Below are 56,875 nucleotides of genomic sequence, written 5' to 3'. Positions count from 1 at the left end.
GGCGAGGCCCTCCTGGCTGCCGCCGGCCCCCGCGTGGGTGATGAAGGCGTCGGCCTGGCGCAGGATGTCCAGTTGGGGAACCCAGCGGTGCACCTCGACGTTGGCGGGGATCACCCCCAGGTCGGCCTCGTCGGTGAACTTGCCGATCTGCAGGACGACGTGCCAGTCGGGGAGGTCGCCGAAGGCTTCCACGCAGGCGCGGTAGAAGGCCGGCTGCTTGGTGAAGGCGGAGCCGAGCGAGACCAGCAGCACCTTCTTGCCCGCTGCGGCGCCGGGCCGCTCCCAACTCCCCTGCGTGGCCGAGCGGTCGCCCTGGCAGGCGCCGACGAAGGTGTGCACGGACCGGTCGACGCGGTCGGCGTGGGGCTGGAGTGCCTCGGGTATCAGGACGAGGCTGCGGCGCGGGCGGCTCTGCAGGCGTTCGATCCGACCGTCGAGGCCGTTCTCGGTGAGCCAGGCGGCGAACCGGGCGTAGTACGCCCGTCCGCGCTCGGAGGCCTTCAGCCCGGCGAACATCGGTTCGGCCACTTCCTCGTCGTAGCCCTCCCATGCGACGAGGTTCGGGGAGAGGGAGACGGCGGGAACGCCCCAGCGGTGGGCGAGGACGGGCGCCGGGTAGGAGGTGATGTCGTGGATGACCAGGTTTGGCTCGTCGCCCGCGAAGGCGTCGGCGAGTTGTGGGAGGACCTGGATCGCGTCGTCCAGGAAGGGCTCCAGGTTGTCGATGAGTTCGGTGCCCCAGGCCTCGGGATCGTCGTCGGTGGGCAGGGTGGAGGTGTAGATCACGGGCGTGGCGCCGGTCTCCGCGATCTTCTCGGCGAAGGAGGCGGGGATGGCGTAGCTGACGCGGTGGCCCCGGGCGACGAGTTCCCGGATCACCTCGATGCTCGGGTTCACGTGCCCGTGGGCGGCGATCGAGAACATGGCGATGTGCGCGGGCTTGGCTGAGGTCATGCCACGACCGTAACGAGACGAGACGTCTCGTGCAAGTTGAATTCGGCCGGCCTGCCGACCCGGATGGGAGACTTGGCGCATTCACGACGATCGGGATGCGGAGACCCACATGGACGAGGCGCACGCCAGGGACGTACTGGCAGCCGCGGGCCTGGCCCGTGACGGCAGCGGTGGCGGCGCCGCGCTGCTCTCCTTCGGCGAGAACGCCGTCTTCGCGGTCGGCGACCTGGTCGTGAAGGTGGGCCGGGAGGCGGCCCTGCTTGAGCGCGCCGAGCGGGAGCTCGCGGTGGCGGGCTGGTTCGCGGAGTGCGGGGTCCCGGCGGTCCGGGCGGCCGAGCCGAAACCGCGGCTGGTGGACGGGCACCCGCTGACCCTGTGGCACCGGCTCCCGGACGCGGTCCGGCCGGCCGGCCCCGAGGACCTGGCGCCGCTGCTGCGGCGGATCCACGCCCTGCCCGCGGCCCCGTTCGAACTGCCCGCGCGGGACCTGCTGGGCGGGGTCGAACGCTGGCTGCGGCTGGCCGGCGGAGCCATTGACCCGGCGGACGCGGCGTACCTGCGGGCGCGGCGCGACGCCTACGCGGACGAGGTCTCGGCCCTGACCCCGCACCTGCCCCGGGGGATCGTCCACGGCGATGCCCTGCCCCGCAACGTCCACGTGGGCCCGGACGGCCCGGTCCTGGTCGACCTGGAGACGGTGTCGGCCGATCTGCGCGAACACGACCTGGTGGTGATGGCCCTCCAGCGCGACCGGTACGGCCTGCCCGCCGAGGCGTACGAGGCGTTCGTGGCGGCGTACGGTTGGGACGTCCGCGACTGGGAGGGCTGCGCGGTCCTGCGCGGCGCCCGGGAGACGGCCGGCTGCGCCTGGGTCTCCCAGCACGCCCCGTCCAACCCGAAGGCACTGACCGAATTCCGCCGCCGGGTGGCCTCCTTGCGGGACGGGGACCGGGAAACCCGCTGGCACTCCTTCTGAGCCCCGGATATCAAGGGCCCATGCACTTCCCCGTCACCGTCCACCGGACCCGGCTCGGCCCGCAGGAGTACACGGTGATCCGCCCGGCCCGCCCGCCGGAGCGCGCACGACTCGTCGACGACGACCGCTTCCTCAACGCGTACGTGGATCAGGGCGCGGCGCGGCTGATGGGCGGCCTGTGGAGCCTGGCCGCCTCGTCACCCCGCACCCTGATCCACGTGCCACTGCGCCACGGCGGCGCCTCCCCGGAACCCGGGGCCCGCCGGCTCGACCTGGTCTTGCTGCACCACTCGCTGCAGTTCGCGCCCTCGCGCTGGAAGGAGCTGCGGGGGCGGCTCGGTGCGGGCCGACGCCGGAGCGTCACGGTCTCCACCGCGCAGCCGGAGATCGACCACGCGGCCCTGCACCACGCGGAGAACCGCGACCTGTTCCACCAGCACGTCCACGCCGAGACGTTGTTCGTGACGGGCAGCGCGAAGGCGTTCCGGGAGACCGCCGGCCTCTTCCACGACGTCGCCGCGAACGGCCCCGGCCCGGGCCCCGCGGGCGACCGCCACTACTGCGCGCAGCTGCGCCACGGCGACGACAGCGCCCGGGTGATCCACATCGAGTACAGCGACCCCCGCACCCCCTAGTGCGGTGGCCGGAAAGGTTTGCCCGGTGAACCTTTCCGGTCACAGCACTAGGCTGCGCCGGCCCTCCTCGCGGAGGCGCCCTCCCGCCATTGGCGTCCGATGCTCCGGATCAGCGCCGGATACACGCCGAGGTAGCGGAAGGGCTTGATGCCGAGCATGTACAGGGAGCCGAGCCGCCCGTTCGGTTTCACCAGGACGGCCATCTGTCCGCGGTAGCCGCCGGTCCCGTCCGGGACCCAGCTGATGTGCATCACCCCGTGCATCGTCTTGTTGGCCGTCTCCGCCGCCCACTCGTCGTGCGTCAGGTAGACGGAGGTGAACGGAACCGACGCGAGGTCCGGCCCGGTGGGGCCCTCGCGGAGGTCCGCCGGCAGCCGGTCGCGCAGCGTCGGCACGCGGCCACCAAGGCCGTCGGCGGGCTTGTCCCAGCCGAAGAGGGCGCCGAGCTTCCAGCGGAGCGCGAAGAGCGCGCGCCCGAGGAGGGAGGGGACGGGGTCCCCCTCGCCGTTCGCGAACTGGTCCACGAGCAGTGCCAGGTCGTCGGGGCCGCCTGGGGTCGGCAGCTCCCAGACGTCCTCGACGTGGAAGTCGCCGGCGATCTCGTGGATCCGCCAGGGGCGGGAGGTGTGCGCGGTTATCGGGAGTCTCACGAGCAAGCCCCTATCTATACGATGCCGTATAGAAGAAGGCTAGCACCGATCTATACGGGACCGTATAGACGAAGGGAACGTGAGAGGAGACACATCGTGGGCGTGACCCGCACACCACGCGGCAAGTGGATCGAGGAGGGGCTGCGGGCGCTCGCCGCCGGTGGCCCCGCGGCCGTCCGGATCGAGGCCCTGGCGCAGGCGCTCGGCGTCAGCAAGGGCGGCTTCTACGGGTACTTCCGCAACCGGGACGCGCTGCTCGACGAGATGCTCGACACCTGGGAACGCGCGGCCGCCGAGGCGGTGATCGAGCAGGTCGAGAGCGGCGGCGGAGACGCCAGGGCCCGGCTCGACCGACTCTTCACCCTCGTCGCCTCGTACGAGGACGGGCCGACGACGGGCGTGCCCCTCGACCTCGCGATGCGCGACTGGGCCCGGCGCGAGGAGGCCGTCGCCGAGCGGCTGCGCCGCGTCGACAACCGGCGCATGGACTACCTGCGTTCCCTGTTCGGCGAGTTCTGCCCCGACCCGGACGACGTCGAGGTCCGCTGCATGCTCACCTTCTCGGTGCGCCTCGGCAGCTACGTCGTGGCCGCCGACCACGGCGACCGCAGCCGCGCCGAGGTCATGGACCTGACGAAGAACTGGCTGCTGCGGTAGCGGGGTCAGACCCGGTACGGAACCACGGGCCAGGCCCTCTCCACGACCGCCTCGGGATCCGAGGTGCGCCGCAGGTAGCTCTGCAGGGAGGCCGCCTGCTCGGCCGCCGCACGGACCTGGAGGTCGTGCAGGTCCGCCAGCGCGACCGAGCCTATGGCGGTGTGCCGGGCCCCCATCCGCCGTGCCGCGTGGGCCGCGGCCAGCGCGTCCGCGACCGCGTTGTGCGCGGCGTCGAGGGTGACGCCGTAGTGCTCGCACAGGGCCTGGAGGGTCCGCCTGCCCTTGCGGTACCGGTCGGCGTGCTTGTCCAGCACCAGCGGGTCGATGACCGGTGCGGGTCGGCCCGAAAGCCGCTGGGCCAGCGGTTCGATGCCGTGCCGGCGGCACTCGCGGTCCAGGAGGGACAGGTCGTAGCGGGCGTTCATCACCACCAGCGGCGTGCCGGCGAGCAACCCCTGCGCGAGCGCCCCCGTTATCTCCTCGACCGCGGGGGCGGCCGGTTCTCCGTTCGCCCGGGCGTGCTCCGTGGAGATCCCGTGGATCGCCGAGGCCTGCTCCGGAATGGGCACCCCCGGATCGAGCAGCCAGGTCCGCTCGCGCGACACCCGCCCGTCCGGCTCCATCGTCACGACCGCGGCCGTGACGATGCGGTCGGTCTCGATGTCGGTCCCCGTGGTCTCCAGGTCGAAGGCCACCATCGGCCCGCTGACCCAGCTCATTCCCGAGCCCCCCATGTCGTGCCCCTCCCCCGTACGCCTTCGATCAACGGCTTTCAGCCTGCCACGGGCCACTGACAAGCCGTCCGCCGGGTCCCGGGCCGCGGCTCGGGACGCCGGACGCGTCCCGTGGGTCACGACACCGGCCGGGAGTCCTCCCACACCGCTTCGAACTCCTCCCGGTACGTCGTGAACAGCCCGTGCTCCGCGTCTTTCGGGACGCCCCGGCCGCCGCCGCGCAGGACCAGCACCGGGGCCTCCATCCCGCGCGCGCGGCGCAGGTACGACTGGACCACCGCGATGCCCGAGGACTGGCCCTCCACCAGGTAGGCCGTGAAGCGGGGGGTTTCGTCGAAGACGTGGATCTCGAAGCGCGAGGGGTCGCGCAGGCCCGCCCGCACCCGGCGCACGTGCAGGATGTTCATCTCCACCGAGCGGCTCAGCTCGCCCTTGCGCAGCCCCAGCTCCCGCTCGCGCCGCTTGACCGCGCTGCTCGCCGGGTTCAGGAAGAGCAGCCGCACCCGGCAGCCTGCCTCCGTGAGACGGACGAGTCTTCGGCCGGAGAAGTTCTGGACCAGCAGGTTGAGGCCTATGCCGATGGCGTCGAGCCGCCGCGCGCCCCCGAAGAGGTCCTCCGCCGGGAGCTGCCGCTGGAGCCGCACCCGGTCGGGGTGGACGGAGATGACGTCGGCGTACCGGTCGCCCACCAGGTCCTCGACGGCGTCGATCGGCAGCCGGTCCGCCCCCGGCGAGCCCGCGCCGCCGCCCAGTACCTCCAGCAGCCGCGCGGAGGCCCGTTCCGCCTGCTCCAGCACGGCCCGCGACAGGGCTCGGTTGCGGGAGACCACATTGCGGGTGACCTCCAGCTCGTCTAGGGCCAGCTCGATCTCGCGCCGGTCGTCGAAGTACGGCTCGAAGCACGGCCAGTGCTGGACCATCAGCTCCCGCAGCTGCGGCAGCGTCAGGAAGCTCAGCACGTTGTCGTCGGCCGGGTCGAGCAGGTAGCCCTTGCGCCGGCTGACCTCGCGCACGGCCACGGCCCGCTGCACCCACTCCTGCCCGGCGGGCCCCGCGGCGGCGACCACCCAGTCGTCCTCGCCGTGCACCGGCTCGTAGATCGGCCGCAGCACCGCCCCGACCACCGACCGCAGCCGCTGTTCGATCAGATTCAGCCAGATGTACGCACGGCCCGCGCGCTGGGCCCGCGTACGGACCTCGCTCCAGGCCTCCGCGCCCCAGTCCAGCTCGGCGCCGGCCCGGGCGCTCCCGGCCGCCTGCGGGGCCAGGGACACCGCCGCGGCCGCCGCACCGCCGGGGGCCGCGCCCACGGCGTCCGCCGGGCCACCCTCGTGACCGCTGTCACCAGGGGGCAGCTCCAGACCTCCCGAGCTCACCCGTGCACCGCCTTCTGCGTCTGGACGCCCGTCTCCAGTGATCACGGAAGGGTACTCCGCGCGCGCGGCCCGATGCAGCCCGATGGCCCGTACACCGGCTGTCCGTTGACCCATTATCCGATGCGCACACAGTCCATTGACCCGCATATCAGGTCTGCGGGTCACCCGGTAGGACCCCCGCCAAGTCCCCGCGTGGGCCACCTGTTTCGGGGAAGATCTGGCAGTGACGTGGTCCACGCCGGATCAGCCGCACCAGGACGGGAAGAGTCGTTATCCATGCAAGTCTGGCCTGGACAGGCGTATCCGCTCGGCGCCACCTACGACGGCGCCGGCACCAATTTCGCGGTCTACTCCGAGGCCGCCCGCCGCATCGAGCTGTGCCTCCTGCACGACGACGGCTCGGAGACGGCCGTGGAACTGCGCGAGACGGACGCCTTCGTGCGGCACGCGTACCTGCCGGGCGTGATGCCCGGCCAGCGGTACGGGTTCCGCGTGCACGGTCCGTACGAGCCGGAGCGCGGCATGCGCTGCAACGCGGCGAAGCTGCTCCTGGATCCGTACGCGCGTGCGATCAGCGGCAGTGTCGACTGGGGCGAGCAGGTCTACGGCTACCACTTCGGCCGGCCCGATTCGCGCAACGACCTGGACTCCGCCCCGCACACCATGAGCTCGGTCGTGGTGAACCCGTACTTCGACTGGGCCAACGACCGGCCGCCGCGTCACGAGTACCACCACACGGTGTTGTACGAGGCCCACGTCAAGGGTCTGACCATGCGGCACCCCGATCTGCCGGAGGAGCTGCGCGGCACCTACGGGGCGCTCGCCCATCCGGCGGTCATCGGGCACCTCGCCAAGCTCGGCGTGACGGCGCTGGAGCTGATGCCGGTGCACCAGTTCGTCAACGACCACCGACTGGTCGACGACGGACTGAGCAACTACTGGGGCTACAACACCATCGGCTTCTTCGCCCCGCACAACGGCTACGCCTCGGGCGACCGCGGCCAGCAGGTGCTGGAGTTCAAGTCGGCGGTCCGGGCCCTGCACGAGGCCGGGATCGAGGTGATCCTGGACGTGGTCTACAACCACACCGCCGAGGGGAACCACCTGGGCCCGACGCTGTCCTTCCGCGGGCTGGACAACGCCTCTTACTATCGGCTGACGGATGATCCGCGGCACTACATGGACACCACGGGCACCGGGAACTCGCTGCTCATGCGCTCCCCGCACGTGCTCCAGCTGATCATGGACTCGCTGCGCTACTGGGTCACCGAGATGCACGTGGACGGCTTCCGTTTCGACCTGGCGGCCACGCTGGCCCGCCAGTTCCACGAGGTGGACCGGCTGTCCTCGTTCTTCGACCTGGTCCAGCAGGATCCGGTGGTCAGCCAGGTGAAGCTGATCGCGGAGCCCTGGGACCTGGGCGAGGGCGGCTACCAGGTGGGCAACTTCCCGCCGCTGTGGACCGAGTGGAACGGCAAGTACCGGGACACCGTACGGGACTTGTGGCGCGGCCAGCCGCGCACGCTCGCGGAGTTCGCCGGCCGGCTGACCGGCTCCTCGGACCTCTACCAGGACGACGGGCGGCGCCCGCTGGCCTCCATCAACTTCACCACCTGCCACGACGGTTTCACCCTGCACGACCTGGTCTCGTACAACGAGAAGCACAACGAGGCCAATCGGGAGGGCAACCGGGACGGGGAGACCCACAACCGGTCCTGGAACTGCGGGGTGGAGGGGCCCACCGAGGACCCGGAAGTGCTGGAGCTGCGCGAGCGGCAGATGCGCAACTTCATCGCCACGCTGATGCTGTCGCAGGGCGTGCCGATGCTCAGCCACGGTGACGAGTTCGCCCGTACCCAGGGCGGCAACAACAACGCGTACTGCCAGGACAACGAGCTGTCCTGGGTGGACTGGCCGGTGCCGGGCAAACCGGCGCCCGGGCTACTGGAGTTCACCCGGCAGATGGTGTGGCTGCGCCGCGACCACCCGGTGTTCCGGCGACGGCGGTTCTTCCACGGGCGGCCGGTGGAGGGGACGCACGACGAGCTGTCGGACATCGCGTGGTTCACCGCGCACGGCGAGGTGATGCGGGCCCGTGACTGGCAGGCGCAGAGCACCCGCGCACTGACCGTGTTCCTCAACGGGGAAGCCATCTCCGAGCCGGGCACGCGCGGCGAGCGGATCACCGACGACTCGTTCCTGCTGATGTTCAACTGTGGCGCCGACCCGCAGGAGTTCACCCTGCCGGCCGGGCACGGCGATCAGTGGCGTCTGGTGGTGGACACCGCCCGGGAGCAGGTGCTGCCACCCGGTACCGGGCCGCAGTACGCGGCCGGGAACCGGGTGACACTGACCGGTCGGAGTCTGGTGGTGCTTCAGCGGCCGGCGTAGCCGCCGGCGGTGTCGGCGCGCGGCACCTCGCCCGGCCCGCCCGACTCACCCGGCTGGGGCGCTGCGGCCCGAAGGTCCGGGACGAAGGCGGCCACGGTCTGGGTACGGCCGGCGGGCACCCTGGTGCACAGGGAAAGCACCAGGGCGAGCGCGGGCGCCCCCACGGCCACCGCGAAGGCACCGGAGGGTCCGTACCATTCGGCCATCCGGCCCGACAGGGCCAGGGCGAGCGCCTGCCCGGCCACCAGCGAGCTGGCCGCGAAGGCCATCGACTCGGCGAGCCGGGACGGCTCCACGTGCCGCTCGGTGAGCGCGAACGCGGTGATCAGGTGGGGTGCGACGGCCGCGCCGAGGAGGGTCACGATCAGGTACAGGCCCCACAGGCTGCCGGTGAACAGCAGCGGCACGGCGAGCAGCAGGGCGGCGGCCGTGGCCACGCGCCAGCGCAGCCGGAGCCCGAAGCGGGCGGGCAGCGCGCCCAGGGAGAGCCCCACCGCGGCGCTGACCACGCCGTTGGCGGCGTACACGATCCCAGCCTGGCCGGGCGCCCCCAACTCCTCGGTGAGCGAGGCGATCCCGGCCTGGAGCCCGCCGAACATGGCGCCCTGCAGCAAGAGCGAGCCGCGCACGGAATACACCACGCCGGCCGGTCGGGTGCGCCGCACCCCCTTCGGGCGTTCGGGCGGGGGCGCCGCGGCCGTGACGGCGGCGGTCGGGTGCAGTGCGAAGGCGGTGCCGAAGACGGCGACCAGGGCGGCCGCGCCGCCGAGGGCGACGGCGGGATGGGCGGCGAGGGCGGCCAGCCCGACGAGGGCGGGGCCGATGACGAACGAGACCTCGTCCATGGCCCCTTCGAGGGAGTGGACGGCTCCGATGACGCTCTCGTCGGCCTTGGCGCGGTGCGCGAGGGCCACGGAGCGGGTCCGGGCGAGCGGCCCGATCAGCGGTACGGAGGCGCCGGTGACGGCGCCGATCGCGGCGAGCGGGACGGCGTCGAGTCCGCCGAGCGCGCCGGCGACGAGCGCGGCGGTGGCGACGGCGTTGACGGCGGCGGCGCCGAGCACGACGGGCCGCTGTCCGTGGCGGTCGGAGAGCCGGCCCAGGAGCGGCCCGAAGACCACCTGGCCGGCCGAGAGGGTGCCCCCGACGATGCCGGCGGTGGCGAGGGAGCCGCTGGTCTCCGCGACCAGCAGGACGCTCCCGAACTGGGACATCGCGACGGGCAGCCGGGCGAAGAAGGAGACGAACGGAAGGAGGGGCCCGGTCAGGGCGATGACTTTACGATAGGTGTTGACGGTTCCGACCACTTGATCGACGATAACCCGGCGCAATCACCCGTATGCATTGGGTAATGGCACGGAATCCCGCAGGGTGGGTACGTACGTTCTCATGACCCAGCCGCAGTCGGACACTCAATCGGAATCTGGCATTCCGCCAGCTGTCGCTCCCATGTCACCCACCTCGACCTATCGGCTCCAGTTGCGGCCGGAGTTCCCCTTCGCGGCGGCCGAGGAAGCCGTGCCTCACCTCGCCTCGCTCGGCGTGTCACACCTGCACCTGTCCCCCGTACTGGAGGCCGTGCCCGGCTCCGCGCACGGGTACGACGTCACCGACCACTCCCGGGTTCGGGCCGAGCTGGGCGGCGAGGCCGGACTGCGCTCGCTGGGCGCGGCCGCCCGCGCGCACGGGCTCGGCCTCGTGCTCGACATCGTCCCGAACCACATGGCGCTGCCGACGCCGCTGCGGCTGAACCGGCCCCTGTGGGAGGTGCTGCGGGAGGGCCCGCACTCCCCGTACGCACGCTGGTTCGACATCGACTGGGAGGCGGGCGGCGGGCAGGTGCTGCTGCCGGTGCTCGCCGGGCCGGTGGAGTCCTGCGAGCTGAAGGCCGACGGGGAGGTGCTGCGCTACGGGGAGCAGGAGTTCCCCCTGCGGGAGGGGACCGCGGGGCTGGATCCGGCCGAGCTGTTGGCGGCGCAGTGGTACCGGCCGGCCTGGTGGCGGGAGGCCCGCACCTCGCTCAACTACCGCCGCTTCTTCACCATTTCGGAACTGATCGGGGTCCGGGTGGAGGACCCGGAGGTGTTCGCGGCCACCCACGCGAAGGTGCTGGAGCTGGTCCGGGACGGGGTCGTGGAGGGGCTGCGGATCGACCACGTGGACGGCCTGGCGGACCCGGAGGGTTACCTTCGGCGACTGCGGGCGGCGGTGGGCGAGGGCTGTTGGGTGGTGGTGGAGAAGATCCTCGCCCGCGAGGAGCGGCTGCCTTCCGGGTGGCCGGTGGCGGGGACCACCGGGTACGACGCGCTGCACCGGGTGGACGGGGTGTTCACCGACCCGGGCGGCGCGACCGAACTCGCCGAGAGGTACGTGCAGTTGACCGGAGCCCCGCCGTGGGATCGGACGGCCGAGGCGTGCGCGCGGGAGGTGCTGACCGGCGACCTGGCCGCCGAGCTGGCCGCGCTGGAGCGCCGGGCCGGGCCCGAGCTGGCCGATGCCGTACGGGAGTTGCTCATCGCCTACCCCGTCTACCGGCCGTACCCCGGGGACCCGGAGCCCGCGCCGGAGGCCCTTGAGCGGGCCGCCGCGCGGGTGGGCGCGGGCGCGGCGGACGGCGTACGGGAGCTGCTCCTGCGGGACCCCGCCTTCGCGGCCCGCTTCGCCCAGACCTCGGCGGCCCTGCGCGCCAAGTCCCTTGAGGACCGGGCCTTCTACCGGTACGCGCCACTGCTGTCGGCGACCGAGGTCGGCGGGGATCCGGGCCGGCCGGCGGTGCCGGCGGCGGAGTTCCACGCGTACTGCGCCGAACTGGAGCGGGACTGGCCGCGCTCGGGGACGGTGCTGTCCACGCACGACACCAAGCGCAGCGCGGACGTCCGCGCCCGGATCTCGGCGCTGTCCCAGGCCCCGGACGCGGTGGGCCCCCTCGGGGGCGGCCCCGACGCCCAGCTGTCGTGGGTGGCCCGGCAGACCGCGCTGGGCCTCGGCCCGGTCCCCGATGCCGCGCCCCGGCTGGCAGGGGCCCTGCTCAAGGCGGTCCGGGAGGCCGCGCTGCACACCAGTTGGACCGAGCGGGACGAACCCTACGAGGCGGCCGTCCCCGGGTACGCCCCGGCCGCCCTCGACCTCCCGCCGGAGCTGGCGGAGGCGGCCCGCGCCAATCTGCTGGGCATGACGCTGCTGCACCTGACGATGCCGGGGGTCCCGGAGGTCTACCAGGGCGCGGAGACCGAGTACCGGGCGCTGGTCGACCCCGACAACAGGCGTCCGGCCGTCTTCCCCCGCGACGCGCTGGCCCGGCTCGACGGCGGGTCCGCCCCGGACGGCCCCGCCGAGGAGAAGCTTGCCCTGACGGCCGCCCTGCTGCGGCTGCGCCGGGACCGCCCGGAGCTCTTCACCGGCTACCGTCCCCTGTCCGCCCGGGGCCCGGCGGCGGAACACTGCCTGGCCTTCGCCCGCTCCGACCGCCTCGTCGCGGTGGCCACCCGACTCTCGCACCGGCTGGCGGGGGCGGGGGGCTGGCGCGACACCGCCGTGCCGCTGCCGCCGGGCCGGTGGGTCCCGTTGGCGCCCGGCGCGCCGTCCCCGCCGTACGAGGCCGAGGCGCCGCTCTCCGCGCTGCTGGCCACCCAGCCGGTCGCGGCCCTGATCCGCGCCGAGTAGCCACCCCCTGGGCCCCACGCCTCAATCGCCGGCGAGGCTGGATGCGCGGCTCAAAGCCCCGGGGCTCCACCCGGCACCCCGCGCCTCAATCGCCGACGAGGCTGGATGCGCGGCTCAAAGCCCCGGGGCTCCACCCCGTACCCCGCGCCTCAAACGCCGGCGGGGCTGGATTTCGCCTGGCGTCAGCCAATTCCAGCCTCGCCAGGCGGACGGCGGCAGCCAAATCCAGCCTCGCCGGCGTTTGAGGCGCGGGTCTGGGCGGAGCCCAGGGGGCCGCGCAGCGGCACCTTCAGCCTCGCCCAGCGGCGGCGCGGCCGGCGGAGCCCGGGGGCTTGGCCAGGGGGTTCCCGGGGGGCCCGGGGAACTTCGGGGCCCGGGGAGCAGTAGCCGGCCGCCCCTGCGGGCATGGCATCACTTGTGACCCTCCTCCGCGACACCCGCTACCCCACACCGCACGAACTCGCCCTGACCGCCCGCGCCCTCGCGGACGAGCACCCCGCCGACGCCCGGCTCCGTCAGGCCGGTACGTCCCGGGCCGGGCAGCCCCTCTGGGTGCTGTCCCTCGCGCCGACCGGCGGCCGGGGCTCCGGCCGCAACGTGCTCGTCGTCGCCGGAGCGCACGCCAACGAGCCCGTCGGCGGGGCCACCGCCCTGGCCCTGGCCCGGCGGCTGCTCCACGACCCCGCGCACCGGGCCGGCTGCGGCTGGCACTTCCTGCTCTGCGCCGACCCCGACGGAGCCGACCTGCACCTCACGCCCCGCCCCTACTCGCTGCTCGACTACCACCGCAGCTTCTACCGGCCCCCCGGGCCCGAACAGCCCGAGTGGGCGCCGTCTTTACTGCCCCCGGACCGGCTGCCGCCCGAGACCCTCGCCCTGACCGCGCTCATCGACGAGCTCCGCCCCGTCCTCCAGGTCTCCCTGCACGCGACGGACCTCGGGGGTTCCTGGGTGCAGCTCACCAGGGACATACCCGGCCTCGCCGAGCCCTTCGGCAAATCGGCCGCCGAGCTGCGCATCCCGGTGGAGAACGGGGCCTCGGACGCCGCCGGCTGGCCCTCCCCCGGGCCCGGGATCTTCGTCATCCCGGAGCCGGGGAGCGAGGCCGCCGGGGCCTTCCACCCGGAGGACACCCGGCTCAGCACCTGGTACCACGCCCACCGGTACGCCGGCACCACCGCCATCGTCGAAGTCCCCATGTGGGCCTCCGACCTGGTGGGCGATCCCGCCCCGCACCCCGACCCGCGCGGCGCCCTGCGGATGCTGGCCGGCCGGCTCACCACGGACGCCGCGCTCGTCGCCCGGGTGAGGGAGGCGGCGGAACCCGGCCCGCACCGCGCCGCCGCGCCCTTGCTGCGCGCCGTGGACTGGACCCTCTCCCTGATCCCCCGGATCGCCGTCGAGTGGACCGGCGCCGGCGCCCCCTCGGAGGCCACGGCCGCGTACATCGCCAGCATCGACGCCTTCGGGCGGCGCCTGTCGCTGCGCGCGGCCGCGATGCTGCTGCGGGTGCTGCGCGCGCAGGGCCATCCGGCGGCGCCCGGGCTGGACCGGCTCGTCACGGGGTGGTGCGAGGAGTTCTCGGCCCGCTTCGGGGCCCGCTGGGTCCCGGTGGCCACCCAGGTGGAACACCAGTCCCGTACCGTCCTGGCGACGTACGAACGCCTCGTGGCGGCCGAGCGGTAGCCCGGGGGTCGGCCGCGCCCCGTCAGGCCTCGGCGCGGTCCACGGGCAGGGCGTACCGGCGCTTGGGGGCGCCGGTGGCGCCGAGCCGGTCGTAGAAGCGGATCGCGCCCTCGTTCCAGGCGGGGGTCTGCCATTCGACGTGGTCCAGGCCCAGCTCGCGGGCCAGGCCCGTCACCGCGCCCATCAGCGCGGCCCCGAGGCCATGGCCGCGGGCCTCCTCCGCGAGGTAGAGGCAGTCCATGTGGAGGTGGTGCCGGCCGTCCCAGAAGGCGAACTCCGCCGAGCAGGCGGCGTATCCGGCGACCTCGCCGTCCGGGTTCTCGGCCAGCAGCACCCAAAGCCGAGCGTCCTCGGCGAAGAGCTGCGGGCCGAGCCGCTCGGCGAGACCCGGCGGGCGCGGCGCGGACTTCTCGTAGGCGACGTGCTCGTGGATGAGTTCGACCAGCCGCGGCAGGTCCGCGGGGCGCGCGCGGCGGATGACAGGGGTGCGTTCCGGTTCCATGGACGCCATCCTGCGCGGTGCCCGCCGAACACGCACCGGCGGGTCCCTAGTGCTGTGACCGGAAAGGTTCACCGGGTCACGGCGCCCGGTACGGCACCTCGCCGCGTTGTCGGACCGCGCAAGTACGTCCAGTACGAGCCGCGGCCCTCCGCCTTGCGATGCACCGCACCGAACACCGCGCCCCGGCAAACCTTTCCGGCCACAGCACTAGCTGACAGGACCTACCCCGCCGAGAGGCGGAAGCTCATCTTCCCGAAGCTGATCTGGTCCCCGTCGCGGACCACCGCGGAGCCCGTGACCCGGAGCCCGTTGACCGTGGTCCCGTTGGTCGAGCCGAGGTCCTTCAGCACCCACACCCCGCCCTGCATGCTGAGTTCCGCGTGCACCCGGGACACCGTCTCGTGGCTGAGCCGCAGCCCGTTGCCCGGGTCGCGGCCGATCCGCAGGGCCACCGCGCTCGGGTGCGGGAGCAGCAGCTTGGGCAGTTTCTCGGCAGCCCAGGCACGCCGGACGCCGACGCTCACGGCGGAGGCGCGGCCGACCCAGCCGAACAGCCGACGGGTCCACGGGCTTTCGGCACCCTGCCGGGCCTGGAGGTCGGCGGTGAGCACGGCCAGGTCCTCGGAGCGGCGTGCGACCAGGGCGAGTTCCATCCGGCGCAGGAACGTGTCGTGGGACAGCTTCCCGAGGGCCGCGCCCTCCCGGAGCTGGCCCAGCGCCCGGTCGCGCTCGGCGTCGGAGAGCCGTGGCACGGGGTAGGCGGGGAACTCGAAACTCGACGTCACAGGGTGATTGTCGGCCCGTCGGGGGCGGAGTGTCCAGAACTCCCCCGCCACGCCCGGAATGATGGGCAGGATACGCATGCTGGACACCGCCGGAGACGAGGGGACCCGTCCGTGCAGTTCGAGGTGTGGGCACCACTGACAGGTCATGTCGCCTTGCGACTCGACGACGCGACGTACGACATGGCACGCGATCCGGCCCGCGCCGGCTGGTGGACGGTGGAGGCGCCCGCCGAGGACGGGAGCCGGTACGGCTTCCTGCCGGCCGGCGAGACCACCCCACGGCCCGACCCCCGCGGCCGACGCCTGCCGGACGGCCCCGACGGACTGTCCGCGGTGGTCGACTTCGAGGCGCTCACCGCGCTGCGGACTCCGCCGCCCCGCACCCGGCTCCAGGACGCCGTCCTGTACGAGCTCCACATCGGCACCTTCACCCCCGAGGGCACCTTCGACGCGGCCGCCGCCCGCCTCGGGCACCTCACCGCGCTCGGCGTCACGCACGTGGAGCTGATGCCGGTGTGCTCCTTCCCCGGCCGGCACGGCTGGGGGTACGACGGGGTCGCGCCCTGGTCGGTGCACGAGCCGTACGGGGGCCCCGCCGGACTGTCCCGGTTCACCGAGGCCGCGCACGCGGCCGGGCTGGGGGTGGTGCTGGACGTCGTCCACAACCACCTCGGCCCGTCCGGCAACCACCTCCCCGCCTTCGGCCCGTACTTCACCGACACCCACCACACCCCGTGGGGCGCGGCGGTGAACCTGGACGCGCCCGGCTCCGACGAGGTGCGCGCGTACCTGCTCGGCAGTGCGCTGGCCTGGCTGCGCGACTACGGGATCGTCGGGCTGCGGCTGGACGCCGTGCACGCGCTGGCCGACGACCGGGCGTTGACCTTCCTGGAGGAACTGAGCGCGGCCGTCGACGAGTTGGCGGCGGAGACCGGCCGCCCCCTGTTCCTGATCGCGGAGTCCGACCGGTGCGACCCGCGCACCGTCACCCCGCGCGCCGCCGGGGGGCTGGGTCTGCACGCCCAGTGGAACGACGACTTCCATCACGCCCTGCACTGCGCGCTGACCGGCGAATCCCGGGCTTACTACGCCGACTTCGCCGCCGCCCCGCTCGGCGCCCTCGCCAAGACCATGACCCGGGCCTTCTTCCACGACGGGACCTGGTCCTCCTTCCGGGGCCGCACCCACGGCCGCCCGGTGGACCGCCGGACCCCGGCCCACCGCTTCCTCGGCTACACCCAGACCCACGACCAGATCGGCAACCGGGCACTCGGCGACCGGCTTTCCGCCTCGCTCTCCCCCGGGCTGCTGGCCTGCGCGGCGACGGTGGCGCTGACCGGGCCGTTCGTGCCGATGCTGTTCATGGGCGAGGAGTGGGGGGCCGGGACGCCCTGGCAGTACTTCACCGACCACCCCGACGCGGCGCTCGCCGAGGCGGTACGGGCCGGACGGCGCCGGGAGTTCGCGGCGCACGGCTGGAAGGCGGAAGAGATCCCGGACCCGCAGGACCCGGCCACCCGGGACCGCTCCCGCCTGGACTGGACGGAACCCGAACGGCCCGCGCACGCCCGCCTGTTGGCCTGGTACCGCACCCTGATCTCGCTTCGCCGCACCCACCCGGACCTGCGCGACCCGGACCTGGCGGCGGTCCGGGTCGCCCACGACGAGGAACGCCGCCGGCTCACCTTCCGCCGCGGCGACGTCCGGGTCGCGGTGAACCTGTCGCCGGAGCCGTGGACGATCGCACTCGGCCGCAACAGCGTCCGTGTGCTGGCCGCGTGGGAGCCGGTCGACCCCCCGGGTCCGGACGGGCGGATCCACCTACCCGGCGAATCGGCGGTGGTCCTGGGCCCGTAGGCGCTGTCCGGGCGATCTCGCCCGTCGCCGCCGTGATTCCCACGGACCGCCGCGCCCGGAACGACATGGGCATGCCATCGATAGCATCAGACGACTGCCGCGCGCCCGAGGGGGAACCGATGCCACATGCCGATCAGCCCGTCCTGAAGCCACTGGGGCCGGACGACCCCTCCGAGGTCTCCGGCTACGAACTCCTCGCCAGGATCGGCGAGGGCGGCATGGGCTCGGTCTATCTCACCCGTACCCGAGGCGAGCAGCCGGTCGCGCTGAAGCTGATCCGCCGCGAGTTCGCCCAGGACGCGGCCTTCCGGGCACGCTTCGAAGCGGAGGTCCAGGCCGCCCGCCGGGTCTCCGGCTACCACATCGTGCCGGTGCTGGACCACAACATGAACGGCGACCAGCCCTGGATCGCCACCTCCTACGTCCCCGGGCTCGCCCTCGACGACGCGCTCGCCGCCTTCGGCCCACTGCCCCTTCCCGCCGCCCTCCAGCTCGTCGGGTGCACCGCCCGGGCCCTGGTGTCGGTGCATGCCGCATCGGTCATCCACCGCGATCTCAAACCCAGCAACATCCTGCTCGGCTCCCAGGGCCCCTGGGTCATCGACTTCGGCATCGCCCGCGCCACCGACACGACCCAGCTCACCCAGACCGGCGGCTTCATCGGCACTCCCCAATACATGTCGCCCGAACACGCACTGGGAAGAAGGGTCACCCCGGCCACCGACGTCTTCGCCCTCGGACTGATCGCGGCCATCGTGGCGACCGGCCGTCACCCCTACGGCGACGGCTCGGGACTCTCCATCGCCGCCCAGATCGCCAACACTCAGGCGCAGCCACCGGACCTGAGCGGCTACCCGGACCAGCTTCGCCCCCTGCTCCAGGCATGCCTGGCCGCCGACCCTGCTGCCCGGCCCACTCCCACCGCCCTCGCCGACTGGTGCCGGCAGGTGTCCGGACGGCAGCTCTCCGACTTCACCGACTGGCTGCCGCCCCAGCTCACCGCGGAGATCGCCCGACGCGAGCAGGAGGCTCTGCGTCCGCCGCGGTCCGCGGCTCGGACCCAGGCCTCGGAGCAGCCGCAGGCTGTTCAACTGGGCAAGCCGCAGCAGCCCGCACATCAGGCCACCTACGTCCCCACCCAGGCGGTGCCCAGCCCCAACCGCCCTACCCAACACGGCCCGTACGCCCCGACCCAGGCCGCCCCGCCCACACCGACTCCCCGGTACGCCCCGGACACCCCACCCGCCCGAGCGGCAGGGAGCCACCGGAAGGCCATGCTCATCGGCGGTACGGTTCTGGCGCTGAGCCTGATCGCCGGCGGCGCCTGGGTTCTCACCCGCGACGGCGGAGACAAGAAGTACAAGGCTGTCGAGCAGAGCAAGCCGATTTCACTCACGAGGGGAAGCGGCATCGAGTTCATCGACCTCGACAAGGGGTATCCCAAGGCGAATTACGATGCCAATGAGATCTCCCTGTCCACTGGTGAATTCGAGTTCACGGGACTCAAGGGCGGATGGGGCAAGAGCGGTGGGACCACGCCGGAGCAGTGCGCGGACGGCATGAAGAAGAACGGGCTGTCGACGAAGCTGTTGGCCCACGAGCTGCACGGTGGCTCCGCCAAGGTCGTCCAAGGTGACCTTCTTTGTCTTCAGACGTCCGGCGGCTACCTGGCGATGCTGAAGATCACCTCTGTCGTGCCCAACCAAATCGGCGTCGGCGAGGCCCGTCTCGCGACACCCGACTACAAGGCGGAACTGACCCTCTGGGAACCTCCGTCGTAGAGCGCATCACTCGTCAGTCGGTCCCCGAGTCATCGAGCGCGAGGTGACGGCGGTACTCCTCCCACGACGGCAGCCGCATCGCCGGCTCCGTCGGGCTGACCTCTCTGGTCTCGAACTCCGCCGGTACGCGGCGCCGCTGCAGCTCGTCGAACGCCTCCAGCGACAACGCGTCCACGGCATCGGGATCCGCGTACCGTCTGCCGTCGATGACGAACCTTGCGGACCAGTCGTCGCCGTCCTTGATCCGGACGACACAGATGTCCCGATTCGCACCACTCACCAGCGGTCCTCCCCCCGTTTCCGCCAACCCATCGCACCACCATGGCCATCGGCACCCCGGATGGCCGGGCCGGGCACACGCGTTTGACGCGAGCGGCACCCGGTGTGGTTCCCCTGCGCGGGGTGCCTTGCCGACCCGGCCCGATCGACAAGGCACCCCTCCGGTCACTCCACGACGGCCAGCTCGCGCGGGGCGTTGTTGAAGCTCCGCGCACCGTCCTCGGTGACCGTCACGATGTCCTCGATCCGGACGCCGAACCGGTCCGGCAGGTAGATGCCCGGCTCCACGGAGAAGCACATGCCGGGGACGAGCGGCTGCTCCTCGCCCTCGACCATGTACGGGGGTTCGTGGGTGGTGACGCCGATGCCGTGGCCGGTGCGGTGGATGAAGCGGTCCCCGTAGCCGAATTCGGTGATCACCGCGCGGGCCGCCCGGTCCACCTCCTGGCAGGAGACCCCCGGGCGGACCGCCGCCACGCCCGCCTGCTGGGCCTCGCGGACGATGTCGTGCACGCGCTGCTCCTCGGCGGTCGGCTCGCCCACGTGCACGGTGCGGGAGATGTCGGAGCCGTAGCCGTACCTGAGGCCGCCGAAGTCGAGGACGATCATGTCCCCGTGCCGGATGACCCGGTCGCCGGCCTCGTGGTGCGGGTTGGCGCCGTTGGGGCCGGAGCCGACGACGGTGAAGTCGACCTGGGAATGGCCGTGCGCGCGCAGCAGGGCCGCCAGGTCCTCGGCCACGTCGGTCTCCCGGCGGCCCGCGAAGGGGACGTGGAGGATCTGCTCGTAGGCGGCGTCGGCGGCCTCCCCCGCCGCGGCGAGGCGCTCCAGCTCCCGTTCGTCCTTCACCGCGCGGAGCATGGGCAGGGAGTCGGTGAGGGACACGTAGGAGGTCGCGGGCAACTCCCGCTGGAGGCCGAGGAGGTGCAGGGCCCAGGTGTTGTCGCTGACCCCGAAGCGGCCGGCCACGTCCAGCAGCGGGGCGGCCAGGGCGTACGGGTTCTTCCCGTCGGTCCAGTCCCGCAGGGTCAGCGCGGAGGCGCCGGCGGCCTTGGCGGCGTCGGGTGCCTCCAGCGCGGGCACGACGAGTACCGGGTCCTGCCCGGCGGCCAGCACGAGCAGGGTCAACCGCTCGGTCTCGGCGGTGGGGCGGTATCCGGTGAGGTGGGTGAGGTCGGGCCCGGGGGCGATGAGCAGCCCGGCGAGTCCCGCGTCGGCGGCGGTCTGCGCGGCGGCGGCCATCCGGGCGGAGTAGTCGTCGGCCGTGAAGGGTGCCGGGCCTTCGGATGTGGCGTCACGTGTCATGCGGGTGATCCTGCCGTCAGGCGTGCGGCGAGGGCAGCGGCCGCGCCGGTCGGCGTGCCCGGGGAGAGCAGCTCCGTACGGTGCACCAGGCGGGGCGCGGACAGCGGTACGGCGACCCCGCCGCCGGCGGCCTCGGCGACCCGGCGGGGCAGCAGGACCAGGCCGTGGCCGGCCGTGGCGAGGGCGCAGAGGCCGTGCAGGTCGGTGCCGTCGTAGCGCAGGGCCGAGCGGGCGGCGGTGAGCGGTGGGGCGCACAGGCCGGGGGCGTCGAGCCAGCGGGCGTCTACGAGGTCGTCCAGCCGGAGGGAGGCCCGCCGCGCGAAGGGGTGCCCGGCGGGCAGCAGTACGGCGATCTCCTCCTCGCCGACTCCCGTCACGGTGAGCGGGGCCACGTCGGGCAGCCGCAGCGGATCGCTCAGCGCGGCCGGCCCGTCGACGAGGCCCAGGTCGCAGCCGCCGGTGGCGACGGCGGCCGGCACCTCGGCCGGGGCGACGACCCGCAGCGTGACCCCGGTGGTGGGCAGGGCCGCGAGCAGCCGGGGCCCCAGCGCGAGCGGGGACACGGCGAGCGTGACGCGCCCGGGCGGGGCGGCGGCCAGCCGCAGCACGTCGGCCCGCGCGGCGTCGAGCCGCAGCAGCAGCGGTCCGGCGTGCTCCAGCAGCCGCATCCCCGCCGGGGTGGGCGCCACGGGCCGCCGGGTGAGCAGCTCGGCCCGCAGGTCCGCTTCGAGGGCGGCGATGTGCTGGGAGACGGCGGACTGGGTGTAGCCCAGCTCGCGCGCGGCGGCCGAGAAGGAGGCCAGCCGGGCCACGGCGACGAAGGTGCGGAGCAGGTGCGGATCCATCCGCCCAGCATGCCGGGCGCCCTGCGGGCGGCTCCGCGTGGACCCGCGGGGGCTCCGCCCCCGCACTCCCGCGCCTCAAACGCCGGCGGGGCTGGATTCACCATCAGCAGTGCTTATCGAGCATGCAGCAACAATCGTTGGCGCTGAACGATGGACCGGGACCAAGATGATCCACATGACCACCGCACAGACCGCGCGGATCGCCCTCGTCGGCGACCGCTCCCCGCACGTGAAGTCCCACACCCGCATCCCGCTCCTCCTCGACGCCCTGGCCGCCCGCGACGGTCTCGTCCTGGACGCCTACTGGATCCCCACCGGCGACGCCGCTGCCGAGGCCGCCGCCGGGACACTGGCCCGCTTCGACGCCGTGTGGGTGCTCCCCGGCAGCCCGTACGCCAGCGAGGCCGGGGTGCTGGACGCGATCCGGGTGGCCCGGGAGGAGGGCATTCCCTTCCTCGGGACCTGTGGCGGCTTCCAGCACACCCTGCTGGAGTACGCCCGGACGGTGTGCGGGCTGACCGCGGCCGCCCACGCGGAGAACGACCCTGGCGCGGCGGACCCGCTGATCACGCCGCTCGCCTGTTCGCTCGTGGGGCACGAGGGCCTCGTACGGGCCGAGCCCGGCTCGCTCGCCGAGTCCGCGCTCGGCGCGGAGCGGTCGATGGAGCGCTACCACTGCAATTACGGGCCCGAGCCCCGACACCTGCCGACCCTCGCCGCGCACGGGCTGCGCCTGTCCGGCCACGACGAGGACGGGCAGGTGCGCATCGCGGAGCTGCCCGGGCACCCGTTCTTCCTGGCCACGCTGTTCCAGCCGGAGCTGCAGGGGGACGGGACGGTGCCGCACCCGATCGTCCGGGCCCTCGCCGTGGCCGCTGTGACCCACGCCACCGCCGCGCGCCCGGCCGCCGCCGTGGCGGAATAAGGCGTCGCAGGACCACCCCGCTGATCGGCTATGCTGTGCATGCACATCGAACGGGTGGTCCGCCGCCCTTCGTGGTGGGTGTAGCTCAGTTGGTAGAGCACCTGGTTGTGGTCCAGGTGGCCGCGGGTTCAAGTCCCGTCACTCACCCTGTTGGTCCCGTGAGGGGTACGAGGTTTCCTCGTACCCCTCACGGGCTTTTCCGTTACGCCTGTACCAGGCGGAGCAGCGCGGAGATGTCCTTCTCGAAGGTGAACTCGCGCACCAGCGTCGTGGGGCGTCCGCCTTCCAGGCGCCAGACGAAGTGGTACAGCGCCGGGACGCCGTTCTCGGCCCGCCGCATGATCACCGACGCCTGGTCCCCCCACACGGTCGCGCCGGGGAACGTGACGTCGTCGACGGAGTCGCCCAGCCGCTCCCCCTGCTCGCGCAGGGCCCGGAAGCGGTCCATGAACTGGGCCTTGGTGAGCGTGACCGACCGGCCCGCCTCATCGGTGCGCAGGTTCTCGAACTCGGGGTCGTACAACGCGTCCAGCCGGTCGATGTCCAGCGCCAGCCCGGCGTCGAGGTACTCCCGCATCCGCTCCACGAGCTGCTCGTACATGATCGTCTCCTCTGTCGGCGCGAGCCCCGGACGGGCTCGTGGGACCACCATCACGGCCGCCACCGACAGATCGCCCACAAGCCGCCCACAGGCCGCCGACGTCACGCCCTCAGGAAGGCCTCGACCTCGGTGGCGAAGGCCACGGGGGTCTCGTGCGGCGGGTAGTGGCCTGAGCCCGGGATCGTGACGATCCGGCAGTTCGGGTACCAGGCCTGCCAGGTGGCCCGCATCACTTCGGCGGTGAGCGCGAGGTCGTACTCCCCGACCAGGACCAGCACCGGGACGGTGTTGCCCTTCACCGCGGAGGACAGGTCGAGCGGCTGCCAGCTCGCGAGGTGGCCGGCGAAGGCCTCGGGGCGGGAGACGCCGAGGGAGTGCTCGACCATGCGGTCGAGCCAGTGGCGGCTCGCGCGGTTGCCGGTGACCAGGTCGAGGATGGTCCGGCGCTTGGCCGGGTCCTCGGCGGCGCCGTAGAAGAGGGCGTGGGTCGCGTCGTCCATCTCGTACGGGGCGGCCGGCACGGGCGTGAGCCCGATCAGCTTCTCCACCCGCTCGGGAGCTCGGACCAGCACCTGCTGGATGGCCTTGCCGCCCATGGAGTGGCCGAGGAGGGAGAAGGTGTCCCAGCCGAGTTCGTCGGCCAGTTCGAGGACGTCGTCGGCGATCTCGGGGAGCGTGTAGCGGCCGGGGACGTCCCGGCGGTCGCCGTAGCCGCGGTAGTCGAGGAAGGCGTACGAGAACCCCTCCGGGTCCAGGTAGTCCAGTACGGAGCCCCAGTTGGCGGAGGTGCCGAACCAGTCGTGCAGCACGATGACGCGGACGGGTCCGGTACCGATCCTGCGGTGGGCGATGGCCATGCGTTCTCCCTCGGTGACGGGGTGGAGAAGACCGACGCCGTACGTTCTGCCCAGCGCGCCTACCATCACACCGTCGCCCGAGGACGAGTCACGCCACGGTGTACTCCGTGTCCCCGAAGTCGGCCACCACGCGCAGCCGGCCGCCGAGCGCCTCGATGTAGGAGCGCAGGGTCGCGACCTCCGTGCGGTCGGTTTCGCCGTTCTCGATGGCCGACACCCTGGGGGCCGAGACGCCCATGGTCTCCGCGACGTCCTTCTGGGTCAGCGCCTGCTCCTGGCGGATCTCGGCCAGCCGATAGGCGCGGACCTCGGCCATGAGCCGATCCATCGCGGCCTGCTTCTCCGCCGGAGACCGCACCGGCAGGCCGGCAGCCACCCGGCGCTCACGCACCTGGGGCTTGGCCTCCTCCCAACCGACAGCGCCGATTCGTACTCCCTGGTGTCCAGCTCCGCGATGTGGGCCTGGTAGCGCTTCTCCGCGAGCGGGATGTTGACTTCATACCACCGCTGCCAGTTCCCGGCCTTGTCGCGGCAATGCCACGCCCGCGAAGTTAACGCAAGCGTTAACTTCGCGGGCGGCTGAAGCGGCGGGTTCACCCGTACGGGAACCGGGTCAGGCGGTCTTGATCGCCGGGTCGGAGACGCCCGGGGCGCCCGTTTCCACGTGGCCGGCGAAGCGGCGCAGGAAGGTGGTGTCCGCGTCGGAGACCACCGTGACGTCGTACCAGCGGCCCGTCGCGCTCAGGTCCGCCGTGTACGTGGCGGTGCCGCCGGCCGCGACCCGGAGGGTCTGGGTCGCGGCGTTGTAGGAGTTGGTCACCGTGAGGTTGACCGCCGCCGAACCGGAGTTGCTCAGGGTCAGCTTGAGGTTTCCGGTGGCCCCGTCGTGGCGGGCCGTGACCTCGGGGCCGGCCTTCTTCGCCGGGCCCTTCCAGGTGCGCAGGAAGCCGTTCGGGCCCCACACCGTGAGGTTGATCTGGTTGCCGGTGGAGCTGCTCGTGGACCAGGTGTCCGAGAGGGTCTTGCCCGCCTCGACCGTGTAGGGCCAGGGGCCGTCCGTGCGGTTGCCCGAGGTGCTGTGGAAGTGGGCGCCGAGGGTGGGGCCGGAGGCGAAGGTCAGGGTGAACTTGCCGGTGGAGGTCGTGGCCCGGCCGTCCACGTACGGGCTGTAGCCCAGCGCGCGGGTCGGCTTGGAGCCGGCCTCCTGCTTCGGCAGGGTGCCCGTGGCCGGCGGCGTCGGGTGGTAGGACGGGTGGCGGTTCTTGTCCGGCGGGACGTACCCGGCCGTGGACGGCAGGGCGGCGGGCGCGGCGTCGGCCCGGGTGAAGTCGAAGGCGGAGGTCAGGTCACCGCAGACGGCGCGGCGCCACGGCGAGATGTTGGGCTCCTGCACACCGAAGCGCTTCTCCATGAAGCGGATCACCGAGGTGTGGTCGAAGGTCTCGGAGCAGACGTAGCCGCCCTTGCTCCAGGGGGAGACCACGATCATCGGGACGCGCGGGCCGAGGCCGTACGGGCCTGCCGAGTAGCCGGAGACGCCACCGGTGTACAGGTCGCCGGTCACGCTCGCCGTGGACAGGCCCCAGGCGGAGGACGCCGGCGGGTACGGCGGCACGACGTGGTCGAAGAAGCCGTCGTTCTCGTCGTAGGTGATGAACAGGGCCGTCTTCGCCCACACCGCCGGGTTCGCGGTCAGCGCGTCCAGCACCTGCGAGATGTACCAGGCGCCGAAGTTCGTCGGCCAGTTCGAGTGCTCGCTGAACGCCTCCGGGGCGGCGATCCAGGAGACCTGCGGGAGGGTGCCGTTCACCACGTCCGCGCGCAGCCGGTCGAAGTAGCCGTCGCCCGCCTTGACGTTGGTGCCCGTACGGGCCTTCTCGTACAGGGCGCTGCCGGGCTGGGCGTTGCGGTAGTTGTTGAAGTACAGCAGCGAGTTGTCGCCGTAGTTGCCGCGGAAGGCGTCGTTGATCCAGCCCCACGAACCGGCCGCGTTCAGGCCGTCGCCGATGTCCTGGTAGACCTTCCAGGAGACTCCGGCCGACTCCAGGCGCTCCGGGTAGGTCTTCCAGCCGTAACCGGCCTCCTGGTTGCCGAGGACCGGGCCGCCGCCGACGCCGTCGTTGCCCGTGTAACCCGTCCACATGTAGTAGCGGTTGGGGTCCGTGGCGCCGATGAAGGAGCAGTGGTAGGCGTCGCACACGGTGAAGGCGTCGGCGAGGGCGTAGTGGAACGGGATGTCGTTCCGCGTCATGTACGACATGGTCGTGGCCGTCTTGGCCGGAACCCACTTGTCGTACTTGCCGTTGTTGTACGCCTGGTGGCCGCCGGCCCAGTCGTGGTTCAGGCCCTCCAGGAACTGCATCCCGAGGTCCTCGATCTGCGGGTTGAAGGGGAGGATGTCCTTCGTCCCGTTGGACTGGTGGAAGACGGACTTGCCGTTGTCCTGGAGGACGGGACGCGGGTCGCCGAAGCCCCGGACCCCCTTCATCGCGCCGAAGTAGTGGTCGAAGGACCGGTTCTCCTGCATGAGGACGACGATGTGCTCGATGTCCTGGATCGTTCCCGTGGTGCCCTGCGCCGAGATGGCGGCCGCCCGCGCGATGCTCTCGTTCAGCATCGCGACGGCGGCGGTGCCACCGGCTATCTGCAGGAACCTGCGCCGATTGAATTCGGTCATGGAGTGACGTCCTCTGCGGGTGAGGGGGGTGTCTGGGGGCGCCCCAAGAACAGCGCCCCCGGGGTACCGGACGGAGATCACTTCGTGACGGTGCGCCGTACACCTGGAGAACGAAAGCTCTCCCGAACGGCCCGCGTATCTGCTGGAATGACCTCCCACACACTGCACGGGGGGCGCAGAACGGATGGCCGGGACCGACTTCGGGCATGCCCTCGGGCTGTCCCGCGCGCTCTCCGGTCTGCCGCTCTCGCCGCTCGTCGGAGGGTACGGGGAACTCGTCTCCGCGCAACAGACCCTCGGATTAAGTCACTTGGGTGCACTCCTGGCCCCTGCGGGCGGCCGCCTGCGGGTGCTCGACGGGGTCTTCCGCGTCGAACGGCCGGGGCGGCGCGCCCATGTGAACGCGGCGGTGCTGCGCGCGCTGCGCGTGCACCGGCCCGAGGCGGCATGGCTGCTGGACCGGCTCGCGGGGATCCAGGAACGGGACCCGGCGGCGCTGCGGCGGATCCTGCTCTACCAGCTCGTCCACCTGCTGCACGACCACCCCGCGGGCCACCTGCCCGCCACCGCGGCCGGCTTGGGGGTGGACCCGGCGGAGACGGCGGTACTGGTCCATGCCGCGGCGGCGCGGGCCCGGCTCGACGCGGGGCAGCGGGCCGCCGCCGAGGGCCTGGAGGACGACTGGCTGACCCGGCGGGTGCGGGCGGCCGGGCGGAAGGCCGCGGTGCTGCCCGCGGGGGGCGGGGACCGCTCCCTGGAGGCCCGGCGCGCCGAGCTGGCCGCCCGGGCGGGGGCCGCCGACGCCGCGCTCGACGCGGCCCGGCGCTTGGAGGAGCAGGGCGAACCGGACCGGGCCTCCGTCCAGTACGAGGAGGCCGCCTGGCTGGCGGGAGACTGCCCGCGCGCGGTGCGCGGGCTGGTCCGCACGTACCGGCCGGAGCCGGGCGATCCCGGCCCGCTGGAATCCGTACTCGTGCCCGACGGCGTCGAACTGCGGTGGCCGCCGGGCCGGTTCGAGGGGCGGAACTGGCGGGTGGTGCGGCTCACCCAGGGCGAGCCGGCGGGCTTACCGCTCGCCGAGGTGGCGGGGCGGCCGCGCGGGGGCGTCCTGCTGGACCGGGACACCGGGATCGGGGTACGCGTCCGCCATGTCGCCCTGCCGCTCGGGGACGACGGCGCGGTGGACGGACCGCCGCTGATCGGCGCCCCGGTGGCCGTCGCCCCGACGGTGACGGGGCTGGGCGTCGCCGACGGCAACGGCTGGATCGAGGCCACCTGGACCGCCCCGGCGGGCGCGGCCGACGCCGAGGTGACCCTGACCGGCCCGCGGGGACGCGTGGCCGGCCTCGCGCCGGGGCGGGAGAGCCTGCGCGCCGAGGGGCTGGAGCCCGGCGCGCACGAACTCGTCGTCCGTGCCCGGTACTTGGTGCCGGGCCGCTCCGGCCGCGCGATCCTCTCGGCGCCGGTGACGACCCCGGCCACCGTCCACCCCTGGCCGGCTCCCGTGCGCGCCCTGACGGCGACGCCTCTGGAGTCGGGCGGCCTGCGCTTCCACGTGACCGGCGCCGAGGGTGCCGACGGCACCGTGGTACGCCTGGTGGAGTGGCCCGCCGGCGCGCCCGCGGCGGGCACCGAACTGAGGACCGCCGACCTGCCGCCGCCCCTGACCTGGATCAGCCCGCGCGCACTCGGCCCCACCGAAGCGCACGCGGGCGGTCCCGAGACGGCCGGCACCGAAACCAGCCGCATCGACACCACCCGAACGGGCGCAGCCGACGGCAGTACGACCGGGGCCGGGACGACCGGGGCCGGGACGACCGGGGCCGGCGGCCACGCGGGCGCGGCCGGTCCAGGCGGCGGCGCCGCGCCCTGGGACGACCGCGGCCGGCTCCTGGTGGGGCGGCCGCCCGGTGGGACGCTCGTGAGCGTGGCCGCCGTGGCCGTGCTCGGGGAGCGGGCGCTGGCCGGGCCGGTCGTGCTGGTCGAGGCGCCGCTAGCGGTGACCGGGCTCGCGGTGCGGCGGACCTCGCCCGAGCAGGTGCAGCTCACCTTCGACTGGCCGGGCACGACCGGCACCGTCACCGCCGCAGTCACCCAGGACGGCCGGGTCACCGAGCACGCCGTGGCCCGTAGCGTGTTCCTCCGCGAGGGACTGCGGCTGCCGGTCACGCCCGCCGCGTTACGCGTCGACGCCTACGCGGCGCCCCGCAGCGCCCGCTCCGTGCTTGCCGCCGCGTCCGGCGATGCGCGGGCCGAGCTGCCCGCCGACGTGGCCATCGCCTACGAACTCCTGCCCGGCGCCCGGCGCGGCCTGCGCCGCGGGCCCGCCGTCCTGCGCGTGACCGTACGCGCCACGGACGCCACCGCCGAGCTTCCCGGCTTCGTATTGGTCGCCCGTGGCGACGGCGGCCGCAACCCGCAGCGCCCGCACGGCCCCACCGGCGGCACGACCCTGTGCCGGCTGACCGGAGACGAGCTCGCCTCCGCCGGGACGCTGGAGCGCGAGATCGACCCCGCCACCGCCCCCGGCCGTCCGTACGCCGTCCGCGGTTTCCTCCTCGGCGGCCGTGCCGCCTCCGTCCGGCTCGAAGAGCCCCCGATCCAGTCCCTGGTGGTCCGCTGACATGACCTCCGTCGTCTGCCCCTACTGCTTCGACCGGTCCCCGGCCGCCAAGCTGCCCTACCGCTGCCAGATGTCCCCCACCGGGGTGCGCGGCGGCAAGCCCTGCACCGCCGAACTCGACACGGTGTGGGCCGAGTTCATCGGTCCGGCCGTGCCGCCCGCGTTGAAGATGCGCGGGCCCGTCTTCGAGGCCGCGCGTGGCCTCGGCGGGCGGATTCCGCGCCAACTGCCGCTCGGCGGCGGGGGATCGCGGGCGGAATGCCCGGACTGCGGGGTCTCCACCCCGGTCCGGGTGTGCCGGCGTTGCCACAGCGACTTCCCGAGTGACTACTGCGACCAGGACACCCGGATCATCGCCCTGCTCGGCCCCAAGGGCTCGGGCAAGAGCACGTACGTGTCCGTGCTCGTCAACGAGCTGCGCGGCAGGGTGGGGCGGGCCTACGGGGCCTCGCTGACCCCGATGGGCGGCGAGACCCAGCGCCGGGACCGGGAGATGGCCGAGGACCTCTACGACCGGCTGCGGCTGCCCGAGGCCACCCGACCGGCCGCGCTCGGCTTCAACGACCCGCTGCTGTACCGGCTGAGCCTGCCGCTGCGGCGACGGCTGCGCGGCGACGGCAGCCGGCACACCGCGCTGGTGTTCTTCGACGCGGCGGGCGAGGACCTGGGCAGCGCCGAGGCCATGGACCGGTACACGCACTACCTGGCCGCCGCCGACGGGATCATCCTGCTCGTGGACCCCTTGCAGATGCGGGCGGTGCGCGACCGGCTGCCGGAGGACTCCGAGCTTCCGCTGCCGGTGGTGGAGACCCCGCCGCAGCAGATCGCCGGGGACCTCGCGGCGCAGCTGCGGGCCCGCGGTCGCGGCTCCTCCCGGGGCCGGGTCACCACCCCGGTGGCGGTGGCCGTGACCAAGACGGACTCCCTCTCCGCGCTGGTGGACCCGCACTCCCCGCTGCTGCGCAACGCCGACCACTCGGCGGGGGCGGTGGACGAAGAGGACCGGCTCGCGGTGCACGAGGAGATGCGGGCGCTGCTGGACGGCTGGGACTCGGGCGCCCTGCTGCGGCAACTGGAACGGGATTTCGCGCAGCTGTCGCTGTTCGGGCTGTCGGCGCTCGGCTCGCCGCCGCCCGCGCACGCGCCCGCCGACGCCCCGAAGTCCGGTCCGCAGCCGCTGCGCGTGGAGGACCCGCTGCTGTGGCTGCTGGGCCTCGGCGGCCTGCTGCCACAGGCCTCGGGCGCCGCGCGCGCGGGCGGTCGTGGCACGGGCGGTCCCGGCGCGGGCGGTCGTGCCGGGGTGGAGGGAGAGGCGTGAAGCTCGCGCAACTGCACTACACCTCGGCGCCACCCGGCCCCGACGGCTCCGGGTTCCGGTTCACCGCCGTCACCCCCGGGGTGCCGGCCGGGCTGCTGCGCGAGGCGGAGCAGCTCATCGGCTACGAGCCGCCCCGGGAGGCGCCGCCGCGCCCGAGTCCGGAACAACTGGTGTCCTTTCCGCAGGCGTTGAGCCTGAGCGTGCTGGCCGACGGGAGCCGGCTGCTGGCCCGTGCTGTGTACACGGGCGCCGACTACAGCGGACGCTGGGGCAACTTCCACGCCCACGCGGTGCACTTGCCGCAGCAGGAAGGCTCCGGACCGGCCGTCGGCGCGCTGCCGATCACCTCCTGGGGCTCGCCGCAGTGGGCCGTCGACACCCCGGCGGACGGGGCTCCCGCGCTGGCGGCCGTTCCCGTACCGGGGCCGCACGACCCGGCCGGGCTCGCCGAGTTCGTCAGCGCCCGGGGGCCGTGGCTCGCGGGCTTCTTCGCCGATGTGCGCCGGCTCGGCGAGGACCCGGCGGCCCCGCAGATCGTGCTCGTGGAGACGGGCAGCGAGGCCGTGGCCCGCTGGATCATGCTCGCGTGCAGTGTGCTGCCCCACCAGCGCGGCCAGTGGCTCACCTTCACCACCTACACCCGGCGCCCCCAACTGGCCCGGCAGCAGATCATCGGTGTGGTCCCCGAGGACGGCCTGGGCCTCGCCGGGCAGGAAAGCCGCTACCGGGTGTACGACGCCACGCGCGCGACGGCCCCCGCCGCCGGGGCGCCCGACGCGTGGGCCGACACCGCCGCCCGGATCTGGCAGGCGCGGCGCCAGGAGCTGTTCGCGGAGGTCCGCCGGCTCGGCGCCGACCCGTACGACGCGGGCCCGCTGGCCGCGCTCGCCCTCGCCGCCGACATCCCCCTGCCGGCCCCCGGCCGGACCGCCGCCGCGGACTGGGCCGCCGGGCACCCCGGCGCCCTGGACGCGGCGCGGCTGCACGCGCTGGCCCTGGCACTGGGCCGCCCCACGCCCTCCGCCGGGGACCGGGACGCGGCCGAGGTCGCCGCCTGCGGGCGACTGCTGGCGGCCCTGGACGGCTGGGCCCCGCCCGCCGTGTGCGAGCCCCTGGCCGAGCTGGCCCTCGCCGAGGCGGTGCGCGGCGCGGCCGTGCCCGCCGTGCTGCCCTCCGCCGGGGCGCTGGGCGGGCCCGCCCGGGCCCGGCTCGCCGCGGAACTGGAGCCGCGGCTGCGGGCAGGGCTCGGCGCCCCCGGGACCGAACCGGGCGACCGGGCAGGGCTGTTGCGGGTCGCCTCCGTGCTGGGGGCGGACACCGCCGACCTGCTGCCCGGGGTGGCCCGGCAGCTGGCGCTGGCGCTGCTCGCCGATCCGGATTGGGCGTACGGCGAGGGGGTACGGGCCGCGCTCGCGGAGCTGCCGGCGCTGCGGGCCCTCGTACTCAATCAGCTCGACTCCCTCGCGGCGGGCGATCCGGCCGCGGCACGGAACCTGTTCGCCCGGACCGGGCTGCGGCTGTCGGCCTCCGACGCGCGGCCGCACCTGCGGATGTGCGCCTCGGCCTCCGGTGTGGTCGGGTCCGCCCCGGACCGGGTGGCGGCGCTGCACGCGCTGCTCGGCGAGTCCGGGGTCTCGTTGTACGCGGAGCCGCTGGTGCTGCGCACCGCGATGCGGCTGGTGTGGGACGGGGAGGCGCCGCGTGCGGGTGAGGCCGCGCTGCTGCTCGGGGCGACGGGGGCGCACGTCCACCGGGAGGCCGGGACCTGGGAGTTGCTCGCGCGGGCGGCGGCCCTGGCCCCGGCCGAGGACCTGGAGGCGGCGGAACTGGCGCCCAAGATCCTCACGGACTTCCAGCGGGAACTCCCCGCCCCGCTGCGGCCGTCGCTGCTGATCCTGGAGCTGGCCCGCAACCTGCGCGCGGGCACGGCGGGCCCGGGCTGGGTCCGCCAGGCCCTGGACCTGGGGTCGACGGGCCCGGAGCCGGGGGCGCGCGCGCAGGCGTACGCGGCGTTGTCCGCGCGACTGCTGCTGGCCGAGGAGCGGCCGGAGAACGAGCTGCGGGCGCTGATCGAGAGCAATGACGCGGATCTGCTGGCCGCGTACCGGCTGGCCGCGCGGGAGGCGGAGGTCACGGCCCGGCTGCGGCTGTCCCCCTCCTTCGTCGCGGACTGCTTCACGGTGTGGTCCTCCCAGCCGCAGGCCGGACCGGTCTGGCAGGAGGCCCGCACCGATCTGCTCGAAGGGGTGCTGCGGCCGGTCGTGCGGGGTCTGGCGCCGGCGGAGCTCTCCTCGGCGGAGAAGGCCCTGTCCCGGCTGGGTGGCCGCTTGGCGGACGAGTTCCGCACCTGGCAGCGCCCGAGCGCGATGGGTCGGCTCCGCGACCGGTTCAAGCGCCGGTCCGCCGGGCGCGGCGCCGAGGGCGGGTCCGCGGAGCGCTCGGGCGAGGGCCTGGCCGCCGGGCGCGGCACCGAGGGCGGGGACGGCCTGCCGGGCGGTCCCGGCGGGTCCGCAGCACCCGGCAGCAGCGGTCGCCCCGCTGATGGACCCGACATCCCGCGCACGTACGACGCGCACCGCCGGCGGCCCGGCGAGGACCCTGCCGGGTTCGGCCCGACCGGCCGGCCGACCGAAGGCCCCGGCTCCTCCAGCGGGTACGGGCGCCCGGGTGCCCCCGGCCACGGCCACGGCCACGGCCACGGCCACGGAGACCGGGGAGGGGAGTGGTGAGTACCGAGATCGTTCTCCGCGCGCTCGTCTACGGCACCGGGATCGTCGCCGTCGGCGTGTGCCTGTTCTACGGGCTGTGGCAGTTCCTCGGGCTGGCTCTGGGAGCCGCCGGGCGGGCCTTCGGACCTCGGGAGCGCCGGACCCCGGACCCGCGGGTCGTCCCGTACCCCGGCAGCGAGCCGGCCCTGCGCGCGTACTGGGCCTTCCAGATGTGGCAGGACTGCGGGCACGCCCTCCTGTTCGCCGCCCGCACCGTCTGGTACCTGCTCAGCCGGCACTGGCTCGGGAAGGTGGTGCGGGACCGGCTGCTGCGGGGCCACAGCGGCCGGACCGGCATGCGGTCGGAGAGCGGCTTCGGCCGGCTGCTGCGGCGCGCGGTCGCGCCCGGTACGGCCCTGGCCGCGCTGCTGTCCGCGCTGCTCGCCTCGGCCCTGCTGCTCTGCGTGGCGGTGGTCTTCGCCGCGCAGCTCGCCCTGGTCTCCCTCGCGGCCCTGGCCGCGGTCGGAGCCGGGCGGGGCGCCGAGCGGCTGTGGAAGCTGGCTCGGGGCGTGCGCATGAAGTGCCCCTACCCGCGCTGCTACCGGCCGTTCCCGCTGGCCGTCCACCTGTGCCCGGGCTGCGGCGCCGCCCACCGGGAGCTGCGGCCCGGCGGCTTCGGCGCCCTGCGCCACGTGTGCCGATGCGGCCGGTCGCTGCCGACCACCGCCCTGACCGGGCGGCGGCGACTCACCGCCCGCTGCCCGCACTGCGACCAGCCGCTGCCCCCGGCGGTCGGCACGACGCGGGTCGTGCACCTGCCGCTGATCGGCGGCACCTCCGCCGGGAAGACCATGCTGATGGCGGCCGTGCTCGACGGGCTGCGGTCCCTGTCCCACCAGTCTTCGCTGACCGTCGAGTTCGCCTCCCCGGACGACCTGCGCGAGGCCAACGTGCTGGGCACGCAGCTGAGGGATTCGGGGTGGACGCTGAAGACCCAGGGCGGCCAGCCCCGCGCGCTGATGCTGCTGGTCGGGCACGGCCGCAGGCAGCGGCTGCTCTACCTGTACGACCCGATGGGCGAGTCCCTGCGCGACGCGGACAACACCCGTCTGCAGGGCTACCTGGCGCACGCCGACGGGGTGCTGCTGGTCGCCGACGTGCTCGCCTCGCCCGTCGTACGCCGCTCCCTGCGCGCGGGCGACCCCGAGCTGGCGGCGGCCGCGCGGCCGGCCGACCTCGGGCCCGTGGAGACGTACGCGGTGTTCGCCGGGGAGCTGCAAGGGCTCAGCGGCCGCCGCCGGCGCCTGGCCGTGGCCACGGTGGTGACCAAGCGGGACACCCTGGACCGGCTGACCTCCCTGCCGCGGCCCGCGGAACCGGTCGACGACTGGCTGAGCGACATCGGCCTCGACGACCTGGTGCGCAGCCTCGGCCACGATTTCGCGGCGGCCCGCTACTGGGCGGTGAGTGCCCGCGCCGCGACCGGGGCGGGCGCCCTGGACTCCGAGCAGCTGCGGGCGGCGGAGCCGGTGCTGTGGCTGCTGTCGCGGACCGGGCTGCGCGTCGGGCGGCTCACGTCGCGGAGGATCGTGTCGGAGAGGAGCAAGACCCCATGATTACCCCGCAGATCGCGCGGGGCCGGCGGTTGATGCTGGCCCTGCTCGTAGTGGCGGTCGTGGTGACGGCGGCCGCCGTGGTGGTGGCGCTGGTGCGGTTCGTGCCGCAATGGATCGGGAGTTGAAGGAGACATGCGGTGAGTGACATCCCCGGCGGGCCGATGGCGAACAGGCCCGTCCATTTCATCTGGCTGCTCGACTGCTCGTACTCGATGCAGGGCGAGAAGATCGGCCAGCTCAACTACGCGATCAGAGAGGCCGTTCCGGCCATGCGGTCGGTCGCGCAGGACAATCCGGCGGCCCAACTGCTGCTGCGTACGATGACGTTCTCCACGACGGCCCGCTGGCACCATCAGGACCCGGTGCCGGTGGAGCAGTTCACCTGGCAGGACGTGCAGGTGGACGGCATGACGAACCTGGGCGACGCCCTCCACCTCGTCTCGCGCGAACTGGACACGCCGCCGATGCCGCAGCGGGCCCTGAAGCCGGTGCTCGCGCTGGTCTCCGACGGGGTGCCGACGGACGACTGGAAGGCCGGGCTGCGGGCGGTGGACGCGACCCCGTGGGGCCGCAAGGCGGTCCGGGTGGCCATCGCGATCGGCGCGGACGCGGACCGTACGGTGCTCCAGGAGTTCCTCGGCAATCCCGAGCTCCAGCCGCTGGACGCGAACAGCCCCAAGCAGCTGGCCGCGGCGATCCGCTGGGCCTCGACGGCGGCGGTGAAGGCGGCCTCCCAGCCGGTGGCGGGCTCCGCGGACACCATCGCGAAGCAGCCGCCGTACGCCCCGCCGGTGCTCGACGACGACGATGACGACGTGTGGTGACCGGGCCCTTGCCGACCGACGGATCCGCACGACCGCTCTGGGAATCGCTGCACGGCACCGTGCAGGGCGTGAACAAGGCGCGCAACCAGGACCACTACGAGGTGGAGGGGCTCGGCACGGCCGGTGCCCCGCTGATCATGGCGGTGGCCGACGGCCACGGCTCGGCGGTGCACGCGCGCAGCCATCTGGGGTCGCGGTTCGCCGTGGACCTGTTCGTCCAGGAGGCCCGGCTGTTCGCCTCGCTCGCCCAGCCCCGGGGCGAGGGGCGGCCGCCGAGCCTGGCCTGGCTGATGCGCTACGCCGAGTACGCCTTCCCGCGCCAACTCGTCAGCGCCTGGCGGGAGAAGGTGCTGGGCAATTGGGAGCGCAGCAGCGCGCCCGGGGATCCGCCGACGCCCGAGGAGGAGAAGCTGCTGCTCTACGGGAGCACCTTCGTCGGCGCCGTGCTGACGCCCCGGGTCTTCGCGGCCTGGCAGCTCGGCGACGGGGAGCTGACGGTGGTGGGCGACGGCGGGCAGGTGAGCGTACCGCTCGCGCCGAAGGAGGCCGATCTGGGGGACGAGACGGAGTCGTTGTGCACCCCGAAGGCGTGGCTGCGGGTGCGGACGCACTGGGCGCCGGTGACCGCGCCCTCGCGGGCGCCCCGGCTGGTCGCGCTGTCCACGGACGGGCTGTCCAAGAGCTTCGCCTCCGACAAGGGGTTCCGGCAGTTCATGACCGGGCTGGACGAGCGGCTGTCGACGGAGGGCACGGAGTGCGTCCGGGCGGCCCTGCCGGAGTGGCTGGCCAAGGCCTCGCAGCACTCGGGGGACGACACCACGCTGGTGGCGGCCTGGCACACGGGGGACGAGCCGGCGCGGCAGCCGGTGGAAACGGTGGAGCCGGTGGAAGCGGTCGAGCCCGCGGCCCCGGTGGACATGGAAGACCTGCGAGACCCGTACAGGAGCGAACAATGAGCGGCATGCTCGACAGCGGTACCCGGCTGACGGCCGACAGCGGTACGAGCGTGGAGGTCTGCGACCTGCTCGGCGCGGGCGGCCAGGGGGAGGTGTACCGGGTCCGCACCCCGGCCGGGGAGCAGGCGCTGAAGTGGTACTACCCGGCGTGCGCGACACCGGCGCAGGAGGACATCGTCCGCCAGCTGGTGGACCGGGACTTCGACGACGACCGCTTCCTGTGGCCGCGGGACTTCGTGTCCGACGCCCGTGGTGGTTTCGGCTATCTGATGGACATCCGGCCGGACCGGTTCAAGGGCCTTCCGGCGCTCTTCCGCCGCCAGTTGCAGACGTCCATCCGGGCCCTGCTCACCGCCTGCCTCTACACCGTCGAGGCGTACCAGGCGCTGCACTCGCGCGGGATCGCCTACCGGGACATCTCCTGGGGCAACATCTTCTTCGACCCGGCCACCGGGGAGGTGCTGGTCTGCGACAACGACAACGCGGTGGTGGAGGGCGACAGCACCGGCATCTCGGGGACCATGGAGTTCATGGCGCCCGAGCTGGTGCGCGGGGATCCGGGGGTCTCCCCCGGCACCCAGAGCGATCTGCACTCGCTGTCAGTGCTGCTCTTCATGCTGTTGATGAACCATCATCCGCTGAAGGGACAGCGGGAGTTGGCGATCCGGTGTCTGGACGAGGCCGCCGAGCGGAAGCTGTACGGGAAGCAGCCGCTGTTCCTCTTCGACCCGGTGGACCGCTCCAACGCGCCCGATCCCGTCGAGCACGCGACGGTGCTGGCCACCTGGGGGGTCGCGCCGCCCTCCCTGCGCGAGCTGTTCGTCAAGAACTTCACGACGGGACTGCACGATCCGGCGGCCCGGGTGCGCGAATCGCAGTGGCGGGACACCCTGCGGGCGGTGCTCGACGCGGTGGTGGACTGCGCCCACTGCGGCAAGCAGAACATGACCGAGCCGCTGTCCGCCGTGCCGGGCACCTGCTGGGCCTGCCGGAGCACGCTGGTCCTGCCGCCCCGACTGGTGCTGACCACTCCCCCGCCGCGCACCGAGCACCACATCCTGCTGCACCGCACCTCGCGGGTGCAGGCGCACCACCTGGCGCCGGAGCCGGCCCGGCACGACTACGGCGACGCCACGCTGGTCGCGCAGCTGACCGAACATCCGCAGCGGCCGGGGAAGTTCGGCCTGGCCAACCGGTCCGGGACGCCCTGGACGGGCACCCGGGCGGACGGCACCACCCAGGAGATCGCCCCGGGGCAGACCGTGCCCCTGCGTTCGGGCCTGGAGCTGGACTTCGGCGGGGCGCGGGCCGTCGTACGGTCGAGGTGAGACGGCCCGCGCCTTAGGGCGTGTCCGGGGGGTCAGCCGAGCAGGCGGGTGATCTCCTGGGCGAGGGCCAGCCCGGTGCTGCCCGCGCCGAGGCCGAGGGTGATGGTCTCCAGCGCCCGCCGGACCACTCCCGGTTCGGCGGGGCGCCGCTCCCGACCGGCCTGCTCCAGCTCGCCGTGCAGGGTCTGCGCGGCGGCGAGCCGGTCCTGGCCGGCGCCTTCGGCGCGCAGCCACTGCGCGAGCTCGGCGGCGAGGCGCAGGGTCCGCTCGGCGCCGTCCTGCTGTCCGATGTTGATGGTGCCGTTGTCCCCGAAGTTGCCGGGGCCGTTGATGTTCCCGTTGAAGTTGTACGTGGCCATCTCGGTCCTCCTCGTATCTGCGGGTCAGGGCCGCGCGGCGGCGCCGTGGCCCTGGTTGCCGTGCTGTGGTCCCGACCCGGGCTGGTTGATGGTGCCGCCGGCGCCGTAGTTGCCGGGGCCGTGGATGTCGCCCTGGAAGTTGTAGGTGGTGGTGTTGATGACCTGCTGCGCCTGGTCGTAGGAGGCGGTGTCGACGTTGTGGTCCTGTAGGAAGCGTTCGGTGGCGATCAGCACGCCCTGCTGGAGCCGCTGGAGGAAGTCCTGGGAGTCGGTGCGCTCGGAGAAGCCCAACTGGTTCCAGTCCGCGACCCGTTCGCGCAGACTGTCCACGGCCCCGTAGTCGTACAGCAGGTGCTTGCGGTCGATGTCGCGCCGCAGCCTCTCCAGGTCGCGGGCGCGCCGGCGCCGGTCGGCGCCGCGCCGCGAGAGCCGCGAGGCCGCGCCGAGCAGCAGCGGCAGGGTGGCGGACGTGGCGTACCGGAAGAGGTCCCACCAGCGTTCGAAGCCGCCCGCCGGCAGCCGGTGCACGCGGTGGAAGCGGGCCTGGAGCGGCGGGATGCCGTACGCCGCGACTTCCCAGGTGAGGCTGGGGTGCTGGAGGCGGGCCCGCAGGTGCATGGAGACGATGACGCGGCCGCCTTCGCCGGCGCGTTCCAGGCTGAGGTAGGTGCGCATGCCGGCGCCGGGCTGGACCAGGCCCGCCTGCACGAGCTGCTTGGGGATCTGGGCGCGCGGCCGGCGCAGCCGGTCGGGCAGCAGGTCGTCCCCGACGTAGGCGACGTGATCGCCTATGACGTACAGCCGGTTGCGGGCCCGCAGCCCCTTCAGGCCGGCGATGTGCTCCATCTCCTTGGCCACGAAGGTGTGCAGGTCGACGGCGTCGAAGGGTTTGATGGCGAGTTTGCCGCCGCCCGCAGGGTCGTCGGCGGGCCGGCTGACGTCGATGGGCTGCCAGACCATCTCCTTGATCTTCTGGCCGCTGCCGACGAAGGGGTTGGTGCGCTCGGCGTGCGCCGTGTACGGGACCACGTTGGCCCGCTTCTGCTCCAGCAGCCGGTTCTCCACCTCGGGGCCGACGCTCGGGGCGAGGTCCATCGGCCGGCCGGCGCCGTGCTCGACGGCCAGGGCCGCGGCCCGGGCCGCGTTCTCCGTGCGGTGGACCAGCCCCCAGGCCGTCCCGTACGCGAGGACGAGCGCACCGCCGGCCGCGTAGGCAAGCCCGGTCGTGCTCGTGACCAGCGCGTAGAGCCCGGCCGGTACGGCGGCCCACACGCCGACCGCGCAGAGCCAGGCCAGGCTCCGGTCCCGGGCGTCGATGCGTCGGGCGGCGGCCCGCGCGTGGCGGGCCAGCGCGATCAGGTCGATGCCGAGGGTCAGCCCGGTCGCCTTCAGCCGGTCCTCGGTGAGCTCCGTCTCGACCTCGCGGGCGTAGCCCTCGTCCAGGTGCGCTCCCGCACACAGCAGGCGCGTCACCGCGTCGTCGCGGTACTGGGCCAGTGTCGGTAATCGGCGAGCCGCCATTGCCGCCTCCTCCCCCGTGCTTCTTTGTCGCCTCACCCTATGTACTCAGGCGTCCGGTACGGGAGCGTGCGGAGAACTGAGCATCCGTACTCAGGCCCGTGGGCAGCCGAGTTGTCATCGTGAGGGCATGTTCATTCAGCCGTGTGATCCGCCGTCACGTGCCGGGATAACCGCCGTGGCCTGCCTGTTGCCCGAGGAGGCGCTGTCCTCGGACGACCTTCAGCGGGAGGTGGCGCTGCGCGCGGGCCTGACGCTGCCACCGAGGCTGTTGACTCAGGCCACCGGGATCGTCTCCCGCCGGGTCGCGGGCGAGGGCGTGTACGCCTCCACGCTCGCGGTGGGCGCGGCCCGTCGGGCGCTGGCCGCGGCCGGGCTCGGTCCGCTCGACGTGGATCTGCTGGTCTTCGCCTCCGCCTCCCGGGACCTGGTCGAGCCGGCCACCGCGCACATCGTGCAGGCGGAGCTCGGTTCGCGGGCGCACGCCCTGGACGTCACCAACGCGTGCAACAGCTTCGTGAACGGGATCGACCTGGCCCGGTCGATGGTCCTGGCCGGGCGGGCCCGGCGGGCCCTGGTGGTGACCGGGGAGACCCCGAGCCGGGCGGTGCGCAAGGACCCCGGCTCCCTCGCGGAGTTCCGTGACGCCTTCGCCGGCTACACGTTCGGCGACGCGGGTGCGGCGGTGGTCGTGGAGGCGGTGGAGCGGGGCGGGATCCTCGACGTGGACACCGAGACGCACTCGGAGCACTGGGAGGTCGGGGGCATCCCGGGCGGCGGGTCACGGCACCCGCGCGGGGACGAGTACACCTACTTCCGCGGGGACGGGCACGAACTGCGGGGGGTCTTCGAGAAAGTGGGCACGGCGGTCATCGACCGGACCCTGCACCGGACCGGGATGGACTGGGGCGACTTCGCCAGGGTGCTCGTGCACCAGGTGACGGTGCCGTACCTGGAGCGGTTCGCGGAGCTGACGGGCGTGCCGGCCGGGAAGCTGGTGGTGACCGTGCCCGAGCTCGGCAATGTCGCGAGCGCGAGCATCGGCGTCCAGCTGGACCGGGTGTTCGGTGAACTGGCGCCGGGGGAAAGGGTGTTGTTCGTGGGGCTGGGCGGCGGCATCAGCATCATGACCATGGTCTGGGAGAAGTCGTGAGCGGGGCGATGTGGGTGGTGGTGCCCGCGCACGAGGAGGAGGCCCGGCTCGCGGACACCCTGCGGGCGCTGGCCGCCCAGCGGGACCGGGACTTCACCCTGCTGGTCGTCGACAACGCCTCGGCGGACGGGACCGGCGCGATCGCCCGGGAGTTCGCGGCGGGCGCGCCCTTCCCGGTGGAGGTGATCGAGGAGCCGGAGAAGGGTGTCGGCTCGGCCGTGGACACCGGCTTCAGGCACGCGATCGGGCGGGGCGCGACCCTGCTCGCCCGCACGGACGCCGACTGCCTGCCCCGGCCCGGCTGGACCCGCGCCGCTCGGGCCGCGCTCGCCCACAGCCCCGGGCTGGTGTGCGGGCGGATCGTGGCCCGGCGCGACGAGCACGGGCCGCTCGGCCGGGCCGGTTTCGGGGTGCTCGTGGCCCTCGCGGCGCTGTTCGGGCGGCTGCGGCCGGAGCACTCCCGCCGCAGGGGCTACCGGGCCCCGTACCGGATGCACGCCGGGAACAACATGGCGATCACCGCCGACCTGTACCTGGCGGTCGGCGGCATGCCCCGGCGGCCCTCGCCCACCGACCGGCTCTTCCTCAACGCCGTACGCCGCCACACCGACCGGATCTCGCACTGCCGCGCGATGGTCGTGGAGAACTCGACGCGCCGCCTGCGGGCCTACGGGATCGCGGGCACCGCCCGCTGGTACCTCGACCAGGGCAGCGGCCGCCACGGAACGGACCCCCGCTGATGCTCGACCGACTCGACCACGCGCTGCGCACCCGCCCCGAGCGGCCCGCCGTGCTCACCGCCGGCCGTACGGGCGGCCCGAAGGTGCGCGCCACCCGCGGTGAACTCGCCGAGCTGTCCGACGCGTTCGCCGCCGCGCTGCACGCCCGCGGGCTGCGCGCCGGGGACACCGTGGGCGTGGCCGTGCGGCCCGGACCCCGGGCGCTGGCCGTCCTGCTCGCCCTGTGGCGGCTCGGGCTGCGCGGCGCCGTCCTCGACCCCGGCGCGGGGCCCGACGTACTGCGGGCCCGTCTCGCGCTGGCCCGGCCCGCGCTGGTGCTCGCCGACGCGGCCGCGCAGGCGGTGGCGGGCTGGGCCCGGCCGCTGGCCCGGCGGGCGGGGCTGGCGCTGCCGGACCTGGCCGGGCTGGGGCCGGTCGCCACCGTGGGGCCCCGGCTGCCGGGCTGCGCGCCCGCGCTGGAGCTCGGGGCGCCGCGCGTCGGGGTCCCCGTGCGCGGAGCCTCGGCCGCCGACGGGGATGCCGACGCGGTGATCGTGTTCACCTCCGGGACCACCTCCACGCCCCGGGCGGTGGTGCACACCCGGGCGAGCCTGGCCGCGGGGATGGCGAGCGTGTCCTCCCTGTTCGACGCGGGCCCCGAGGTGCCCGTACTCGGCGGCACCTTCTTCGTCCTCGTACCCGCCCTCACGCGCGGCGCCCCCGTGGCCCTGCCCGCCCGCGATCCCCGGGTGCTGTCCCGGCAGTTGAACCGGCTGCGCCCCCAGCACACCTATCTGACCCCGCCCCAGCTGCGGGACGCGCTGGACGCGGGCGCCCGCTTCCACGGCCGGGTGTGGACGGGCTCCGCGCCGGCGGGCGCCGGGCTGCTGGAGCGCGTGCGCGGTGCGGGCGCGGCGCAGGCGTGGGGGGTGTACGCGCTCACCGAACTGTTCCCGGCCGCTGCGGTCGAGGCGCGGGAGAAGTCCGCCTTCGAAGGTCCGGGCGACCTCGTCGGCACCCCGCTGCCCGGGGTCACGGCCGAGGTGGACGCGGACGGCCAGCTGCTGCTCGCCGGGGCCGCGGCCCGTCACCGCTACCTCGGGGAGGAGCCCGACGCGTGGGTGCGTACGGGCGACCGGGCGCGGCTGGACGGCGGGGGCCGGATCGTCCTCGAGGGCAGGGCCAAGGACATGGTGCTGCGCCGGGCCGAGAACATCTACCCGGGGCTGTACGAACCGGCCCTGCACGTGCCGGGGGTGGAGCTGGCCGTGCTCGTCGGCGTCCCGGCGGGCGACGGCGACGAACGCCTCGTCGCGGTGGTCCAGCCCCGGCGCGGCGCGGCCGAGGCCGCCCTGCGCGCGGCCCTCGCGGAACCGGTGCGGCGGATGGGCTCCGCCTGCCCGGACGCGCTCCTCTTCGCCCGGATCCCCCTGTCGGGGCGCTCCCGCAAACCTGACCGCGCGGCGGCCTCCGCGCTGGCGGCCCGGCGGCTGGGGGCGTCGGGCCCCGACTCGACGGAAGTGAACGCCCGATGAGCACCGATCCGTCCCGAACCGCGGCCCGGCGGCGGGACCGCCGGGTCTACCTGCGCAGCCACCCGTTCCTCTTCGCCCTGCTCGCCGCCACGCGCGGGCGGCCCGTACGCCGGCTCGGGCGGACCCTGCTCGTGCACGACGCGGACGCCTACCGGGAGGCGCTGACCCGGCTGCCGCTCGACCGGACGGCGGCCGGCACCACGGGCGGCGCCGCGCGGGCCGCGGGCGCCGGCGGCGTGCTGTTCGACCAGGAGGGCGCGGTCCACCGGGCGGAGCGGCGCGGGCTCGCCGTCGGCCTCGGCGCGGCCGGGGTGGAGGAACTGCGCGCGGTGTGGCGGCCGTTGCTGGTACGCCGCCTCGCGCCGCTGGCCCGCGGCGGCGAGGTGGACCTGGTGGAACTGGCGCGGGAGCTGTCCGGGTCGGTGGTGTGCGCCCTGCTGGGCTCGCCGGCCGACCCCCGGGCCGTGGCGGGGGCGGCCGCGGAAGCCGCCTCCGCTTCCGTACGCAGCCACCTCCCGGGCCCGCGCCGCCCGCGCGCCGAGGCCACCGCGACCCGAACGGCGGACCGCCTGCGCCGGCTGTTGGGAGCGGGCACCGACGCGCGACACGACCCGGCCGCGAGTCCCGGCTCCGGTGCCGTCGAGGACGGGTTGGCCGCCATGCTGGCCGTCGCCGCCGTCAACACCACCGTCGCCGCTCTGCCCCGGGCCGTGGCCTGGTGCGCCGACGCGGGGTTGTGGGAACAGGCCGCCGATGCCCGGCTGCGACCGGCGCTCGTCGACGAGTTGCTGCGGGTCACCGCGGCCTCGCCGTTGCTGCCCCGGGTGGCCGCGGCCGGCGGGGTCGTCGGTGGCCGCCCGGTGCGCGGCGGGGACCGGCTGCTGCTGGTGGCCCGGCACGCCGCCGAGGCGCACCGGCGCGATCCGGACGCGCACCGGCCGGCCGCGCCGGGTACCGGCCGGCTGGTGTTCGGGGCCGGGCCGCACGCCTGCCCCGGGGCTCGGTTGGCGCACGTCCAGCTGGCCGACGTACTGGAGGAGCTGGCCCCGTACCGGCCCGTGGTGACGCGGGCCCGGGTGGACCGGCGGGCCGCCCTGCCCGGCTGGCGCTCGCTGACGGTGAGGGCGGGCGCGTGAGCATCCGTATCGCGGTGACCGGGGCGAGCGGCTTCTGCGGCGGGCACGTGGCCCGGACGGCCGCCGCGCGCGGCGCGCAGGTGGTGTGCGTGGGCCGCCGGCCGGGGCCGGTGGGCGAACACCGGTTCTGGGACGCCGCCCAGGGCGACCCGGACCTCACGGGCACGGACGTGATCGTGCACTGTGCGGCGGCGGTCGGAGATCCGGCCCCCGGCCCCCGCGCCGAGGCGCGGATGCGCGCGGTCAACGTGGACGGCACGCAGCGGCTGCTGCGGGCGGCGGCCGGGCGGCCCGTGGTGTGGGTGAGCAGCGCCAGCGTGTACGACCCGCGCACGGACCGGACCCTGGTCGGCGAGGACCATCCGCGCACCGGCCACCTCAACGCCTACGGCCGCACCAAGGCGGCGGGCGAGGCGCTCGCCCTGGCGGCGGGTGCGGTGGTGCTGCGGCCGCGGGCCGTCTACGGCCCCGGGGACACCCAGCTGCTGCCCCGCCTGCTGTCCCGGGTCCGGGCCGGGACCCTGCTGCTGCCGGGCCCGGACGTCCGGCTCAGCCTCACAGCGGTGGAGAACCTCGCCGAGGCCTGCCTGGCGGCGGCGTCCGGCTGGGCCCCGGGCGCGTACAACGTGGCGGACGCGCGACCCTACGGTCGCGACGAGGCCGTGCGGGAGGTCCTGCGGGCCCACGGGGTGCGGGCCAGGATCCGTCACCTGCCGCTGACCTTGGCCCGTACGGCGGCCCGGATCGCGGAGTCCCTGCCGACCGCCGAACCGCCCCTCAGCCGCTACGCGGTGGACCAGTTGGCGCATCCGGTGGTGCTGGACCTGACCCGGGCCCGCGCCCAGGGCTGGGCCCCGCGCCGGACGCTCGCCGACTACGCGGCCGCGGTGGCCGCCGCCCGCCGGGGGGTCAGCCGCTGACGGCCGCCGGGGCCTGCGCGTTCACGATGAGCAGGTCGAGGAGCGCCAGCAGGCAGGCGCGGACGTCCGCACGGGAGCGCGCGTCGAGCATGAGGACGGGCGTGTTCGGGTCGCGCAGGTGCAGGGCCGCCGCGATCTCCTCGGCGGTGTACGGCTGTTCGCCGTGGAAGCAGTTCGCGCCGACCACGAACGGCAGTCCGCGGCTCTCGAAGAAGTCGACGGCCGGGAAGCTGCGGTCGAGGCGGCGCGTGTCGACCAGCACGATCGCCCCGAGCGCCCCGGCCAGCAGGTCGTCCCACATGAACCAGAAGCGCTCCTGGCCCGGTGTGCCGAACAGGTAGAGGACGACTCCGGCGTCGGTGAGCGTGATCCGACCGAAGTCCATGGCCACGGTGGTGACCGTCTTGGACTCGATGCCGTCGAGGTCGTCGACGCCGACACCCGCGGCGGTCAGCCGCTCCTCGGTGCGCAGCGGCTCGATCTCGGAGATCGTCTCCACCAGGGTGGTCTTGCCGACTCCGAACCCACCGGCGATGAGGATCTTGACCGGGGCCGATTCCCGGGGGGCGGGCACGTCGTCAACGGGCAGGCTATATCCGGGCAAGGCTGTCCCTGATTCTCATGAGCAGGTGGAGGTCGGTGGTCTCGGCGGCCGCCAGCGGCGCCCGGTGGTGGATCAGCCCGCGGTCGGCGAGTTCACCGAGGAGCAACGTCATCGGGGTGAGGCGGATGTGCATCCGCGCCGCTATCTCGGCGACCGCCCGGCCGCCCGGCGCCGCACACATGGCAAGGATCTCCTGCCACTCCGTGGGCATCCCGGCACGGGCGTCCTCGGCCACCGCCGCCGTGATCGTGGTGTCCATGGTGAGGACGGTGTGCGCGGCGGCTGTACGTCCGTCGGTCAGGGCGTACAGCCGCGTCCGGCGGCGGTTCGCGGGCTGTGGCTCGTCCTGCGGCATTACGCGGTCGGCACCTGGCCGCGCTCGGGGGTGCCAAGCCACTCGCCGAGCGCCTGGGCGGTCCGTACGGCCTCGCCGCCCAGCTCCCCGAGCCGCGCCTTGCGGGAGGTCACCACGATGAGCGTGCTGCCCTCACCGCACCCGACGATGCAGAGGTACCTGTCGTCCATCTCGACCAGCTGGCGGATGACGCGGCCGCCCTCGACCTCCCGGGAGATCGCCTTCATCGTGGCCGCGATGCCGGAGGCGGCCGCCGCCATGCGGTCGGCCTGGGGTTCGTCCAGCAGGTACGCGCTGAGCTTGATGCCGTCGTTGGACAGGAGCACGGCTCCCTGGATGCCGGCGATCCTGCTCAGGTTGTTGTCCAGGACGCTGTAGATCATTTCGGTTGATGAGGTAGTAGTCATGGCCGATCCCGTCGGAGCTCTTCTTCCACTGTCTGGGTCCCGTGTTCGTAGTCCGCCCAGGCGTCTGCCACCTCTTCCGGTGTCGCCGTGTCCTGCCGGACGGCTGTTTCCGGGGCGCGGGGCGCCCGCAGCTGCTCGGCGATGTGGGTCTGCGGGACGCGCTCGGGCAGGGCCGGCCGGGTGGGGGCGGCCGCCAGGGCGGGCCGGACCGCGGGCTCGGGCTCGGCCTCGACCGCGGGCTCGGACGCGGACTCGGACGCGGGAACACGCGCGGGCAGCTTCGTGCGGCGGCTCGGCAACCCGGCGGCCGTGAGCGGGACCGGCTCGGCTGTCCGTTCCTCGGGGCGCGGAGCGGGGAGGGCGGCGGGCACGGTTTCCGGAGCGGGCGCGAGCGCGGGCAAGGGCACGGCCGCGGACACGGCCGCGGCAGCCGCCGTCGGCTTGGGCTCGCGCGGCGCTTCCCCTTCGCTCTCCACCAGCAGTGCCCCGGGGAGGATCACCACCGCGGAGGTCCCTCCGTACACCGACCGGCGCAGGGTGACGGTCGCCCGGAGTTGATCGGCGAGGTGTCCGACCACGAAGAGCCCGAGCCGGTGCGCGTTCTGCGCCAGGACGGAGTACGGCGGGGCCTGGTGCAGGCGCCCGTTCATCTCCTCGTACCGCTCCGGGGACACCCGCGGCCCGCGGTCCTCGATCTCCACCGACAGCCCGTCCGCGACCAGTTCGGCGCGGATGACCACCTTGGACCGCGGCGGGGAGAACCGGGTGGCGTTGTCCAGCAGCTCCGCGAGCAGGTGGCTGATCTGGCTGATCGCGCGCGGTTCCACGCTGGTCTCGTCCAGGGCCTGCCGCTCGATGCGACGGAAGTCCTCCACCTCCGCGGCGGCTTCGCGCAGCAGGTCGGCGATGCGCATGGGCTCGGTGTGCGGGTCGGGGACCTCGCCGCCCGCCAGGATGAGGAGGTTCTCGATCTGCCGCCGCATGCCGACCGTCAGCTGGTCGGCCCGCATCAATTGGGCGAGCAGTGCCTGGTCGTGGCCGAAGGTGTCCTGGAGGTCCTCGGTGAGGCTCAGCTGGCGGCTGACCAGGTTTCCGGTGCGCGAGGCGATGCCCGTGGCGAACAGACCGAACCCGTGGCGCTCGTCCGCGAGCTGCCGGTGCCCGTCGACGGACACGGCGACGGCCCGCGCGAACGCGTCGCTGACGCGCCCGACCTCGTCCCGGTCTCCGCGTACCGTCGGCAGGACGTCCACGTCGACGGACTGTCCGCGCTGGAGCCGGGCGATCACGTCGGGGAGGGTTTGCTCGGCGACGGTCACCGTGCGTTCGTGCAGGTCGTGCAGGCGGCGGAGCATCGACCGCGTGGTGAAGACGACGATGACGACGACGACCAGCAGACCGGCGCCGCTTCCCCCGATCAGCCAGGCGACCTCGGTCTCCAGCTCCGCGGCTTTGGCCTCGCTACGCGTGAGCACCTTCCGCGCCCGGTCGATGTTGAGCGTGGCCATCTGTGTCGAGAAGTTCGCGTGCGCGGACCGCCAACCGCCGACCTCGGCGGGCAGCTTGATGCCGGACGCGACGTCCGTGTGCTTGGAGATGATCGCGTTCTCGATGCGGACCTTCGCCTGCCAGTCCGGGGAGGCGACGATCCGCTCGTAGAACTGCCGGTCGCCGTCGGGCAGGTACGGCACGATCCACGTCTCGTACAGGTACCGATGGGCACCCACGGCACTGATGAACTGGTCGTAGCCGGCGGAGTTGAGTTCCCTGGTCGGCCCGGAGAGGGCCAGCAGCGTGTCCTCGCGCGCCACCATCTCGGTGGCCGACAGCATGGACACCACGGGCCGGCTCTCCTGGACGAGTTCGGCGTCGTCCGCGTGGCTGAACTCCCGCTGGTACGCCTGGATGACCGCGCCGATCACCCCGGTGTAGTAGGCGAGCGTGCTGTCGGCGCCGCCGGTGTGGGCGTCCGCGCGCTGACGGAAGGCCGCCAAGCCGTCGAGCCGCCTGTTCACTTCCTGGAAGGAGGCGTTCGGACCGGCCGCCAGCCGACGGAATTCGGCCGCGGCCAGGTCGGTGGCCTCGCGCCGGATCCGCAGCTCGTCCTCGGACCCGGCGGTGCCCGCCCACAGCGCGGCGGTCGTCGTCCGCTCGGCCTGCATGTCGACCATGAGCGTGTACAGCGGTGCGCCGATCCGCTCGGCGGCCGCGACATCGTCCCGCAGGTGGTCCGACTGCGTCAGCAACCGCTCCGCGGTCACCGCCACTTGGGCTCCCATCGCCACGGTCGGGACCACCGCCAGCCAGATGAGCAGGGTGCGCAGGCGCACCCGGCGCCGCCGTCGGGCCGTCGACTGCCCTCGTACGCCTTCGGGTTCTATGGCAGACATCGGACCTCGGGAACGGGGCGGCGGTGACAGGGGTGCCGATCATAACCAGCCATCCCGAGGAAACAGATAGGTGTCTTCCGCGACCAAAGCGTGCTATCGGCGACGGATCATGGCAGGCGAGAGACGAGATCGGAACCCAACCGCGATGTCTCCGACATCAAGGCGGGCCCTCCCGACCGTCACGCGGTCGAAAGGGCCCACCGGGGTACGAGGGGCCTGCCCCCGTCTCGCGAGGGGTCGGCTCGTCAGCTGCTCAGGACCTGCTCCACCAGGACCGTCCCTGGGCGGTGCGGATGTCGGTCACGCTCGCCATGCCGTCGTCGTTCGACGGCCCGCTGCGGGGCTGCAGCCCCTTCAACCGGGCCCGCCACGGCCCGTCCGCGTACTCCAGCTGCACGATGACCGGGCCCTCGGGCAGGGGCACGGCCTCCCGCCGCTTGCCGACCTCGCTGACGACGTTCTCTTCCTCCGGGAGCGCGGTGGGGTCGTCGTGCCCCGCCAGTTCGTAGAAGTTGACCTTGAGGTAGTCGTCGCCGCGGTACTGGATGACGAGGTCTGCCGTTCCGCCGGTGTGCAGCAGGACGTCGGGGCCGCCGCCCTCCAGCTCCTCCTCCGTGAGGCGCGTCGCCGCGGCCACCGGCAGTACCCGCAGCTGCCACGGGCCTTCCGCCTTCAGCTTCAGCCGCAGCCGCCCGCTCCCGGGGACTTGGGTGAGCACCCGGCCCCGGTAGTTCTCCTCACAGCTGCTGATGAGGTTGTCGCCCTCCTTGTTGAACCGGGTGAGAGGCCACAGGCCCGTGTATCCGTCGCCCCGGATGGCGAGTTCGAAGATGACCGGCCCGGGCGGCAGCCCCTCCACCGTGATCACGTCGTTGTCCCGGCCGGACTGCGCGTACGGCTCGAAGACGGCACCGTACGACCAGTGGCCCGCCGCGGGGACCTCGGGCGCGGGCTGCGGAGGCCCCTGAGCGGACACCGGGGCCGGAGCCGCCTGCATGGACACCGGGGCCGGAGCCGGGGCGGGGACTTGCCCCGGAGCGGGAACCTGGAACGGAGCCGGGGCAGGAGCCGCAGCCGGTGCCGGTGCCGGAACCTGGAACGGCACTGGGCCAGGAGCCGGGACCTGGAACGGAGCCGCGGGCGCAGCCGGTGCCGGGGCCTGGAACGGCACCGGGCCAGGAGCCGGGACCTGGAACGGAGCCGCGGCAGCAGCCGGAGCCTGGACCGGAGCCGGAGCCGGAACCTGGAACGGCACCGGGGTCTGGATCGGAGCCGGGGTCTGGACCGGAGCCGCAGCCGGCGCCGGTGGTGCGTCCGCCACGTCCACTCCGTGGTCCGTCACCAGGCCGACGAGCCCGTTCACGTACCCCTGGCCCACCGCGCGGAACTTCCAGCCCCCCGCCCGCCGGTACAGCTCAGCGAGCACCATCGCCGTCTCCCCGCCGGCGTCGGTCACCTCGTACCGCGCGACCGACGTACCGTCCGGCGCGAACGACTCCACGGACAGCCCGTGGACGTTCCGCATCGCGCCGCCCTCCGTCGACCCGACGACGAGGACGCGGACGATTTCGTCCTCGACCGCCGTGAGAGACGCCTCCAGCCACGCCGTTCCGTGCGCGTCCCCGAGCAGCCGTACGGCGCCCGAAGGATGGACCGGCGCACCGTGGAACACGATGTCACCGTCCCCCCGGACCCGGCCCTGCTCCGTCAGCAGCAGCGCCGATACGTCCAGCCCGTTGCGCACTGCGACCCGCAGCGGCACGGTCGGAACGAAGGCATTGCCCCCCTTGATCATGTCCCCTCCCCAAATCGATCACTCACGCTAACCCACGGCCGGAATCATCTCTTGCGTACCACGAGTAACACCCTTTAGGGTCACCGGACTTGAGGAACGGGAGGAACCATGGAAAGCAACAAGGCACCAGAGGACGACACCCGAACCAAGCCAGAGATCAAGAAGGTGGCCGTCCGCGACGAGAACAGGAAGCGCGACCGGCTCACCATCGACAAGCGACCGGCGTCGTCCTGACCGGGCGGGAGTCGGCGCTCGGCGTGGCACTGCGGACGCCGGGCGCCGACGCCCCGTGCCGGGCCGTCGCCGGGCCGGCCGGGCGGGCGAAGCACGGCCAGGCGGAGCACGGCCAGGCGGAGCACGGCCGGGCGGGGAGGACCCCATGCGCGTTCATCTGGTGACCATGCCCTGGCAGCCGATCGACCTGCCCTCGCTCCAGATCGGCCTGCTGCACGGCCTGCTGACCCGCACGCGGCCCTCCGACGAGGTCCGCGAGTTCCACGGCTCGCTGCGGTGGGCGGAATTCCTGCTGGAGCGGACGGACGGACTGCTGCGCCCGGCCGACCATGCCGAGGTGGGCAGCGACTCGATCTTCGACGGGCTCGGCGACTGGGTCTTCTCGGGCGTCCTCTACGCGGACCCCGACTGGGGCGTCGCGCGGCTCGCCGCGTACGCGGAGCGGCGCGGGATCCCGGTCGACAAGGCGCGCGCCATGCGGGTCCACGCGGCGGAGTTCGTGTCCCGCAGCGCCGCCGAGATCCTCGCCGATGACCCGGACGTCGTCGGGTTCACCAGCACGTTCATGCAGAACGTGGCCTCGCTCGCGCTCGCCGCCGAGCTCAAGCGCCGCCGTCCCGGGCTCACCGTGGTCTTCGGCGGCAGCAACTGCGACGGGCCGATGGGCCACGCCCTGCACCGCAACCATCCCTTCGTCGACCACGTGGTGCGCGGGGAGGGGGAGTACGCGTTCCCCGCCCTGCTGGCCCATCTGGACGCCGGGACCCCGCCCGTCGACGTACCGGGCCTGTGCTGGTGGGACGGCGGGACCTCGCGGGCGAACGAGGAGTCTCGCCGTACGGTGGCGCCGCGCGACATGGCCTCGCCCGACTACGACATCTGGCAGGCGGAGCTGGACGCCTCCCCGGTGGCCGAGTACGTCCGTCCGAAGCTGGTCGTGGAAGGCGCGCGCGGGTGCTGGTGGGGCGAGAAGCACCATTGCACGTTCTGCGGTCTCAACGGCTCGGCGATGGCGTTCCGCGCCAAGCCCGGCGAGCAGTTGTGGGCCGAAGTCGACCGGCTCGTCCGGCGACACCGGATCCTCGACATCGTCACTGTCGACAACATCATCGACATGTCGTACTTCACGGACTTCCTGCCGCTCGCCGCCGACAGCGGCTGGGACCTCCTGATGCACTACGAAGTCAAGTCCAACCTCACCACGGACCAGCTGGCGCTCCTGGCCCGCTCGGGCGCGGTGCACATCCAACCGGGGATCGAGAGCCTCAACAACCGCGTCCTCGACCTCATGGACAAGGGCGTCACCGGCTCCCGCAACGTGCGCACGCTCCGGGAATGCGCCGACCGGTCGCTCACGTGCACCTGGAACTACCTGTACGGCTTCCCGGGCGAGACGGCGGACGACTACGACGCGGTCGTCGACCAGTTCCCCGCGCTCGTCCACCTGCAGCCGCCGGGCGGCGCGTTCCGCATCCAACTGGAGCGGTTCAGCCCGCACTTCGCCGATCCCGCCCTCGGCTTCGCCGAGCGGACCCCGGCCGAGATGTACGGCCACGTCTACGACCTCCCCGAGGAGGAACTGGCCGATCTGGTCTACCTCTTCGACACCCCGCCGCGCGGGATCGGCGGCAGGACGGAGAAGCGGCTCGCACGGGCCGTCGAGGACTGGCGGGCCGGGCACGCCGGTTCGACGCTGCTGATGGAATCCGGCGCGGACGGCGACCTGCTGGTCCACGATCGGCGGCGCGGGTGGCCGGCACGGACGCACCGGCTGACCGGCTGGGAGGCCGCCGCGTTCCGGCACCTGGGGCACGGCCGCTCCGCGCCCGCCCTGCACCGGCTCCTCACCGAGGAGGGACATCCGGTCAGCCCCGGGCGGCTCACGCGGTGGCTCGGCGAGGGCGTGTCCCTGGGACTGCTCTTCTTCGACGGACGGTCCTACGTGTCGCTGCCTCTGCGGAACGCTCCGGTCCGCACCGTCGCCGCCGGGGCCGAGGCCGGGGCCGACGCCGAGGCGGTGGCCATATGACCGGCGGGCAGGTCGTGGTGGACGAGCCGCTGCCGCTGGGCACCGGCGGACGCGACACGGCGGAGGCCGTGCGCTTCCTGCGCGAGTGCCAGAGTCAGGCGCTCACGGTGCGCTGGGTCCCGGACAGCGACACCCTGCCCTTCGACACCGGGCTGCTGCACCACCTACCCCCACCGGCTGCCCGTCCCGCCTACCCGGGCGGTTCCGACGGGTCCGGCGGGTCCGACGGCTCCGACGAGGCGGCCGTGTGGCGGTCCCGGTACGCGTACGGCCTGCTCTACCACCGCCGCGGGCCGGATTTCGTGACGGTCATGGACCGCAGGGACCCCTCGGCCTCGGCCCGGTTCACCATCGACCAGCCCGCACTGCTCGCCGCGTTCCTCGCCGTGCAGGAGACCACGGCCCTCGACGAGCTCGACGCGACGCACCGCGAGGCCGTGTCCCTGTTGGCGGAGGAACGTCTCGTCCTGGTCACCCAGGGGTGGGCGGTGGCGTTGCCGCCGCGCCTGCGCCGCTGGCCCGTCCCCTGCACGAGCGTCTGACCCGTGACCTCGTCGCCGACCCGACCCTCGTCCACGGCCACCGACCGCGCCGGCACGCCGTGGAGTGCGCTGCGGCGGCACCGCCCGTTCCTGCTCCTGTGCGGCGAACAGGCGGCCAGCTCCGTCGGACGACAGATCACCGCGCTGGCACTCGCGCTGCTGGCCGTCACCCGGCTGGACGCGGGCCCGTTCGGGGCGTCGGCGCTGCTGGCCCTGACCTACCTCCCCGGCGCCGTGCTCAGCCCCCTCGCCGGTGTGCTCGCCGACCGGGCCCGGCTGCGCACCCTGACCGTCACGCTCACCTCGCTGCAGGTGGTCGTCGTCGGTTCGGTCCCGCTCGCCGGCGCGCTCGGGAGGCTCGGTCTGCCGCACCTGTACGCGGTGGCCGCCCTGTCGGGCGCGCTGACCTGGACCCTCTCGGTTGCGCTGCAGGCGGCGCTGCCCCGGGTGGTCCGGCCCGAGCAGCTCCTGACCGGCAACTCGGCCCTGACCGGCGCCCGTACGGCGGGCCAGATCGGCGGGCCCGCCCTGGGCGGCGTCCTCGTCGCCCTCGTCGGGGCGTCCCCCGCCCTGCTCGCGGGCAGCGCCGCCTACGCCGTCGAGGCCGTGCTGCTGTTCGCCCTGCCCGCGTCGCTGAACAGACCGGCCGAGCCCACCCGACGCCGGGGCCCCCGGCTCGCCGCGCTGCGCGAGGGGCTCGCGGTGGTCCGGACGGAGCCGGTGCTGCGCCGACAGGTGCTCGCGGGCGCCGGGTTCAATCTCGGCAGCGGGGCCGCGGACGCGCTCTTCGTGGTGTACGCCAGCCGGGAACTCTCCCTGCCCGCATGGCAGTTGGGGCTCGTCTACGCCGCGTTCAGCGTGGCCACCGTCGCCGGAGTCCTCCTCGCCGGCCGGTTCGCGACGTCCATCGAGCTGTACCGGGCGACACGGATCTGCGCGGTGGTGGCAGCCCTCGCGATCTTCCTCGTTCCGGCGGCGTCGCTGGGGCTCGCCTTCCCGGCGCTGCTCGCGTACCAACTGCTCTTCGGCATCACGGCGACGGTGTGGGCGATCTCCATGACGACCACCCAGCAGCTGATCGCCCCACAGCACCTCCAGGGCCGCGTCGCCGGCTTCGCCCAGGCGGCGCTCCTGACGACCGTCCCGGTCGGGGCCCTGTCCGGAGGCGCGCTGGCGGGCCGGCTGGGCAACGTACCCGTCCTGACCGGCGCGGCGGCGACGGCGCTCCTGGCCGCGTCCTGCTTCTGGCTGCCCGTGCGCCCATCCGGTCGCGACGCGTAGCGGGCTCCCCGGGTGTGATCCACACTCGATTCGGGCGCCGTGTCCGCGGCCGAACACGGGAGGTGGCCGATGCCGCGCTTCGTCACGACCGACGACGTGAGCCTGCACTACTACGACGAGGGTGAAGGCCGTCCGGTCGTACTGATCTCCGGCTACGGCCAGCCCGCCGACGACTGGGCACTGCAATGGGAGGCGCTGCGCGGGGCCGGACTCCGGGTGATCTCGCTGGACCGACGCTGGGCCGGCAGCTCGGACCGCCCGCCGTACGGGCTGCGGATGTCGCGGGGCGGCCAGGACGTGCGGGAGCTGCTGGACCACCTGGACCTGGACGGCGTGCTGCTGGTGGGCCAGTCGATGGGCGCCGCGCACATCTGGGCGTACGTCGGCCTCTACGGGTGCGAGCGGCTGGCCGGGGTGGTCAGCATCGACCAGAGCCCGAAGATGCTGAACGGTTCCGGCTGGAACAACGGCTTCTACGGACTGACCGAGGAGAACGTCGGAACCTTCTTCCTCAACCCGGAGAACGTGTTCAACACCGGGCACGGCCGCCTGTGGCAGGATCCCCTGGAACTGGAAGGCAGGATCCGTGCGGCCGGGGGAAAGACCGCGAAACCCGACATCACCCCCGACACCTTCCCGCTGATGTTCGACCACGCCTGCCAGGACTGGCGCGACGTGGTCGCCCGGATCACCGTCCCCGCATTGATCGTCGCGGGCGAGCAGAGCCAGTTCTGGCCGCCCGAACACGCCCGCGCCACCGCCGCCCTCAGCCCCTTGGCCAGGGCCGTCACCGTCCCCGGAGCCGGCCACGCCGCCCACGTGGACAAGCCGGAGGCGGTCAACGCACTGCTGCTGGAATTCGCGGCCTCCCTGCGCTGACGACCGCGCGCGTGGCCCGGGATCGGCCCGGCCCGTCGGAGCGCGGCGCCAACGTTCCTGTGTCACCGCGTTGTTCGCGTCCGGCATGCCGGACGTCAGCCGTAGGCTGTTGTCGGAAATCAAGGGGAGACGATGACTGACGACCGCGAGGCAATGGTTCCGGTGTGGACGCTGGCGACTGGTGACGTCCGGGTGCCCGCATTGGCCGGAGACGAGCCGATGACGGCTGAGCGCTTGGCTGAACTGCGCAGTGTGCTGGCCGTCCTGGCCAATGAGCCGATTGGCACACTTGAGGCGCATCCGCTGCCCGACAAGCTCGACCGCAGCCGAGGTATCCCGCTCGATGCCGCGAGTCCCTTGGCAGAGCACCTGTCGAAGCTCATCACGCAATCAGCGCGCGGTTCCTCTGTGGCGGCTACGGCGACCGCTGCCGGCGAAGGCCTGTATCGCATGGTGGTTCCGGCGAAGGTCGTCGCCCAGCTCGGTCAGGGCATCGTCCGCCCGATGGCGTCGAAGGCGGCGGCCGGTGGCATCCACGGAGCACTCGTGAACTCAACGGGCATCGCCGCCCAGGCGACGTTCGTGCCGGTCGGTAAGGCGGCGGCGGCAGGCGCGGTCGGTGGAGCCGGTGCGACGGCCGGCGTCGCGGCCGCCGGCAGCGCGGCACTGACCGTGGCCGCGCCGCTCGTGCTCATGGCGATAGCGGTGGGGGTGAGCGCGAATGCCGACTACCAGCGCCAACAGGCTGTCGAACGCATCACGGAGCTGCTGGAAGAACTGCACGAACAGAAGCTCGCTGACGAGCGCAACGAACTCGACGGCTGCCGCGACGCCATTGAGAAGGCAACCGCCGTCCTGTTCGACCAAGGCAAGCTCGGTGTCTCGCTGGGGCTGGACTCGGCGGTGCATGCCATCAGCAAGGCGCTGGCCGCCACTGACCGCCGCCTTGCCAAGTGGCAGAGCGCACTCGACAAGCTGCCCGACGGCAAGCCCGTCGAGATCGGCACGCTGAACAAGTCGTTCCCCGGTGTCGACGACGACGGCGGCAAGTTCCGCACCCACCTCGAACTCGCCGCCTTGGCCATCGCGCTGAAGCGGCGGGTCATCGTCCTGCAGGCCGTCGAGCATGCCCAGATCGACCCTGGCAACCTGTTCGCGAACTTCACCCGCGCACTCAAGGCCGACCAGCAGCGCCTCGACAGACTGGAGTCGAGCATCGCCGGGGTCCTGAAGCGCCTGTCGGCGCTGGAGCCGGCACGCACGTCCAGTTTGCTGCCCCTGATGCACATCGGTGACGTCGATCGCCTACTGCGCGCGGCAAACGGGCTGCACAAGCTGGGCGACGGCGTCGTGGTCAACAGCCCCACGACCGACGCGGCGATTGAGATCGCCCGCGACAAGGACGGCTCGCTGGTCGTGGGGGGGGGGGGGGGGGCGGGGGGGGGGGGGGGGGGAGGCGGGGGGGGCACCCCGGGCGGCCGCGGGGGGGTGGGGCGCGGGGTGTCTCGGG

Annotated in this window: 48 protein-coding genes, 1 tRNA gene and 1 pseudogene (1 of these 50 running past the window's edge); 29 read left to right on the top strand and 21 right to left on the bottom strand. The window is 73.7% G+C overall.

Annotation, left to right across the window (positions count from 1 at the left end; genetic code table 11):
• Positions 1–989: pseudogene (mgt, locus tag ACFV9H_RS16500) on the bottom strand (macrolide-inactivating glycosyltransferase) (it extends 264 nt beyond the left edge of the window).
• A gap of 74 nt (positions 990–1,063) precedes the next feature.
• On the opposite strand from mgt, the gene ACFV9H_RS16495 reads away from it, so the two are divergent.
• Both ACFV9H_RS16495 and ACFV9H_RS16490 read left to right on the top strand, forming a co-directional pair.
• Positions 1,064–1,930 (top strand): phosphotransferase enzyme family protein, encoded by an 867-nt coding sequence (locus tag ACFV9H_RS16495; protein WP_385398303.1) that lies wholly within the window; start codon positions 1,064–1,066, stop codon positions 1,928–1,930.
• Between the two features lie 20 nt (positions 1,931–1,950).
• Positions 1,951–2,565, top strand: a complete 615-nt coding sequence (locus ACFV9H_RS16490) for a hypothetical protein (protein ID WP_385398301.1) — start codon at positions 1,951–1,953, stop codon at positions 2,563–2,565.
• A gap of 47 nt (positions 2,566–2,612) precedes the next feature.
• Here ACFV9H_RS16490 and ACFV9H_RS16485 read toward each other — a convergent pair whose 3' ends face one another.
• The gene (locus ACFV9H_RS16485) at positions 2,613–3,215 is read right to left on the bottom strand and encodes a DUF2867 domain-containing protein (RefSeq protein WP_385398299.1); all 603 of its coding nucleotides are present in this window, start codon (positions 3,213–3,215) and stop codon (positions 2,613–2,615) included.
• 96 nt (positions 3,216–3,311) lie between these two features.
• Here ACFV9H_RS16485 and ACFV9H_RS16480 point away from each other — a divergent pair, with 96 nt between their 5' ends.
• Entirely contained in the window at positions 3,312–3,872 is a 561-nt protein-coding gene (locus tag ACFV9H_RS16480) for a TetR/AcrR family transcriptional regulator (RefSeq protein ID WP_385398297.1), read from the top strand.
• A gap of 5 nt (positions 3,873–3,877) precedes the next feature.
• On the opposite strand, the gene ACFV9H_RS16475 is transcribed toward ACFV9H_RS16480, so the two are convergent.
• Both ACFV9H_RS16475 and ACFV9H_RS16470 read right to left on the bottom strand, forming a co-directional pair.
• Positions 3,878–4,591: a 3'-5' exonuclease gene (locus ACFV9H_RS16475; RefSeq protein ID WP_385398323.1), complete on the bottom strand. Its 714-nt coding sequence runs from the start codon at positions 4,589–4,591 to the stop codon at positions 3,878–3,880.
• A 131-nt stretch (positions 4,592–4,722) separates the two neighbouring features.
• Positions 4,723–5,982: an SAV2148 family HEPN domain-containing protein gene (locus ACFV9H_RS16470; protein ID WP_385398295.1), complete on the bottom strand. Its 1,260-nt coding sequence runs from the start codon at positions 5,980–5,982 to the stop codon at positions 4,723–4,725.
• Positions 5,983–6,258: 276 nt separating this feature from the next.
• Between ACFV9H_RS16470 and glgX the strand changes: the two genes are divergently transcribed.
• Positions 6,259–8,373: a glycogen debranching protein GlgX gene (glgX, locus tag ACFV9H_RS16465; RefSeq protein ID WP_385398293.1), complete on the top strand. Its 2,115-nt coding sequence runs from the start codon at positions 6,259–6,261 to the stop codon at positions 8,371–8,373.
• On the opposite strand, the gene ACFV9H_RS16460 is transcribed toward glgX, so the two are convergent.
• Entirely contained in the window at positions 8,358–9,680 is a 1,323-nt protein-coding gene (locus ACFV9H_RS16460; RefSeq protein ID WP_385398291.1) for an MFS transporter, read from the bottom strand. The two genes, glgX and ACFV9H_RS16460, sit on opposite strands and share 16 nt — an antisense overlap.
• Positions 9,681–9,822: 142 nt before the next feature.
• Here ACFV9H_RS16460 and treY point away from each other — a divergent pair, with 142 nt between their 5' ends.
• Together treY and ACFV9H_RS16450 are read left to right on the top strand one after the other, a co-directional pair.
• Complete coding sequence (gene treY, locus ACFV9H_RS16455) at positions 9,823–12,036, top strand: malto-oligosyltrehalose synthase (protein ID WP_385398289.1); 2,214 nt, start codon at positions 9,823–9,825, stop codon at positions 12,034–12,036.
• A gap of 417 nt (positions 12,037–12,453) precedes the next feature.
• Complete coding sequence (locus ACFV9H_RS16450) at positions 12,454–13,722, top strand: M14 family zinc carboxypeptidase (RefSeq protein WP_385398321.1); 1,269 nt, start codon at positions 12,454–12,456, stop codon at positions 13,720–13,722.
• Positions 13,723–13,744: 22 nt separating this feature from the next.
• Here ACFV9H_RS16450 and ACFV9H_RS16445 read toward each other — a convergent pair whose 3' ends face one another.
• Positions 13,745–14,224 carry a GNAT family N-acetyltransferase gene (locus ACFV9H_RS16445; protein ID WP_385398287.1) on the bottom strand — a complete coding sequence of 160 codons (480 nt, stop codon included), beginning with the start codon at positions 14,222–14,224 and terminating at the stop codon, positions 13,745–13,747.
• A 221-nt stretch (positions 14,225–14,445) separates the two neighbouring features.
• Positions 14,446–15,009, bottom strand: a complete 564-nt coding sequence (locus ACFV9H_RS16440; RefSeq protein ID WP_385398285.1) for an FHA domain-containing protein — start codon at positions 15,007–15,009, stop codon at positions 14,446–14,448.
• Positions 15,010–15,120: 111 nt separating this feature from the next.
• Between ACFV9H_RS16440 and treZ the strand changes: the two genes are divergently transcribed.
• Together treZ and ACFV9H_RS16430 are read left to right on the top strand one after the other, a co-directional pair.
• A complete protein-coding gene (treZ, locus tag ACFV9H_RS16435) occupies positions 15,121–16,866 on the top strand; it encodes a malto-oligosyltrehalose trehalohydrolase (protein WP_385398283.1) in 1,746 nt (581 codons plus the stop codon).
• Between the two features lie 119 nt (positions 16,867–16,985).
• Complete coding sequence (locus tag ACFV9H_RS16430) at positions 16,986–18,647, top strand: protein kinase (RefSeq protein WP_385398281.1); 1,662 nt, start codon at positions 16,986–16,988, stop codon at positions 18,645–18,647.
• A 13-nt stretch (positions 18,648–18,660) separates the two neighbouring features.
• On the opposite strand, the gene ACFV9H_RS16425 is transcribed toward ACFV9H_RS16430, so the two are convergent.
• From ACFV9H_RS16425 to ACFV9H_RS16415, 3 genes are all read right to left on the bottom strand, one after another.
• Positions 18,661–18,927, bottom strand: coding sequence for a hypothetical protein (locus ACFV9H_RS16425; protein ID WP_385398279.1), 267 nt, complete (start codon positions 18,925–18,927; stop codon positions 18,661–18,663).
• Positions 18,928–19,091: 164 nt separating this feature from the next.
• A complete protein-coding gene (locus ACFV9H_RS16420) occupies positions 19,092–20,231 on the bottom strand; it encodes a M24 family metallopeptidase (protein ID WP_385398277.1) in 1,140 nt (379 codons plus the stop codon).
• Entirely contained in the window at positions 20,228–21,076 is an 849-nt protein-coding gene (locus ACFV9H_RS16415; protein ID WP_385398275.1) for a LysR family transcriptional regulator, read from the bottom strand. The genes ACFV9H_RS16420 and ACFV9H_RS16415 overlap by 4 nt, the downstream gene beginning before the upstream one ends.
• A gap of 175 nt (positions 21,077–21,251) precedes the next feature.
• On the opposite strand from ACFV9H_RS16415, the gene ACFV9H_RS16410 reads away from it, so the two are divergent.
• Both ACFV9H_RS16410 and ACFV9H_RS16405 read left to right on the top strand, forming a co-directional pair.
• The gene (locus ACFV9H_RS16410) at positions 21,252–22,001 is read left to right on the top strand and encodes a hypothetical protein (RefSeq protein WP_385398273.1); all 750 of its coding nucleotides are present in this window, start codon (positions 21,252–21,254) and stop codon (positions 21,999–22,001) included.
• Between the two features lie 74 nt (positions 22,002–22,075).
• A tRNA-His gene (locus tag ACFV9H_RS16405) sits at positions 22,076–22,148 on the top strand.
• Positions 22,149–22,203: 55 nt separating this feature from the next.
• On the opposite strand, the gene ACFV9H_RS16400 is transcribed toward ACFV9H_RS16405, so the two are convergent.
• The 4 genes from ACFV9H_RS16400 to ACFV9H_RS16385 form a co-directional block, all read right to left on the bottom strand.
• Positions 22,204–22,602, bottom strand: a complete 399-nt coding sequence (locus ACFV9H_RS16400) for a hypothetical protein (RefSeq protein WP_385398271.1) — start codon at positions 22,600–22,602, stop codon at positions 22,204–22,206.
• Between the two features lie 101 nt (positions 22,603–22,703).
• Entirely contained in the window at positions 22,704–23,459 is a 756-nt protein-coding gene (locus tag ACFV9H_RS16395; protein ID WP_385398269.1) for an alpha/beta fold hydrolase, read from the bottom strand.
• A gap of 88 nt (positions 23,460–23,547) precedes the next feature.
• Positions 23,548–23,886 carry an XRE family transcriptional regulator gene (locus tag ACFV9H_RS16390; RefSeq protein WP_385398319.1) on the bottom strand — a complete coding sequence of 113 codons (339 nt, stop codon included), beginning with the start codon at positions 23,884–23,886 and terminating at the stop codon, positions 23,548–23,550.
• Between the two features lie 186 nt (positions 23,887–24,072).
• Positions 24,073–26,136, bottom strand: coding sequence for a phosphocholine-specific phospholipase C (locus tag ACFV9H_RS16385; protein ID WP_385398267.1), 2,064 nt, complete (start codon positions 26,134–26,136; stop codon positions 24,073–24,075).
• A 184-nt stretch (positions 26,137–26,320) separates the two neighbouring features.
• Between ACFV9H_RS16385 and ACFV9H_RS16380 the strand changes: the two genes are divergently transcribed.
• Genes ACFV9H_RS16380 through ACFV9H_RS16345 form a run of 8 tightly spaced genes read left to right on the top strand, consistent with a single transcriptional unit; the run spans position 26,321 to position 37,509 of the window.
• Positions 26,321–28,759, top strand: a complete 2,439-nt coding sequence (locus ACFV9H_RS16380) for a hypothetical protein (RefSeq protein WP_385398265.1) — start codon at positions 26,321–26,323, stop codon at positions 28,757–28,759.
• A 1-nt stretch (position 28,760) separates the two neighbouring features.
• Entirely contained in the window at positions 28,761–30,077 is a 1,317-nt protein-coding gene (locus tag ACFV9H_RS16375; protein WP_385398263.1) for a hypothetical protein, read from the top strand.
• Positions 30,074–32,806: a GTPase-associated protein 1-related protein gene (locus ACFV9H_RS16370; protein WP_385398261.1), complete on the top strand. Its 2,733-nt coding sequence runs from the start codon at positions 30,074–30,076 to the stop codon at positions 32,804–32,806. The genes ACFV9H_RS16375 and ACFV9H_RS16370 overlap by 4 nt, the downstream gene beginning before the upstream one ends.
• Positions 32,803–34,401, top strand: coding sequence for a hypothetical protein (locus tag ACFV9H_RS16365; protein WP_385398259.1), 1,599 nt, complete (start codon positions 32,803–32,805; stop codon positions 34,399–34,401). The genes ACFV9H_RS16370 and ACFV9H_RS16365 overlap by 4 nt, the downstream gene beginning before the upstream one ends.
• The gene (locus ACFV9H_RS16360; RefSeq protein WP_385398258.1) at positions 34,398–34,526 is read left to right on the top strand and encodes a hypothetical protein; all 129 of its coding nucleotides are present in this window, start codon (positions 34,398–34,400) and stop codon (positions 34,524–34,526) included. Before ACFV9H_RS16365 ends, ACFV9H_RS16360 begins: the two co-directional genes overlap by 4 nt.
• Positions 34,527–34,562: 36 nt before the next feature.
• The gene (locus tag ACFV9H_RS16355) at positions 34,563–35,225 is read left to right on the top strand and encodes a tellurium resistance protein (RefSeq protein WP_385398317.1); all 663 of its coding nucleotides are present in this window, start codon (positions 34,563–34,565) and stop codon (positions 35,223–35,225) included.
• Between the two features lie 8 nt (positions 35,226–35,233).
• On the top strand, positions 35,234–36,181 hold the full coding sequence (locus ACFV9H_RS16350) for a protein phosphatase 2C domain-containing protein (protein ID WP_385398256.1): 948 nt from the start codon (positions 35,234–35,236) through the stop codon (positions 36,179–36,181).
• Positions 36,178–37,509, top strand: a complete 1,332-nt coding sequence (locus tag ACFV9H_RS16345) for a protein kinase (RefSeq protein ID WP_385398254.1) — start codon at positions 36,178–36,180, stop codon at positions 37,507–37,509. Before ACFV9H_RS16350 ends, ACFV9H_RS16345 begins: the two co-directional genes overlap by 4 nt.
• A 32-nt stretch (positions 37,510–37,541) precedes the next feature.
• Here ACFV9H_RS16345 and ACFV9H_RS16340 read toward each other — a convergent pair whose 3' ends face one another.
• Entirely contained in the window at positions 37,542–37,868 is a 327-nt protein-coding gene (locus ACFV9H_RS16340; RefSeq protein ID WP_385398252.1) for a hypothetical protein, read from the bottom strand.
• A 24-nt stretch (positions 37,869–37,892) separates the two neighbouring features.
• Positions 37,893–39,389 (bottom strand): hypothetical protein, encoded by a 1,497-nt coding sequence (locus tag ACFV9H_RS16335; protein ID WP_385398250.1) that lies wholly within the window; start codon positions 39,387–39,389, stop codon positions 37,893–37,895.
• A gap of 127 nt (positions 39,390–39,516) precedes the next feature.
• On the opposite strand from ACFV9H_RS16335, the gene ACFV9H_RS16330 reads away from it, so the two are divergent.
• The 5 genes from ACFV9H_RS16330 to ACFV9H_RS16310 are packed head-to-tail and all read left to right on the top strand — an operon-like array spanning position 39,517 to position 44,849.
• Entirely contained in the window at positions 39,517–40,539 is a 1,023-nt protein-coding gene (locus tag ACFV9H_RS16330) for a 3-oxoacyl-ACP synthase III family protein (RefSeq protein ID WP_385398248.1), read from the top strand.
• Entirely contained in the window at positions 40,536–41,279 is a 744-nt protein-coding gene (locus ACFV9H_RS16325; protein WP_385398246.1) for a glycosyltransferase family A protein, read from the top strand. The genes ACFV9H_RS16330 and ACFV9H_RS16325 overlap by 4 nt, the downstream gene beginning before the upstream one ends.
• Positions 41,279–42,793 carry a class I adenylate-forming enzyme family protein gene (locus tag ACFV9H_RS16320; protein WP_385398244.1) on the top strand — a complete coding sequence of 505 codons (1,515 nt, stop codon included), beginning with the start codon at positions 41,279–41,281 and terminating at the stop codon, positions 42,791–42,793. Before ACFV9H_RS16325 ends, ACFV9H_RS16320 begins: the two co-directional genes overlap by 1 nt.
• Positions 42,790–43,929, top strand: coding sequence for a cytochrome P450 (locus ACFV9H_RS16315; protein ID WP_385398242.1), 1,140 nt, complete (start codon positions 42,790–42,792; stop codon positions 43,927–43,929). Before ACFV9H_RS16320 ends, ACFV9H_RS16315 begins: the two co-directional genes overlap by 4 nt.
• Positions 43,926–44,849, top strand: a complete 924-nt coding sequence (locus ACFV9H_RS16310) for an NAD-dependent epimerase/dehydratase family protein (RefSeq protein WP_385398240.1) — start codon at positions 43,926–43,928, stop codon at positions 44,847–44,849. The genes ACFV9H_RS16315 and ACFV9H_RS16310 overlap by 4 nt, the downstream gene beginning before the upstream one ends.
• Here the strand turns inward: ACFV9H_RS16310 and ACFV9H_RS16305 are convergent.
• The 5 genes from ACFV9H_RS16305 to ACFV9H_RS16285 all read right to left on the bottom strand — a co-directional run bounded on the left by ACFV9H_RS16305 (position 44,839) and on the right by ACFV9H_RS16285 (position 50,400).
• Positions 44,839–45,423, bottom strand: coding sequence for an ATP/GTP-binding protein (locus ACFV9H_RS16305; RefSeq protein WP_385398238.1), 585 nt, complete (start codon positions 45,421–45,423; stop codon positions 44,839–44,841). The genes ACFV9H_RS16310 and ACFV9H_RS16305 overlap by 11 nt on opposite strands.
• 16 nt (positions 45,424–45,439) lie before the next feature.
• Complete coding sequence (locus tag ACFV9H_RS16300; protein ID WP_385398236.1) at positions 45,440–45,808, bottom strand: DUF742 domain-containing protein; 369 nt, start codon at positions 45,806–45,808, stop codon at positions 45,440–45,442.
• Positions 45,808–46,215, bottom strand: a complete 408-nt coding sequence (locus ACFV9H_RS16295) for a roadblock/LC7 domain-containing protein (RefSeq protein WP_385398234.1) — start codon at positions 46,213–46,215, stop codon at positions 45,808–45,810. The genes ACFV9H_RS16300 and ACFV9H_RS16295 overlap by 1 nt, the downstream gene beginning before the upstream one ends.
• Positions 46,212–48,605, bottom strand: a complete 2,394-nt coding sequence (locus tag ACFV9H_RS16290) for a nitrate- and nitrite sensing domain-containing protein (protein WP_385398232.1) — start codon at positions 48,603–48,605, stop codon at positions 46,212–46,214. Before ACFV9H_RS16290 ends, ACFV9H_RS16295 begins: the two co-directional genes overlap by 4 nt.
• Before the next feature lie 253 nt (positions 48,606–48,858).
• Positions 48,859–50,400 (bottom strand): TerD family protein, encoded by a 1,542-nt coding sequence (locus ACFV9H_RS16285; protein ID WP_385398230.1) that lies wholly within the window; start codon positions 50,398–50,400, stop codon positions 48,859–48,861.
• A gap of 108 nt (positions 50,401–50,508) precedes the next feature.
• Between ACFV9H_RS16285 and ACFV9H_RS16280 the strand changes: the two genes are divergently transcribed.
• The 6 genes from ACFV9H_RS16280 to ACFV9H_RS16255 all read left to right on the top strand — a co-directional run.
• Entirely contained in the window at positions 50,509–50,634 is a 126-nt protein-coding gene (locus ACFV9H_RS16280; RefSeq protein ID WP_385398228.1) for a hypothetical protein, read from the top strand.
• 145 nt (positions 50,635–50,779) lie between these two features.
• Entirely contained in the window at positions 50,780–52,663 is a 1,884-nt protein-coding gene (locus ACFV9H_RS16275; protein ID WP_385398226.1) for a RiPP maturation radical SAM C-methyltransferase, read from the top strand.
• Complete coding sequence (locus ACFV9H_RS16270) at positions 52,660–53,205, top strand: DUF5825 family protein (RefSeq protein WP_385398224.1); 546 nt, start codon at positions 52,660–52,662, stop codon at positions 53,203–53,205. Before ACFV9H_RS16275 ends, ACFV9H_RS16270 begins: the two co-directional genes overlap by 4 nt.
• Before the next feature lie 3 nt (positions 53,206–53,208).
• On the top strand, positions 53,209–54,486 hold the full coding sequence (locus ACFV9H_RS16265) for an MFS transporter (protein WP_385398222.1): 1,278 nt from the start codon (positions 53,209–53,211) through the stop codon (positions 54,484–54,486).
• Between the two features lie 69 nt (positions 54,487–54,555).
• Complete coding sequence (locus ACFV9H_RS16260; protein ID WP_385398220.1) at positions 54,556–55,365, top strand: alpha/beta fold hydrolase; 810 nt, start codon at positions 54,556–54,558, stop codon at positions 55,363–55,365.
• Positions 55,366–55,497: 132 nt separating this feature from the next.
• The coding region (locus ACFV9H_RS16255) for a hypothetical protein (RefSeq protein ID WP_385398218.1) at positions 55,498–56,875 on the top strand (1,378 nt) is incomplete at its 3' end.

The organism is Streptomyces sp. NPDC059874 (genome assembly GCF_042731135.1).
Taxonomy (GTDB): domain Bacteria; phylum Actinomycetota; class Actinomycetes; order Streptomycetales; family Streptomycetaceae; genus Streptomyces.
This window is presented reverse-complemented; position numbering and strand designations above follow the sequence as displayed.

Coding starts and splice junctions, on each gene's coding strand:
- ACFV9H_RS16340 (WP_385398252.1), bottom strand. CDS start 37,868: ATGGCCACGTACAACTTCAACGGGAACATCAACGGCCCCGGCAACTTC.
- ACFV9H_RS16415 (WP_385398275.1), bottom strand. CDS start 21,076: ATGGATCCGCACCTGCTCCGCACCTTCGTCGCCGTGGCCCGGCTGGCC.
- ACFV9H_RS16475 (WP_385398323.1), bottom strand. CDS start 4,591: ATGAGCTGGGTCAGCGGGCCGATGGTGGCCTTCGACCTGGAGACCACG.
- ACFV9H_RS16290 (WP_385398232.1), bottom strand. CDS start 48,605: ATGTCTGCCATAGAACCCGAAGGCGTACGAGGGCAGTCGACGGCCCGA.
- ACFV9H_RS16280 (WP_385398228.1), top strand. CDS start 50,509: ATGGAAAGCAACAAGGCACCAGAGGACGACACCCGAACCAAGCCAGAG.
- ACFV9H_RS16385 (WP_385398267.1), bottom strand. CDS start 26,136: ATGACCGAATTCAATCGGCGCAGGTTCCTGCAGATAGCCGGTGGCACC.
- ACFV9H_RS16275 (WP_385398226.1), top strand. CDS start 50,780: ATGCGCGTTCATCTGGTGACCATGCCCTGGCAGCCGATCGACCTGCCC.
- ACFV9H_RS16315 (WP_385398242.1), top strand. CDS start 42,790: ATGAGCACCGATCCGTCCCGAACCGCGGCCCGGCGGCGGGACCGCCGG.
- ACFV9H_RS16400 (WP_385398271.1), bottom strand. CDS start 22,602: ATGTACGAGCAGCTCGTGGAGCGGATGCGGGAGTACCTCGACGCCGGG.
- ACFV9H_RS16490 (WP_385398301.1), top strand. CDS start 1,951: ATGCACTTCCCCGTCACCGTCCACCGGACCCGGCTCGGCCCGCAGGAG.
- ACFV9H_RS16335 (WP_385398250.1), bottom strand. CDS start 39,389: ATGGCGGCTCGCCGATTACCGACACTGGCCCAGTACCGCGACGACGCG.
- ACFV9H_RS16345 (WP_385398254.1), top strand. CDS start 36,178: ATGAGCGGCATGCTCGACAGCGGTACCCGGCTGACGGCCGACAGCGGT.
- treY (WP_385398289.1), top strand. CDS start 9,823: ATGTCACCCACCTCGACCTATCGGCTCCAGTTGCGGCCGGAGTTCCCC.
- ACFV9H_RS16380 (WP_385398265.1), top strand. CDS start 26,321: ATGGCCGGGACCGACTTCGGGCATGCCCTCGGGCTGTCCCGCGCGCTC.
- glgX (WP_385398293.1), top strand. CDS start 6,259: ATGCAAGTCTGGCCTGGACAGGCGTATCCGCTCGGCGCCACCTACGAC.
- ACFV9H_RS16320 (WP_385398244.1), top strand. CDS start 41,279: ATGCTCGACCGACTCGACCACGCGCTGCGCACCCGCCCCGAGCGGCCC.
- ACFV9H_RS16445 (WP_385398287.1), bottom strand. CDS start 14,224: ATGGAACCGGAACGCACCCCTGTCATCCGCCGCGCGCGCCCCGCGGAC.
- ACFV9H_RS16330 (WP_385398248.1), top strand. CDS start 39,517: ATGTTCATTCAGCCGTGTGATCCGCCGTCACGTGCCGGGATAACCGCC.
- ACFV9H_RS16420 (WP_385398277.1), bottom strand. CDS start 20,231: ATGACACGTGACGCCACATCCGAAGGCCCGGCACCCTTCACGGCCGAC.
- ACFV9H_RS16270 (WP_385398224.1), top strand. CDS start 52,660: ATGACCGGCGGGCAGGTCGTGGTGGACGAGCCGCTGCCGCTGGGCACC.
- ACFV9H_RS16495 (WP_385398303.1), top strand. CDS start 1,064: ATGGACGAGGCGCACGCCAGGGACGTACTGGCAGCCGCGGGCCTGGCC.
- ACFV9H_RS16285 (WP_385398230.1), bottom strand. CDS start 50,400: ATGATCAAGGGGGGCAATGCCTTCGTTCCGACCGTGCCGCTGCGGGTC.
- ACFV9H_RS16260 (WP_385398220.1), top strand. CDS start 54,556: ATGCCGCGCTTCGTCACGACCGACGACGTGAGCCTGCACTACTACGAC.
- ACFV9H_RS16300 (WP_385398236.1), bottom strand. CDS start 45,808: ATGCCGCAGGACGAGCCACAGCCCGCGAACCGCCGCCGGACGCGGCTG.
- ACFV9H_RS16430 (WP_385398281.1), top strand. CDS start 16,986: ATGCCACATGCCGATCAGCCCGTCCTGAAGCCACTGGGGCCGGACGAC.
- ACFV9H_RS16375 (WP_385398263.1), top strand. CDS start 28,761: ATGACCTCCGTCGTCTGCCCCTACTGCTTCGACCGGTCCCCGGCCGCC.
- ACFV9H_RS16360 (WP_385398258.1), top strand. CDS start 34,398: ATGATTACCCCGCAGATCGCGCGGGGCCGGCGGTTGATGCTGGCCCTG.
- ACFV9H_RS16355 (WP_385398317.1), top strand. CDS start 34,563: ATGGCGAACAGGCCCGTCCATTTCATCTGGCTGCTCGACTGCTCGTAC.
- ACFV9H_RS16410 (WP_385398273.1), top strand. CDS start 21,252: ATGACCACCGCACAGACCGCGCGGATCGCCCTCGTCGGCGACCGCTCC.
- ACFV9H_RS16295 (WP_385398234.1), bottom strand. CDS start 46,215: ATGACTACTACCTCATCAACCGAAATGATCTACAGCGTCCTGGACAAC.
- ACFV9H_RS16395 (WP_385398269.1), bottom strand. CDS start 23,459: ATGGCCATCGCCCACCGCAGGATCGGTACCGGACCCGTCCGCGTCATC.